General features: G+C 67.0%; 55 protein-coding genes. 25 read left to right on the top strand and 30 right to left on the bottom strand.

Annotated elements, in window-relative coordinates; genetic code table 11:
* Positions 1-22: 22 nt before the first annotated feature.
* The 5 genes from QZS21_RS04410 to ftsH all read right to left on the bottom strand — a co-directional run bounded on the left by QZS21_RS04410 (position 23) and on the right by ftsH (position 4426).
* The gene (locus QZS21_RS04410) at positions 23-541 is read right to left on the bottom strand and encodes a GNAT family N-acetyltransferase (protein ID WP_295580704.1); all 519 of its coding nucleotides are present in this window, start codon (positions 539-541) and stop codon (positions 23-25) included.
* Between the two features lie 33 nt (positions 542-574).
* Positions 575-703, bottom strand: a complete 129-nt coding sequence (locus tag QZS21_RS11650; protein WP_308589051.1) for a helix-turn-helix transcriptional regulator — start codon at positions 701-703, stop codon at positions 575-577.
* 88 nt (positions 704-791) lie between these two features.
* Positions 792-995 carry a helix-turn-helix domain-containing protein gene (locus QZS21_RS04400; protein ID WP_295580702.1) on the bottom strand — a complete coding sequence of 68 codons (204 nt, stop codon included), beginning with the start codon at positions 993-995 and terminating at the stop codon, positions 792-794.
* Positions 996-1305: 310 nt separating this feature from the next.
* A complete protein-coding gene (locus QZS21_RS04395) occupies positions 1306-2136 on the bottom strand; it encodes a hypothetical protein (RefSeq protein ID WP_295580700.1) in 831 nt (276 codons plus the stop codon).
* Positions 2137-2233: 97 nt separating this feature from the next.
* Positions 2234-4426, bottom strand: coding sequence for an ATP-dependent zinc metalloprotease FtsH (ftsH, locus tag QZS21_RS04390; RefSeq protein ID WP_295580698.1), 2193 nt, complete (start codon positions 4424-4426; stop codon positions 2234-2236).
* Between the two features lie 215 nt (positions 4427-4641).
* Here ftsH and rlmB point away from each other — a divergent pair, with 215 nt between their 5' ends.
* The 4 genes from rlmB (at position 4642) to QZS21_RS04370 (ending at position 10882) form a co-directional block, all read left to right on the top strand.
* On the top strand, positions 4642-5412 hold the full coding sequence (gene rlmB / locus QZS21_RS04385) for a 23S rRNA (guanosine(2251)-2'-O)-methyltransferase RlmB (RefSeq protein WP_295580696.1): 771 nt from the start codon (positions 4642-4644) through the stop codon (positions 5410-5412).
* A 17-nt stretch (positions 5413-5429) separates the two neighbouring features.
* Positions 5430-7553, top strand: coding sequence for a hypothetical protein (locus tag QZS21_RS04380; RefSeq protein WP_295580694.1), 2124 nt, complete (start codon positions 5430-5432; stop codon positions 7551-7553).
* Positions 7554-7821: 268 nt separating this feature from the next.
* Entirely contained in the window at positions 7822-9897 is a 2076-nt protein-coding gene (locus QZS21_RS04375) for an elongation factor G (RefSeq protein ID WP_295580692.1), read from the top strand.
* A gap of 442 nt (positions 9898-10339) precedes the next feature.
* Complete coding sequence (locus tag QZS21_RS04370; protein ID WP_295580691.1) at positions 10340-10882, top strand: NADH peroxidase; 543 nt, start codon at positions 10340-10342, stop codon at positions 10880-10882.
* A gap of 102 nt (positions 10883-10984) precedes the next feature.
* Here QZS21_RS04370 and QZS21_RS04365 read toward each other — a convergent pair whose 3' ends face one another.
* The 3 genes from QZS21_RS04365 to QZS21_RS04355 all read right to left on the bottom strand — a co-directional run bounded on the left by QZS21_RS04365 (position 10985) and on the right by QZS21_RS04355 (position 12497).
* Positions 10985-11758, bottom strand: coding sequence for a prepilin-type N-terminal cleavage/methylation domain-containing protein (locus QZS21_RS04365; RefSeq protein ID WP_295580690.1), 774 nt, complete (start codon positions 11756-11758; stop codon positions 10985-10987).
* 188 nt (positions 11759-11946) lie between these two features.
* Positions 11947-12189: a helix-turn-helix domain-containing protein gene (locus tag QZS21_RS04360; protein WP_295580688.1), complete on the bottom strand. Its 243-nt coding sequence runs from the start codon at positions 12187-12189 to the stop codon at positions 11947-11949.
* A gap of 65 nt (positions 12190-12254) precedes the next feature.
* Positions 12255-12497 carry a helix-turn-helix domain-containing protein gene (locus QZS21_RS04355; protein ID WP_295580686.1) on the bottom strand — a complete coding sequence of 81 codons (243 nt, stop codon included), beginning with the start codon at positions 12495-12497 and terminating at the stop codon, positions 12255-12257.
* Between the two features lie 225 nt (positions 12498-12722).
* Here QZS21_RS04355 and QZS21_RS04350 point away from each other — a divergent pair, with 225 nt between their 5' ends.
* Both QZS21_RS04350 and QZS21_RS04345 read left to right on the top strand, forming a co-directional pair.
* A complete protein-coding gene (locus QZS21_RS04350; protein ID WP_295580684.1) occupies positions 12723-13067 on the top strand; it encodes a hypothetical protein in 345 nt (114 codons plus the stop codon).
* A gap of 82 nt (positions 13068-13149) precedes the next feature.
* A complete protein-coding gene (locus QZS21_RS04345) occupies positions 13150-13806 on the top strand; it encodes an HAD hydrolase-like protein (RefSeq protein WP_295580682.1) in 657 nt (218 codons plus the stop codon).
* A gap of 79 nt (positions 13807-13885) precedes the next feature.
* Here the strand turns inward: QZS21_RS04345 and QZS21_RS04340 are convergent, their stop codons facing one another.
* Complete coding sequence (locus QZS21_RS04340) at positions 13886-15163, bottom strand: S1C family serine protease (RefSeq protein WP_295580680.1); 1278 nt, start codon at positions 15161-15163, stop codon at positions 13886-13888.
* A gap of 124 nt (positions 15164-15287) precedes the next feature.
* Between QZS21_RS04340 and QZS21_RS04335 the strand changes: the two genes are divergently transcribed.
* The 8 genes from QZS21_RS04335 (at position 15288) to QZS21_RS04300 (ending at position 23870) form a co-directional block, all read left to right on the top strand.
* Entirely contained in the window at positions 15288-16319 is a 1032-nt protein-coding gene (locus QZS21_RS04335) for an MBL fold metallo-hydrolase (RefSeq protein WP_295580678.1), read from the top strand.
* 14 nt (positions 16320-16333) lie between these two features.
* On the top strand, positions 16334-16990 hold the full coding sequence (deoC, locus tag QZS21_RS04330; RefSeq protein WP_295580675.1) for a deoxyribose-phosphate aldolase: 657 nt from the start codon (positions 16334-16336) through the stop codon (positions 16988-16990).
* A 3-nt stretch (positions 16991-16993) separates the two neighbouring features.
* Entirely contained in the window at positions 16994-17716 is a 723-nt protein-coding gene (gene deoD / locus QZS21_RS04325; protein ID WP_295580673.1) for a purine-nucleoside phosphorylase, read from the top strand.
* 183 nt (positions 17717-17899) lie between these two features.
* The gene (locus QZS21_RS04320) at positions 17900-19117 is read left to right on the top strand and encodes a BMP family protein (protein WP_295580671.1); all 1218 of its coding nucleotides are present in this window, start codon (positions 17900-17902) and stop codon (positions 19115-19117) included.
* A gap of 169 nt (positions 19118-19286) precedes the next feature.
* On the top strand, positions 19287-20795 hold the full coding sequence (locus QZS21_RS04315) for an ABC transporter ATP-binding protein (protein WP_295580706.1): 1509 nt from the start codon (positions 19287-19289) through the stop codon (positions 20793-20795).
* 4 nt (positions 20796-20799) lie between these two features.
* Positions 20800-21942, top strand: a complete 1143-nt coding sequence (locus tag QZS21_RS04310; RefSeq protein ID WP_295580669.1) for an ABC transporter permease — start codon at positions 20800-20802, stop codon at positions 21940-21942.
* Positions 21939-22880 (top strand): ABC transporter permease, encoded by a 942-nt coding sequence (locus QZS21_RS04305; RefSeq protein ID WP_295580667.1) that lies wholly within the window; start codon positions 21939-21941, stop codon positions 22878-22880. The genes QZS21_RS04310 and QZS21_RS04305 overlap by 4 nt, the downstream gene beginning before the upstream one ends.
* An 87-nt stretch (positions 22881-22967) precedes the next feature.
* Positions 22968-23870 (top strand): AEC family transporter, encoded by a 903-nt coding sequence (locus QZS21_RS04300; protein WP_295580665.1) that lies wholly within the window; start codon positions 22968-22970, stop codon positions 23868-23870.
* A gap of 433 nt (positions 23871-24303) precedes the next feature.
* On the opposite strand, the gene QZS21_RS04295 is transcribed toward QZS21_RS04300, so the two are convergent.
* Both QZS21_RS04295 and QZS21_RS04290 read right to left on the bottom strand, forming a co-directional pair.
* Positions 24304-24528 carry a hypothetical protein gene (locus tag QZS21_RS04295; protein ID WP_295580663.1) on the bottom strand — a complete coding sequence of 75 codons (225 nt, stop codon included), beginning with the start codon at positions 24526-24528 and terminating at the stop codon, positions 24304-24306.
* On the bottom strand, positions 24501-25211 hold the full coding sequence (locus QZS21_RS04290; protein ID WP_366557574.1) for a nucleoside recognition domain-containing protein: 711 nt from the start codon (positions 25209-25211) through the stop codon (positions 24501-24503). The genes QZS21_RS04295 and QZS21_RS04290 overlap by 28 nt, the downstream gene beginning before the upstream one ends.
* Positions 25212-25327: 116 nt before the next feature.
* Between QZS21_RS04290 and QZS21_RS04285 the strand changes: the two genes are divergently transcribed.
* From QZS21_RS04285 to mreB, 9 genes are all read left to right on the top strand, one after another.
* Positions 25328-25585 carry a YabP/YqfC family sporulation protein gene (locus QZS21_RS04285; RefSeq protein ID WP_295580659.1) on the top strand — a complete coding sequence of 86 codons (258 nt, stop codon included), beginning with the start codon at positions 25328-25330 and terminating at the stop codon, positions 25583-25585.
* Positions 25586-25589: 4 nt separating this feature from the next.
* Positions 25590-26786 (top strand): sporulation protein YqfD, encoded by a 1197-nt coding sequence (locus QZS21_RS04280; RefSeq protein WP_295580657.1) that lies wholly within the window; start codon positions 25590-25592, stop codon positions 26784-26786.
* Between the two features lie 28 nt (positions 26787-26814).
* Positions 26815-27789: a PhoH family protein gene (locus tag QZS21_RS04275; RefSeq protein WP_295580655.1), complete on the top strand. Its 975-nt coding sequence runs from the start codon at positions 26815-26817 to the stop codon at positions 27787-27789.
* A complete protein-coding gene (ybeY, locus tag QZS21_RS04270) occupies positions 27789-28310 on the top strand; it encodes an rRNA maturation RNase YbeY (protein WP_295580653.1) in 522 nt (173 codons plus the stop codon). Before QZS21_RS04275 ends, ybeY begins: the two co-directional genes overlap by 1 nt.
* 43 nt (positions 28311-28353) lie before the next feature.
* The gene (locus QZS21_RS04265) at positions 28354-28689 is read left to right on the top strand and encodes a hypothetical protein (RefSeq protein WP_295580651.1); all 336 of its coding nucleotides are present in this window, start codon (positions 28354-28356) and stop codon (positions 28687-28689) included.
* A gap of 12 nt (positions 28690-28701) precedes the next feature.
* The gene (locus QZS21_RS04260; protein ID WP_295580649.1) at positions 28702-30906 is read left to right on the top strand and encodes an ATP-dependent RecD-like DNA helicase; all 2205 of its coding nucleotides are present in this window, start codon (positions 28702-28704) and stop codon (positions 30904-30906) included.
* 412 nt (positions 30907-31318) lie between these two features.
* Positions 31319-31561 carry a helix-turn-helix domain-containing protein gene (locus tag QZS21_RS04255; protein ID WP_295580647.1) on the top strand — a complete coding sequence of 81 codons (243 nt, stop codon included), beginning with the start codon at positions 31319-31321 and terminating at the stop codon, positions 31559-31561.
* Positions 31549-32253, top strand: a complete 705-nt coding sequence (locus tag QZS21_RS04250) for a ComF family protein (RefSeq protein WP_295580646.1) — start codon at positions 31549-31551, stop codon at positions 32251-32253. Before QZS21_RS04255 ends, QZS21_RS04250 begins: the two co-directional genes overlap by 13 nt.
* Before the next feature lie 85 nt (positions 32254-32338).
* Positions 32339-33364: a rod shape-determining protein gene (gene mreB, locus QZS21_RS04245; protein ID WP_295580644.1), complete on the top strand. Its 1026-nt coding sequence runs from the start codon at positions 32339-32341 to the stop codon at positions 33362-33364.
* 94 nt (positions 33365-33458) lie between these two features.
* Here mreB and QZS21_RS04240 read toward each other — a convergent pair whose 3' ends face one another.
* Entirely contained in the window at positions 33459-34082 is a 624-nt protein-coding gene (locus QZS21_RS04240; RefSeq protein ID WP_295580642.1) for a sugar O-acetyltransferase, read from the bottom strand.
* Between the two features lie 862 nt (positions 34083-34944).
* Between QZS21_RS04240 and QZS21_RS04235 the strand changes: the two genes are divergently transcribed.
* The gene (locus tag QZS21_RS04235; protein ID WP_295580640.1) at positions 34945-36348 is read left to right on the top strand and encodes a GNAT family N-acetyltransferase; all 1404 of its coding nucleotides are present in this window, start codon (positions 34945-34947) and stop codon (positions 36346-36348) included.
* Positions 36349-36618: 270 nt separating this feature from the next.
* Here the strand turns inward: QZS21_RS04235 and QZS21_RS04230 are convergent, their stop codons facing one another.
* From QZS21_RS04230 to QZS21_RS04205, 6 genes are all read right to left on the bottom strand, one after another.
* Positions 36619-38823 carry an S-layer homology domain-containing protein gene (locus tag QZS21_RS04230; protein WP_295580639.1) on the bottom strand — a complete coding sequence of 735 codons (2205 nt, stop codon included), beginning with the start codon at positions 38821-38823 and terminating at the stop codon, positions 36619-36621.
* Between the two features lie 316 nt (positions 38824-39139).
* Positions 39140-40381: a hydrolase gene (locus tag QZS21_RS04225; protein ID WP_295580637.1), complete on the bottom strand. Its 1242-nt coding sequence runs from the start codon at positions 40379-40381 to the stop codon at positions 39140-39142.
* A gap of 115 nt (positions 40382-40496) precedes the next feature.
* On the bottom strand, positions 40497-40853 hold the full coding sequence (spoVAE, locus tag QZS21_RS04220; RefSeq protein WP_295580635.1) for a stage V sporulation protein AE: 357 nt from the start codon (positions 40851-40853) through the stop codon (positions 40497-40499).
* A 94-nt stretch (positions 40854-40947) separates the two neighbouring features.
* On the bottom strand, positions 40948-41964 hold the full coding sequence (spoVAD, locus tag QZS21_RS04215; protein ID WP_295580632.1) for a stage V sporulation protein AD: 1017 nt from the start codon (positions 41962-41964) through the stop codon (positions 40948-40950).
* Between the two features lie 126 nt (positions 41965-42090).
* On the bottom strand, positions 42091-43254 hold the full coding sequence (locus tag QZS21_RS04210) for a cation diffusion facilitator family transporter (RefSeq protein WP_295580630.1): 1164 nt from the start codon (positions 43252-43254) through the stop codon (positions 42091-42093).
* 89 nt (positions 43255-43343) lie between these two features.
* The gene (locus QZS21_RS04205) at positions 43344-43946 is read right to left on the bottom strand and encodes a hypothetical protein (protein ID WP_295580628.1); all 603 of its coding nucleotides are present in this window, start codon (positions 43944-43946) and stop codon (positions 43344-43346) included.
* Between the two features lie 517 nt (positions 43947-44463).
* On the opposite strand from QZS21_RS04205, the gene gluQRS reads away from it, so the two are divergent.
* Positions 44464-45405 carry a tRNA glutamyl-Q(34) synthetase GluQRS gene (gene gluQRS / locus QZS21_RS04200; RefSeq protein WP_295580626.1) on the top strand — a complete coding sequence of 314 codons (942 nt, stop codon included), beginning with the start codon at positions 44464-44466 and terminating at the stop codon, positions 45403-45405.
* 81 nt (positions 45406-45486) lie between these two features.
* Here gluQRS and QZS21_RS04195 read toward each other — a convergent pair whose 3' ends face one another.
* The 12 genes from QZS21_RS04195 to QZS21_RS04140 all read right to left on the bottom strand — a co-directional run.
* Complete coding sequence (locus QZS21_RS04195) at positions 45487-45951, bottom strand: MarR family winged helix-turn-helix transcriptional regulator (protein ID WP_295580624.1); 465 nt, start codon at positions 45949-45951, stop codon at positions 45487-45489.
* 63 nt (positions 45952-46014) lie between these two features.
* The gene (gene fabZ / locus QZS21_RS04190) at positions 46015-46446 is read right to left on the bottom strand and encodes a 3-hydroxyacyl-ACP dehydratase FabZ (RefSeq protein WP_295580622.1); all 432 of its coding nucleotides are present in this window, start codon (positions 46444-46446) and stop codon (positions 46015-46017) included.
* Between the two features lies 1 nt (position 46447).
* Positions 46448-47689 (bottom strand): beta-ketoacyl-ACP synthase II, encoded by a 1242-nt coding sequence (gene fabF / locus QZS21_RS04185; protein WP_295580620.1) that lies wholly within the window; start codon positions 47687-47689, stop codon positions 46448-46450.
* Between the two features lie 91 nt (positions 47690-47780).
* Positions 47781-48524, bottom strand: a complete 744-nt coding sequence (gene fabG, locus QZS21_RS04180) for a 3-oxoacyl-[acyl-carrier-protein] reductase (protein ID WP_295580618.1) — start codon at positions 48522-48524, stop codon at positions 47781-47783.
* Positions 48524-49456: an ACP S-malonyltransferase gene (gene fabD / locus QZS21_RS04175; RefSeq protein ID WP_295580616.1), complete on the bottom strand. Its 933-nt coding sequence runs from the start codon at positions 49454-49456 to the stop codon at positions 48524-48526. Before fabD ends, fabG begins: the two co-directional genes overlap by 1 nt.
* Positions 49453-50541: a nitronate monooxygenase family protein gene (locus QZS21_RS04170; RefSeq protein WP_295580614.1), complete on the bottom strand. Its 1089-nt coding sequence runs from the start codon at positions 50539-50541 to the stop codon at positions 49453-49455. Before QZS21_RS04170 ends, fabD begins: the two co-directional genes overlap by 4 nt.
* Positions 50532-51473 (bottom strand): nitronate monooxygenase, encoded by a 942-nt coding sequence (locus tag QZS21_RS04165; protein ID WP_295580612.1) that lies wholly within the window; start codon positions 51471-51473, stop codon positions 50532-50534. The genes QZS21_RS04170 and QZS21_RS04165 overlap by 10 nt, the downstream gene beginning before the upstream one ends.
* Before the next feature lie 18 nt (positions 51474-51491).
* A complete protein-coding gene (locus QZS21_RS04160; RefSeq protein ID WP_295580610.1) occupies positions 51492-52442 on the bottom strand; it encodes a beta-ketoacyl-ACP synthase III in 951 nt (316 codons plus the stop codon).
* Positions 52439-53257 carry an acetyl-CoA carboxylase carboxyltransferase subunit alpha gene (locus tag QZS21_RS04155; protein ID WP_295580608.1) on the bottom strand — a complete coding sequence of 273 codons (819 nt, stop codon included), beginning with the start codon at positions 53255-53257 and terminating at the stop codon, positions 52439-52441. The genes QZS21_RS04160 and QZS21_RS04155 overlap by 4 nt, the downstream gene beginning before the upstream one ends.
* Complete coding sequence (gene accD / locus QZS21_RS04150; protein ID WP_295580606.1) at positions 53254-54108, bottom strand: acetyl-CoA carboxylase, carboxyltransferase subunit beta; 855 nt, start codon at positions 54106-54108, stop codon at positions 53254-53256. Before accD ends, QZS21_RS04155 begins: the two co-directional genes overlap by 4 nt.
* Entirely contained in the window at positions 54105-55496 is a 1392-nt protein-coding gene (gene accC, locus QZS21_RS04145) for an acetyl-CoA carboxylase biotin carboxylase subunit (protein ID WP_295580604.1), read from the bottom strand. Before accC ends, accD begins: the two co-directional genes overlap by 4 nt.
* Positions 55490-55721: biotin/lipoyl-containing protein (locus QZS21_RS04140; RefSeq protein ID WP_295580602.1), on the bottom strand; the 232-nt coding region annotated here is incomplete at its 5' end. The genes accC and QZS21_RS04140, both read right to left, overlap by 7 nt.

Genomic DNA, 55721 nt, shown 5'->3' with positions numbered 1-55721 from the left:
TGTGCTCCCTGCCGCGTCCCGGTTACAGCGCCTTTTCGTAGCAGTTCAGAGTCTCCCGGATGAAGCCCTGGAAAAAGAACTCCGTGGCCCCGGCGAAGCGGTAGCCCAGGGAGGGGTAGAGCCGGTTGGCGGGGAGGTTGCCCTCCCAGGTGTCCAGGCGGATGACGGTCCGCCCCTGGCGGCGGGCCTCCTCCTCGCAGAAGGCCGCCATCCGGCGGGCCAGGCCCCGGCCGGACCAGGCCGGGTGGATGCAGAGGGTGTGGATGACGCCCACCTGCTCCGTCTGCGCCGGGATGGACCAGGGGATGGCGCCGTACTCCGGGAGCTGGAGGCCGTTCAGGTTCACCACGCCCCAGAGGGCGCCGGCCTCCTCGCCCACGTACAGCGTCCCGGCCTCCAGCGCCTCCCGGGCGGTGGCCTCCGTGGGGTATTTGCCCCGCTGCCAGTTGGTGTACACGGGGCCCTGCGCCTCCTGGTCCAAAATGGCGTCGTAAATGGCGGCGACGGCGGGCAGATCCGCCAAAGCGGCAGGTCGAATCATAGTGTGCAGTCTCCTTTTGTTGTCTGATCTTCATCAGGGCCGGTCCGACCGGCCCATCGGGTAGTCCGGGCTCACGCGGTACAAATCCGCCAGTTTGATGAGTATGTCGATGGGGATATTGATGGTGCCGCCCTCGTATTCGGAATACGTGCTTGGGGTCACACCCAGGTATTGGCGATTTCCTGCTGTTTTTTGTCCCGGTCCTCCCGAAGGTCCCGGATTCGTTGAACGTACATCGAATCGTCCTCCGTCAGGGCCGGTCGGACCGGCCCGCCAGGTAGTCCAGGCTCACGTGATACAGGTCCGCCAGCTTGATGAGCATGTCGATGGGAACCAGGATTTTACCCAGCTCGTATTTGGAGTAGGTGGTCTGGCGCACGCCCAGGAGGTTTGCCACATGCGCTTGGGTCCAATCCCGGTCCTCCCGCAGATCGCGGATACGCGGAAACAGCATAAAAATCACCCTGCATCATCATACAATAGTCCCTGTGCGACTATTGTGTTTTAGTCGTGAAAGGACTATGACGAGAGGAAGGTGCGTCCCATGACAGGGTATCCCAGGCAGGAGACGGCGGTGTGCGGTGCCTGCGCTCACTTCCGCCGGCACTTCGTCTGCTGCGGCAGGCGGTACGCGCCCCTCTCGTACGGGCACTGCGTCTTTCCGCGGCGCAAGCCCCGCGGGCGGAGGCGGGCTGTGCCCGGTTTCAGCCCCGGCGGGAGACATGAAAGCGGTCCGGCGCACCTTGGGTGCGCCGGACCGCTTGTCAGCAGGGGACCGCCTCCCGGGCGGCCTGGAGGAAGACCCGCACCTGGGCGGCCTGGCCCGGCAGCAGGGGGAGGGACAGCCCCTCGCCGTGGGCGGAGGTGATGGAGAGAACGGCGTCCCCGTCGGCGGGCGGGGCGATGCGGACCTCCTCCCAGGGGAGGTAGACGGCCCGGGTGCCGTAGAAATCGGTGGACAGCACCACCAGCCCCCGGTCCGCGGCGGCTAGAAAGTACTCCGGCTGGGGCATCTTCCGCAGGAAGTAGACCAGGCTCCGCTCCCGGCCCCGGAACCACAGGTGGGCCCGGGGCGGGCCGCCGTACCGGCAGCACAGCAGGGAGGTGAAATACATGGCGTAGCTGTCCCGGCGGAGCTGGGCCCACTCCGGCGTCTCCGGATGGTCTGCGGCGGGACGGAAGTCCGGCGGGCTGCCCAGCAGCAGGTTCAGCAGGGGGAGGAGCTGGTCCTCCCGGGTCTTGTTGTAGGAGAAGGACACCTGGCTGCCGTCCCGCAGGAAAGCGGTGACGTCGCAGCACAGCAGGCGGACCTGGTAGCGCAGCTGCACCGTCTCCCCCGGGCGGATCTCCCGCCCGGTCAGGCGGCCCTGCCGGAGGGTCTGGAGCGAGACGGCGTCCCCCCACCAGGCGGCGGCGTACTCCGGCCCGCCGGCGTACTGGTGGACCCGGGGGATGTGGATGACGTGCTGTGGCGGCAGGCCCTGGGCCGCCCAGGCCTCCAGTGCCGGGCGGAAAGGCGGGGGCAGCTCCTCCCAGGCCTGGATGCACCTGGGCCAGGAGGCCAGAGTGGGCCGCTGGTCGTCCCGAATGGCCACGGACGGCACCTCCTTTTCAATGGATTCCGGGGCCCGCGCCGCCGGAGAGGAAAAAACCGCGGCGCCGCAGACAACTGCGCGGCGCCGCGGAGCGGGATCAGAGAGAATCGTCCGCGGGGGGCGCGGAGGGCGTCTCATCGGGGGTCTGGGTCGCCTGGGGAGCGGGCGGCTCCGGGGCGGCCTCCGCCTCCTCGTCGGGGGCGGGCGCCTCCGCCGGGGGCTCGATCTTCTGGGAGATCATGTGCACCTTCCGGGCGGGGGCCTCGATGGCGGGGGTGCGGTCCAGGGTGGAGGCGTAGGCGTCCTCCACCAGCTCCGGGTCCCGGCCCTCGATGATGGCCACCATCTCGGCGCCGGTGATGGTCTCCTTCTCCAGGAGGTAGGCCACCACCTTGTCCATGTCCTCCCGGTTGTGGGAGAGAATCTCCACGGCCTGCCGGTAGGCGTAGTCCAGGATCTCCTTCACGGCGGAGTCCATTCGGGCGGCGGTGTCCTGGGCGCAGTCCATGCCGTAGCCGCCGTCCAGATACTGGTTGCGGCGGGAGGCCAGGGCCATCATGCCGAACTCCTCGCTCATGCCGAACATGGCCACCATGTTCCGGGCGATGGAGGTGGCCTCCTGGATGTCCTGGGAGGCGCCGTTGGTCATGGTGTTCAGCACCACTTCCTCCGCCGCCCGGCCGCCCATGGAGACGGCGATCTTGGCCATCAGCTCGTCCTTGGTGCGCAGCTCCGTCTTGTCCTCCTCGGGCATCAGCAGGGTGTAGCCCAGGGCGCCCTGGGTGTGGGGGACGATGGTGATCTTCTGCACCGGCTCGGTGTTCTTCTGCTTGTAGGCCACCATGGCGTGGCCCACCTCATGGTAGGCCACCAGCTTTTTCTCAAACTCCGTCAGGACGCTGCCCTTCTTCTCCGTGCCGGCGATGACCAGCTCGAAGGCGGCCAGCAGGTCCTCCTGGGTCACCAGCTTGCGCCCCTTGCGGACGGCCCGCAGCGCGGCCTCGTTCACCAGGTTGGCCAGATCCGCGCCCACGCAGCCGGCGGTGGCCAGGGCCACCTTTTTCAGGTTCACGTCCTCTGCCAGGCGGATGTTCCGGGTGTGGACCTGGAGGGTGGCCAGGCGGCCGGACAGGTTGGGCCGGTCGATGATGATGCGCCGGTCGAACCGGCCGGGCCGCAGCAGCGCCTGGTCCAGCACCTCCGGGCGGTTGGTGGCGGCCAGGAGGATAATGCCCTTGGTGGGGTCGAAGCCGTCCATCTCCGCCAGCAGCTGGTTCAGCGTCTGCTCCCGCTCGTCGTTGCCGCCCATGCGGTTGTCCCGGGACTTGCCGATGGTGTCGATCTCGTCGATGAAGACGATGCAGGGGGCCACCTTGGCGGCCTCCTTAAAGAGGTCCCGGACCCGGCTGGCGCCCACGCCCACGAACATCTCCACAAAGTCGGAGCCGGAGATGGAGAAGAAGGGCACGTTGGCCTCGCCGGCCACGGCCTTGGCAAGCAGCGTCTTGCCGGTGCCCGGAGGGCCCACCAGAAGGGCGCCCTTGGGCAGCTTCGCGCCGATTTCCGTGTACTTGCCGGGATTGTGGAGGAAGTCGATGATCTCCGTCAGGGACTCCTTGGCCTCGTCCTGGCCCGCCACGTCCCGGAAGGTGACGCCGGTGGACTTCTCCATATACACCTTGGCGTTGGCCTTGCCCACGCCGCCGAGGCCGCCCATACCGCCCATGCCGCCCTTTTTGCTCATCCAGCGCATGGCCAGGGAGAACATCAGCATGATGAACACGAAGGGCAGCACATAGCTCACCAGCATGGCCATCACGGGGCTGACGGGGGGCTGGTAGGTCTCCTTGAACCGCACGCCGTTTTCGTGGAGGTAGGCCACCAGCTCGTCGTTGGGCAGCTCCACCACGATGGGGTCCAGCGCCGTGGTCCGGGCCTCCCCCGCTTGGTCGGTGTAGGTCCACACGGCGGCGCCGTCCTCCCCGGTGGACTTGGTGTAGGCGACGCCGTCCTTGTCGGTGTACACATAGCCGTCCGCCGGGGTCAGGTGCATGATGGCCTCGTTGGGGTCAAAGGCCACCTCCGTCAGCTCGCCCTGCTCCACCAGGTCCAGGAAGTCACTGTAATACAGCTCCACGCTGGAGGCCTGGTGGCCGGCGCTGGTCATGTAGGTACCGGCGTAGCTGACGAGGATGGTCAGCAGCAGCGCCCAGCACACCAGGGAGACGATCCCTCTCGCATTGCTGTTTTTGCCGCCGCCGGGGCTGTTTTTCTTGTTGTTTTGATCCATGTATCCGGAAGCTCCTTTCGGGGAAAACCAATCCTTCATAATCGTTGTGCGCAGCGCACCAAAATTATAACGCAGTATACCACACAAGCGGCGCGGCCACAAGGACAAGGGCGTTTTTTTTCATGAAGTTTCTGTAAATTCACACTTTATTGTACCCGGCTTGTATGATATACTACCATCTGAATGTGACAAAATCTTCGCTTGAGGGAGACGCTATGGACGAACAGAAGAAGGACGGCCTCACCGCCGGGGCCGACGGCATCATCGAGGGCCGCAACGCCGTCATCGAGGCCCTGCGGGCGGGGGAGACCATCGACAAGATTTACCTCCAGAAGGGGGAGACGGACAAAACCCTGGGCCACATCGCCTCCAAGGCCCGGGCGGCGGGCGTGGTGGTGGTGGAGGCGGACCGGCGGAAGCTGGACGCCATGAGCCGGACCCACGCCCATCAGGGGGTCATCGCCCTGGCGGCGGTGCGGGAGTACGTCAGCGTGGAGCAGATTCTCCAGGCGGCGGCGGACCGGGGGGAGCAGCCCCTCATCGTGGTGTGCGACGAGATCTCCGACCCCCACAACCTGGGGGCCGTCATCCGCACCGCCGAGTGCGCCGGGGCCCACGGCGTGGTGATTCCCAAGCGCCGCAGCGCCGGGCTCACCGCCGTGGTGGCCAAGACCTCCGCCGGCGCCGTGGCCCACGTGCCCGTGGCCCGGGTACCCAACATCCCCGCGCTGCTGAAGGACCTGAAAAAGCAGGGCGTCTGGGTGTTCGGCACGGCGGCGGGGGGCACCACCGGGCTGTACGACGCGGATTTGAAGGGGCCTGCGGCCATCGTCATCGGCAGCGAGGGGGACGGTATGACCCGCCTGGCCATGGAGAACTGCGATTTTCTGGTCAGCATCCCCATGCGGGGGAAGCTGAATTCCCTGAACGCCTCCGCCGCGGCGGCGATTCTGCTGTATGAGGCGGTGCGCCAGCGCCTGAACTGAGGAGAGGATCAAAAGACATGACTCCCAAGGACGAGAAAACGCTATACGAGACCCTGGATTCCCTCAGCGCCGGGACCGACGTGCCCGCGGCGGAGGAGGAATTCTCGTTGGAGGAGATTCTGGCGGAGTACGGCGCCGGGCGGGAGGAGAAGCTGTTGCGGGACGTGGAGGAGGAGCTGGCCGCCGAGGCGCCGGTGCCGCCCCCCGCCGCCGCGCCGCCCGCCCCGGTGCCGGACCCTGTGCCGGAGCCGGTCCCCGCCCCGGCGGAGCCGACCCGGCAGGAGGCCCGGACGGTGGACCTGGAAAAGCTGGAGGAGGAGCTGCCCCGCCCCCCCCGTCCCGTCTCCCTGGAGGAGGTGGTGGGCTGCACCGTGGACGCCGTGATGGAGGAGCACCAGGAGCCGCTTTTGAAGCCCCGGCGGGGCCTGTTTTCCCGGCGGCGGCTGGAGGAGGACACGGAGCGGCTGTACGCCCCGCCGGAGCCGGAGATCGAGCCGGTGCCGGAGGAGGAGGTCATCGGCCCGGAGGAGGTGCCCTGGGACGCGGCGGAGACCTTCCGCAGGGAGTACCACCGCCGCCGGGGCGGACTGTTCGCGGCGGCGGTGGCGGCGCTGTTCCCCACGGTGCTGTTGGTGCTGGAGCGGCAGGGGTATGCGGTGCCCTACTGGTCCGGGGACCCCCGGCTCCAGAGTGCGGTGCTGCTGGCCTGCCTGGGGGTGGTGGCGCTGCTGTGCCGCAGCGTGTTTGTCAAGGGGGCGCAGATGGTGCTGCGCAAGCGGTGCACCAGCGAGCTGCTGATCTCCCTGTCGGCGGTGGTGTCGGCGGCGGACTGTGCGGCCCGGCTGGCCCTGCCGGAGCGCGCGGACGCCATGCCCTACGCGGCGGTGAGCTGCCTGGCGCTGGTGTTTGCCCTGTGGGGCATCAGCCGGGAGAGCCAGGGAAAGTACGACACCTTCCGGGCGGCGGCCATGGACGACGAGCCGCCCTATCTGGTGACGGAGACGGACCGGGGCGCCTGCAAGCAGCGGGGCACCCTGCCCGGGTTCTACACCGCCGCCATGCGGGACGACGCCGCCACGCTGTGGCAGACGGCCATCTTGCCGGTGGTGCTGGTGGGGTCCCTGGTCTTCGCCGGGCTGGGCTCCCTGGGCCAGGGCCGGGACGCGGACTTCCTTTTGAACTGGTCCGCCATCCTGGCGGCGGGGGCCTCCTTCGCCCTGCCGCTGTGCTGGGGCCTGCCCTTCTCCCGCCTGGCCCGGCACCTGCAAAAGACCGGCTGCGCCGTGGCCGGGTGGTACGGCGCGGAGCGGATCAGCCGGAAGAAGTGCATGATTTTGACGGACGCGGACCTGTTCCCCCCGGGGACCATCCAGCTCAACGGGGTCAAGGTCTTCGGCGAGGAGCTGAACAAGGTCCGCTCCTACGCCGCCACCATGGCCCGCGCCGCCGGCAGCGGGCTGGAGCGGCTGTTTGACGGCCTGCTGCGCAGCGAGGGCGGCCGCTACGAAAAGGCGGAGGATTTCAGCTTCTTCGAGGAGGGGGGCTGGTCCGCCGCCATCCGGGGGGAGACGGTGCTGATGGGCACCGCGTCCTTCATGCGGAAGATGGACGTGCGCCTCCCCGCCGGCATCAACCTGAAAACCGGCGTGTTCCTGGCGGTGGACCGCCAGATCACGGCGGTGTTCGCCGTGAAGTACAACCCGGCGGAAAACGTGGACTTCGCCCTGCGAATGATGCGCCGCAGCCATATCACGCCCATCCTGGCTGCCCGGGACCCCAACATCAACCCCGGTCTGCTGAAGCGGAAGTTTCACAAAAAGGTGCGGGTGGAGTACCCGGACCTGACGGCCCGGGTGGCCCTCAGCGAGGCGGAGCTGGACCGGGGTATGCCCCGGGCGCTGCTGTTCCGGGAGGGGCTGCTGCCCTACGCGGAGACGGTGGCGGGCAGCCGCCGCATGTGCAAGGCGGTGCGCCGGGCCACGGCCCTGGGCCTGCTGGGCAGTGCCTCGGGGACGCTGCTGGCCTTTTACCTGACGGGCATGGGGGCCTACGACCTGCTGACCCCCCTGGCACTGGAGGTATTTTTGCTGTTGTGGACGGCGCCGGTGCTGCTGATGGCGGACTGGACGGGCCGCTATTAAAAGAGAGAAGAGAGACCAAGGAGCGCCGCCTGCGCCATCCCCGCAGGCGGCCTCCTCCTTTTTTTGCCCTGTTGCCAAAATTTTTGCTCCAAATTTCTCCCTCCTGCCCAAAATGGGGAATCTGCCAAAATTTCTGTTGTATTAACCGGGTCGCCGTTGTATAATTTCTACATTGGTATGTCCAGTAATCCCGTGGAGACGCCGATCCCGGCCCGGGTTCATCGCTTTCGGGCCGTGTAAACAGCACGATTGAAGGAGTGGAACGATCATGAGCTATTCTGTACAGAACATCCGGAACGTCTGCCTGCTGGGCCACAGCGGCAGCGGCAAGACCGCCCTGGCGGAGAGCCTGCTCTACATGACGGGCGCCATCGACCGCATGGGCCGCGTGCCGGACGGAAACACCGTCTGCGACTACGATCCCGAGGAGACCAAGCGGCAGATTTCGATCTCCGCCGCCGTGGCGCCTCTGGAGTATAAGGGCTGCCGCATCAACCTTCTGGATACCCCCGGCGCCTTCGATTTTTCCGGCGAGGTGATGGAGGCCCTGCGGGCCGCCGACGCCGCCGTGATCGTCTGCTCCGCCAAGGACGGCATCTCCGTGGGCCTGGAGAAGGCCTGGAAGTACTGCGAGGAGCGGAACATGCCCCGCTTCGTCTATATCTCCAAGACGGACGAGGACAACAGCGACTACAACGCCACCTTCAACGCCCTGCGGGAGCACTTCGGCAAGAAGATCGCCCCGGTGGTGGTGCCCATCTGGGACGGCGACAAGAAGGTCACCGGCATCATCGACGTGCTGAACAAGCGGGCCTATGAGATGCAGGCGCTCAAGCGGGTGGAGATCGAGGTGCCGGAGGACAAGGAGCCCGTCATCACCGAGTTCAACGATGCTTTGAAGGAGTCCGTGGCGGAGACCAGCGAGGAATTGATGGACAAGTTCTTCGGCGGCGAGGACTTTACCTACGCCGAGATGATCCAGGGCCTGCGCCAGGGCGTCCGGGAGCTGAGCCTCTTCCCCGTGCTGTGCGGCTCCGCCGTCAACTGCATGGGCTCCCTCATGCTGATGGACAACATCGTGGACCTGCTGCCCAACCCCATGGAGGGCAACTACCACAAGGCCACCCGCCAGGACGGCGAGACCGAGGAGTTCGTGGTCTCCCCCGGCGGCGTGCCCACCGCCTTTGTGTTCAAGACCGTCTCCGACCAGTACGGCAAGTACTCCTTTGTGAAGGTCCTCTCCGGCAGCATCACCCCGGACCTCAGCATGGTCAACGCCCGCACCGGCAGCCCGGAGAAGCTGGGCCGCCTGTATGTGATGCGGGGCAAGAAGGCCGTGGAGGTCAAGGAGCTGGGCTGCGGCGACATCGGCGCCATCGCCAAGATGGAGAAGGTCAGAACCGGCGACACCCTGTGCGACGCCCGGAAGGTGGTGGCCCTGAAGAACATCCCCTTCGCGGAGCCCTGCTACTCCGTGGCCATCGTGCCCAAGACCCGGGGCCAGGAGGACAAGATCGCCCAGGGCCTCACCCGCCTGAATGAGGAGGACCCCACCTTCACGGTGGTGAACAACGGCGAGACCCACCAGATGGTGCTCTCCGGCTCCGGCGACATGCAGCTGGACGTGCTGGTGAGCAAGCTGCGTAGCCGCTTCAACGTGGAGGCGGAGTTGAAGCCCGTGCGGGTGCCCTACCGGGAGAAGATCCGCAAGACCGTTCAGAAGCAGGGCCGCCATAAGAAGCAGACCGGCGGCAGCGGCCAGTTCGGCGATGTGTGGGTCCGCTTCGAGCCCAATCCCGACAGCGAGGAGCTGGTCTTTACCGAGGAGGTCTTCGGCGGCTCCGTGCCCCGGAACTTCTTCCCCGCCGTGGAAAAGGGCATCCGGGAGGCCTGCGTCCACGGCCCGCTGGCGGGCTATCCCGTGGTGAATCTGAAGGCCGTGCTGTACGACGGCTCCTATCACCCGGTGGACTCCTCCGAAATCGCCTTCAAAACCGCCGCCCAGCTGGCCTATAAGGCCGCTCTGCCGGAGGCCAGCCCCGTGTTGCTGGAGCCGGTGGGCGAGCTGAAGGTCACCGTGCCGGACAGCTACATGGGCGACGTCATCGGCGATCTGAACAAGCGCCGGGGCCGCGTCATGGGGATGGACCCCACCGAGGACGGCGGCCAGGTCATCACCGCCGAGGTCCCCATGGCGGAGATGGGCAGCTATGCCATCGACCTGCGGTCCATGACCCAGAGCCGCGGCAGCTTCGTCTTCCACTTCGTCCGTTACGAGGACTGCCCGCCTCTGGCCCAGGAGAAGGCCATCGCGGAGGCGAAGGCCCTGGCGGAGCAGCAGTAAGGGAATACGCGCGGGCAGTCCGTCCAGGGTTCCCGCCGGGACACAGCGAAGCGGTCCCGGTGGGAAGCGGAGGGGCAAAGGAATGCAGCGCAGGTTTCGCCGAGAGGCGGAAGCGGAGCGGAATGGAGTTCGCCCCGATGCCGCCCGCCTCTGGCGCAGGAGAAGGCCATCGCGGAGGCGAAGGCCCTGGCGGAGCAGCAGGAAAACGACCTGCCCGGGGTTCCTGCCAAGACGCAGCGGAGCCGAAACCATCTGATGAAAAAACACGCCGCCGGGACCCCCGGCGGCGTGTTTTGCAAGAGAGAAAAGAAAGTTTGGAAATTTTTTTCCGTTGTTGCATTAGCAACTGTGCAATATTCGAATATCCTGTTATACTCATATCATCCCAAGCGGGACTACATGAAAAACGATAAAAATTTCCATTAATAAGGAGGATCATCTTATGAAGAAGTGGGTTTGCCAGGTTTGCGGTTATGTGTTCGAGGGCGAGAATCCCCCCGAGAAGTGCCCCCAGTGCGGTGTTCCCGCCTCCAAGTTCACTGAGCAGAAGGGCGAGATGAGCTGGGCCGCCGAGCATGTGGTGGGCGTGGCCCAGGGCGCTCCCGAGGAGATCATGGAGGGTCTGCGCGCCAACTTCACCGGCGAGTGCACCGAGGTGGGCATGTATCTGGCCATGGCCCGGGTGGCCCATCGCGAGGGCTATCCCGAGATCGGCCTGTACTGGGAGAAGGCCGCCTATGAGGAGGCCGAGCACGCCGCCAAGTTTGCCGAGCTCCTGGGCGAGGTGGTGACCGACTCCACCAAGAAGAACCTGGAGATGCGCATTGAGGCCGAGAACGGCGCCACCGCCGGGAAGTTCGAGATTGCCAAGATGGCCAAGCAGCTGAACCTGGACGCCATCCACGACACCGTTCATGAGATGGCCCGCGACGAGGCCCGCCACGGCAAGGCCTTCGAGGGTCTGCTGAAGCGCTACTTCGGCTGAGCCGGGCGCTGCGGAACAGCAAAATCAAACGGGAGGGGGATCACAACTGTGATCCCCCTCCCGTCTGCGTCTGCGGAGAGAAGGGGGCCCTGAGGGGCGGGGTTATTCCAGAGCCACCGTGACGGGCCGCCATTTGCGGACGTCGGGATTGCCGGGCTGGGTGGCCGTCTTGACGGCCGTATCCAGGTCCGCAAGGCTTTTGTAGATGGCGTTCCCGTTTTGGGGCTTTGTCCCGTTGTAATTCAGCCCCTGATACCAGGTGGAGTCCACGGGATTGTAGACCAGCGGCACGTTCCAATTCCCGTTGTTGACGGCAGGCGTCTCCTGCTTTTCGCGGGCGAAGAGCCAGGCTTCCCCGGTGTCGTTGCAGTAATAGGGCTCGATTTGATACACGGTGCCGTCCAGACGCAGCAGGGGCCAGGTGTTTCCATTTTCCTCAAAGAAGGCGGTGCGCAAACTCGGGTTGACTTTTTTGACGCCGTCGCCGGGGTCCTTTGAAAAGTCGATGAAGTTTTCCAGATAGGTCTTGACCCCGTCGGTGGAGGCGCCGCTGTTGGAGAGCGTGCCGTGCTCGCTGCAGGTGAGGGTGATGGTGCCGTCGCCCCCCACCTTGACGGTGACGGTCCCCACCGGACAGATGGTGCCGGCGTCCGCCAAAAACGCCTCGGCCTTCCGCTGGTCCAGTCCTTCCAGCATCGAGGCATAGACCAGCTCGGGCATCAGGTTGCGCCGGTTGGCCAGGCAGACCGCCTCCCGGGCCTTGGCCAGCTGGGTGCCGAAGACGGGGATGGCCACCGCCACCAGAACGCCGATGATGGCGACCACGATTAAGAGTTCCGCCAGGGTGAAGCCTTTCCGGCGGCGTTTAATATACATGGCTTCCCTCCTCCCGGCATCAGATTCTTGAGCGGCTTCCGCGTTTTTGCGGCGGTATGGCACGTTTGGCTGAAAGATCACAAGCTAAGTACAGTATAATCCTAATTTAGAGTGCCGTCAATGCGCGGCTGGCGGAGAAGCGTTAGAAGGGGACTGGTGATCCAGTCCCCTTTCAATTGCCGCAGAAGTCATTGAATCTCCTGCTCCAGACCATCGAACTCCGGCGCGGAGAAAAACTGGCCCAGGGTGATGCCCAGGCCGTCGCAGAGCTTTTTGATGGTGATGATGGAGACCTGTCTCCGCCGCGGGTCCATCATGCTGTACACCGTGGAAGGGGTGACGCCGGAACGCGTTGCCAATTCGTTGAATTGAATATTTCGTTCCCGGCAGAGCGCCGCGAAGCGGGCCGCCACGGCATCCTTCACCGTCATGTCATCCCCTCTTTCCGCCCTTTTCCCCGGCGGCGCACACGCGGATATCCGTGCCGCCGGAGGGGCTATTGCAGTTCCTGTTCCAAAGCGTCGAACTCCGGCGCGGAGAAAAACTGGCCCAGAGTGATGCCCAGGCCGTCGCAGAGCTTTTTAATGGTGACGACACCAGGATTTTGACTATTTCCATATAAAATGCTTTTGAGCGTAGAAGGGGAGACCCCAGAGGAAGTAGCCAACTTGTTTATGGTCCACCCGGTCTCTTCACACAGTTTTATCAGACGAAGGGCAACGGCTTTCCGTGTTTCCATGGGTCCACCTCCTACTTTTTGCTAAGTCTAACCGAAACTATTGCAAAAAGTGGGCGAAATATGATACTATAGTCGATATATAAACTACTTGGGAGGAGCCTATTTGAAAATCTGCGGTATAGTAGGAGAGGGCTGGACGGGGCCAGGTCCCTGGCAGGAGGGCGGCTGCCCGGCGCTGCTGGAGAAGCTGCTGGCACTGGCGGCGGAGGGTACTTTTGGATCTCCATGGACCGGGGGGTGGCCCTGTGGTCCGCCAGGGCTCTGCTGGCCCACCGGGAGGCCGCCGGCGGCACCTACCGGGTACACTGTCTGCTGCCTTGGGAGGAGCAGGCGGCGGACTGGGCGGAGCGGGTGCGGGAGGTCTGGTTCGACACGATCGCGGCCTGTGACCGGGAGCATCTGCTGGACCGGCACCGGGACGCCGGGACTTTGAACCGCCGGGACCGGTTTTTGGCGGAGGCCTGCGGCTGCCTGTTGATGGCTTGGGGCGGCGGGGACGTGGAGCTGGGCAAAACCCTGGGAGTTGCCCTGAGCCGGGGCGTGCCAGTGATGGAGCAGGCGGCGGAGTGAGAGGCGGAAAAATCGTCGCCACCCCCCTTGCGCGGGCGGGAAAATGATGATAGAATGCTCCCCGTGAAAGAGGAGAGATGTCATGTATCGCTACATATTTTTTGATTTGGACGGCACGCTGACGGATTCCAAAGAGGGGATCTTCAACTGCCTGCGCTACGCCTTTGAGAAGCTGGGGGCGCCGGTGCCGCCGGAGGAGACGCTGGTTTCGTTCATCGGCCCGCCCCTCCAGGACTCCTTCCAGCGCTTCTGCGGCTTTGACCGGGAGCAGGCCCGCCGGGCCATCGGGTACTTCCGGGAGCGCTACGCCGCAAAGGGCCGGTTTGAAAACGCCGCCGCCCCGGGGATGCCGGAGCTGTGCGCCCGGCTGAAGGACCAGGGTTACGTGCTGGCGCTGGCCTCCTCCAAGCCGGAGGAGATGTGCGTCCCCATCTGTGGGCAGTTCGGCTTCACCCCGTCGCTGGAGGTCATCACCGGCAGCCCGCCGGTGGGGGACTGGGACAAGTCGGACGTGATCCGGGAGACCATGCGCCGCCTGGGCCTCACCGAGGCGGACAGGGACGCCGTTTTGATGGTGGGGGACCGGAAGTTCGACGTGCTGGGGGCCGCCGCCTGCGGCATCGGCTGCGTGGGGGTGGAGTTCTTCGGCTACGCCGCCCCCGGGGAGCTGGCGGACGCCGGCGCCGTGGCGGTGGTGCAGACGCCGGAGGCGCTGGAGGCGTTTATCCTGGCCCACTGAGCGGAGAAAGTCTTAAAATAGAACCCCCCGGCCGCCTAAAAAGAGGCGGCCGGGGGATTTCTGTTTCCCGGGGGAGGAGTCAGCTTTTGGCGCCCACGATGGCGGCCAGGGTGGTGCCCGGGCCGGTGAGGTCCAGGGACATCACCGGGTCCACCGGCACCGCCAGGTACATGTTGTTGCCGTAGACGAAGGCGCCGGTGGTGACGGCGATGACCTTGCCGTAGGCGTTCAGCAGCGCGCCGCCGCTGCTGCCCTGGGAGGTGTCGGCGGTGTTCATAATGCAGGGCTGGGCGTACCGCTCCACCACCCGGTCCGTGGCGCTGACGATGCCGGAGCTCACCGCCAGGCCCAGGCCCAGAGGGTTGCCCAGGGTGTACACCGTGTCGCCGGCGAAGACGTCGGCGGTGCCCGCCACATCCAGATAGGCGAAGGCGGAGGTGTTGATGCCGGCGGTGGACTTTTTGCCGATCCGCAGCACCGCCAGGTCCATGTCGGGGTCGTACCACAGCACGGATTCCACGGGGTAGCTCTCCCCGGTGGCCAGGGTGATGACGGCGTGGATTTTATTGTCGATGGCGTGGTAGTTGGTGACGGCGATGCCGTCGGCGGAGATGAAGAAGCCGCTGGCGTTGCTGGCCGGGGTGTTTTCCAGCACCTCCCGGTCCGTCTCAAAGGAGGACAGGCAGAAGACGGCGGCCATGTGCCGGTCCGCGATCTGCCGGGCGGTGAGGGTCTCGGTCAAAAGCCCCAGGGCGTTGGCCGCAGAGCGGGTGCACACCCCCTGGGCCACCAGCTTTTCGATGACGGTGGAGCTGCCGTCCTTGTAGGGGAAGGACAGGGCGTCCGCCGCCATCGCAAACAGGTCCGCCTGGGTCAGGGCGCCGTCGTAGGTCCGGGCGGTGAGGCCGATGTGCCGGGCGAAGAGGGCGGCGCCGCCGACGGTGAAATCCCCGGCCTTGTCGCTGTACCCCAGCATCCGCAGCAGGAAGGTGCTCCACCCGTCGGCGCTGATGGGATCGTCGGGGCGGAAGGAGGTGACGGTAACGCCGGAGACCCACTTCTGGTGGGCGGCGTAGGTGACGGCGGTCTCCGCCCAGGCGGGGACGTCCCGGAAGCCGGAGATCCACAGATCGCTTGCCGCGGCCTGCTCCGCCGCCGCCAGCCGCACCAGCAGCACGGCGGCCTGGGCCCGGGTGGCGGGGGACTCCAGATCCCGGCCGGGGATGTCGTCCAGCAGATTCAGGGTGGAGAGGGTGTCCGCCGCCCGGGCGGCCTCGCCCTCCAGGCCGGCGGCTGCGGGAACTGCGCCCACCAGCAGGACCAGGGCGCAGAGAAGCGCAAAGAGTTTTGTTTTCATGGGTAGGTGCCTCCAATGTTAAAGTGTGTCTATTCTAACACCGCCGCCGCCGTCTGACAAGCACTGCCGTCATGGATTTTCTGGAAGGGGTCCTGACTGGACAGGACCGGGGAAATCTGATACAATGCGGTCATCAAGCGAGGAGGTGGGCGTGTTGGCGGAGCGGATTGCCAAAGACCTGTGGCGGCTGGACATTCCCCTGGTGGGGAACCCGCTGAAAAATTTGAACAGTTATCTGCTGCTGGGGGAGCGGAGCCTGCTGGTGGACACGGGCTTTCGCCAGGCCCCCTGCCGGGAGGCCATGGAGCGGGAGCTGGCGGAGACCGGCGTGGACCGCTCCCGGCTGGACATCTTTCTCACGCACCTGCACAGCGACCACACGGGCCTTGCCCCGGAGCTGGTCCGGCCGGGGGGGCGGGTGTTCATCGGCCGGGCCGACGGGACGCGGATGCTGGCCACCCAGAGCCCGGAGGCCTGGCAGAAGACCTACGCCGGCTACGCGGCGGAGGGCTTTTCCCAGGAGGAGCTGGCGGGCTTGTGGGACAGCAACCCCGCCAAAAACGCGGGGCCGGTGGCCTACGGGGACTATGTCTTTCTGGAGGATGGGGACACGCTGTCCTACGGCGGCCACACCCTGCGGTGCCTGCTGACGCCGGGGCACACCCCGGGGCACCTGTGCCTCTACGACCCGGAGGCCCGGTGGCTCTTCTCCGGGGACCACGTGCTGTTCCACATCACCCCCAACATCTGCCGCTGGAACGGCGTGGCGGACTCCCTGGGGGACTATCTGGAGAGCCTGAAGCGGGTGGGGGCGCTGCCGGTGGAGCTGCTGCTGCCCGCCCACCGGCAGGAGACCGGGGACCTGCGGGCCCGGACGGAGGAGCTGGCGGCCCACCACGCCCGCCGCATCGAGGACGCCATGGCGGTGGTGGCGGCGGAGCCGTGGCTGACGGCCTACGAGATCGCGGGCCGCATGGCCTGGAGCATCCGCTGCCGGGACTGGGCGGACTTCCCCCTGACCCAGAAGTTCTTCGCCGTGGGGGAGGCATTGTCCCACCTGGACTACCTGACGGCCCGTGGCCGGGTGGAGCGCCGGGAGCGGGACGGACGGTTTTTCTACGGCCCCGCCGGAGGCGGCGGCATCCAAGTACAGTAAAGGAGATTGCTGAAATGGAACTGAAAGACATTCTGAGCAAGTGCGACCACACCCTCCTCAGCCAGACGGCCACCTGGGAGGAGATCCGGGCCCTCTGCGACGACGGGATGCGCTACGGCTGCGCCAGCGTGTGCATCCCCGCGTCCTATGTCCGCCAGGCCGCGGACTACACGGCGGGCAGGCTGCCCATCTGCACCGTGGTGGGCTTCCCCAACGGGTACGACACCACCGCCGCCAAGTGCTTCATGGCCGCGGACGCCGTGGACAACGGCGCGGCGGAGGTGGACATGGTCATCAACCTGGGCTGGGTGAAGGACCGGCGGTGGGACGACCTCCTGGCGGAGATGCGGGCGGTGAAGGACGCCTGCAAGGGCCGGCTGCTGAAGGTCATCATCGAGACCTGCTTCCTCACCGAGGAGGAGAAGATCAAGCTCTGCGAGCTGGTCACCGCCTCCGGCGCGGCGTATATCAAGACCTCCACCGGCTTCGGCGGGGGCGGCGCCACCCGGGAGGACGTGGCCCTTTTTGCCGAGCACGTGGGGCCGGAGGTGAAGATCAAGGCTGCGGGCGGCATCTCCAGCTTACAGGACGCGGAGGACTTCATCGCCCTGGGGGCCTCCCGTCTGGGCACCAGCCGGGTGGTCAAGGCCGTGAAGGCCATGGAGGGCTGAGAGATGGGAACGCCCCACAATGAGGCGGCCCAGGGGGCCTTTGCCAAAACTGTGCTGATGCCCGGGGACCCGCTGCGGGCCAAATTCATCGCGGAGACCTTCCTCTCCGGCGCCGCGCTGGTGAACAACGTCCGGGGCATCCAGGGCTGGACCGGCACCTATCGGGGGACGCCCGTCTCCGTGATGGCCTCCGGCATGGGGATGCCCTCCATCGGCATCTACTCCCACGAGCTGTTCCACGTCTACGGCGTGGACAACATCCTCCGGGTGGGCAGCGCCGGGGGCATCTCCCCCAAGCTGCGCCTGCGGGACGTGGTGATGGCCCAGGGGGCCTGCACGGACTCCCGCTACGCCCACCAGTTCGGCCTGCCCGGCACCTTCGCCCCCATCGCGGACTTCACCCTGCTGGAGACCGCCGTGGCGGTGGCCCGGCGGATGGGGGTGGAGCCCCCGGTGGGCAACCTCCTCTCCTCCGACGTGTTCTACAACCACGCCGGGACCACCCTGGACTGGGGGAACATGGGGGTGCTGGCCGTGGAGATGGAGACGGCGGCCCTGTACTGCAACGCCGCCGAGGCGGGGAAGCGGGCGCTGAGCATCTGCACCATCTCCGACAGCCTGGTGACCGGGGAGGAGCTGTCCCCGGCGGAGCGCCAGACCTCCTTCACCCAGATGATGGAAATCGCCCTGGGGACGGCGGTGGAGATGGAGAACAAGCCCCTGTGAAGGGGGGAAAAGACCGTCCGGAGGCGACGGTCTTTTTCCTTTTTTACCAAAATTTTAACGAACCGAAAACAATCGGCCGATTCGGTTGAAATTGGGGGGGAGAGTTGGTATAATGGACCCAACCTGCAAGGGTTGGACCTCTGGTTCGCCGGGGGTTAAAAATTTGGAAGGAAGGTAAATCCAATGAAGAAGTTTCTTGCGCTGATGCTGGCATTGGCCATGTCCCTGTCCCTTGCGGCCTGCGGCGGCAACAAGGAGACCCCCCCTGCTGGAGACGGCACGCCCGGCGGTGACGCAGAGCCGGAGGCCTCCGCCTACAGCGTGGCCATGATCACCGACTACGGCGATATCACCGACGAGTCCTTCAACCAGACCACCTACGAGGCCTGCAAGGAGTACTGTGAGGCCAACGGCATCCCCTTCAACTATTTCAAGCCCGCCGGTGACTCCACCGCCGAGCGCGTGGCCATGATCGAAAAGGCCGCGGACGAGGGTTACAACATCATGGTCATGCCCGGCTTCGCCTTCGGCGGCGCCGTGGTGGAGGCCGCGCCCGACTATCCCGACGTGAAGTTCGTGGTGCTGGACGTGTCCAAGGGCGACTATCTGGAGGCCGGCGTGGCCGCCGCCGGAGAGTCCTACGACTACAACCCCGACAACTGGGATCTGAGCAAGTACGCGGATTTGAGCAACGTCTACACCATGATCTACCAGGAGGAGCTGTGCGGCTATATGGCCGGCTACGCCGCCGTGAAGCTGGGCTACACCCACCTGGGCTTCCTGGGCGGCATGGCCGTCCCCGCTGTGGTCCGCTACGGCTACGGCTTCGTCCAGGGCGCTGACGCCGCCGCGGCCGACGCCGGCGCGGACGTCACCGTGGAGTATGTCTACGGCAACCAGTTCTCCGGCGACGCCGACATCACCGCCTATATGGACAACTGGTATCAGACCCTGGGCGTCCAGGCCGTGTTCGCCTGCGGCGGCAGCATCTACACCTCCGCGGCCGAGGCGGCCGCCAAGGTGGACGGCGCCAAGGTCATCGGCGTGGACGTGGACCAGGCCGCCATCATCGACGCCTACGGCGAGGGGATGACCATCACCTCCGCCATGAAGGGCCTGGCCTCCTCCACCAAGGACGCCCTGGCCCAGATCATCGAGCAGGACAACTGGAGCGCCCTGGCGGGCCAGATCGCCAACCTGGGCCTGGTGTCCGGCGACGACCCCACCGCCAACTTCGTCCAGCTGCCCATGGAGACCACCCAGTGGGGCGACGGCTTTACCCAGGACGACTACAAGGCCCTGGTGAAGGCCATGTATGACGGCACGGTCACCGTGTCCAACGACACCTCCGCCATGCCCGCCGCCGCCATCACCGTCAACGATCACGGCAGCATCAAGTAAATCCAAACCATCGTGCCAAAGAGGACGGGAAATCTCCCGTCCTCTTTTTTTCGCGAAAGTGGAATTAGTCTTTGAAATATGCGCCGGCTTATAGTAAAATGAAATCATCTTGTAAGCAAATTGACAGAAGAGGGAGGTCGTGACCTTGGAGCAGTCCTATGCCATCGAAATGCTGCACATCACCAAGCGCTTCCCGGGCATTGTGGCCAACGACGATATCACGCTGCAATTGAAAAAAGGCGAGATTCACGCCTTGTTGGGCGAGAACGGCGCCGGAAAATCCACGCTGATGAGCGTGCTGTTCGGCCTGTACCGCCCGGAGGAGGGCACCATCAAAAAGGACGGCCGGGCGGTGGAAATTCGGGACCCCAACGACGCCAACGCCCTGGGCATCGGCATGGTCCACCAGCACTTCAAGCTGGTGGAGTGCTTCACCGTCCTGGACAACATCATCATGGGCGTGGAGCCCTGCCGGTACGGCTTCCTCCAGAAGAAGGAGGCCCGGGAGAAGGTGGTGGCCCTCAGCGAGAAGTACGGCCTCCACGTGGACCCGGACGCCATGGTGGAGGACATCACCGTGGGCATGCAGCAGCGCACCGAGATTTTGAAGATGCTGTACCGGGAGAACGAGATCCTGATCTTCGACGAGCCCACCGCCGTCCTGACCCCCCAGGAGATCGAGGAGCTGATCCAGATCATGCGGAACCTGGCGGCGGAGGGGAAGTCCATCCTCTTCATCTCCCACAAGCTCAACGAGATCATGGAGGTGGCGGACCGCTGCACCGTCCTGCGCAAGGGCCGCTACATCGGCACGGTGAACATCGCCGAGTCCTCCCGGGAGGAGCTCTCCCGGATGATGGTGGGCCGGGACGTGGACTTTGTGGTGCACAAGGGGCCCGCCAAGCCCGGCAAGGTGATTTTGGAGGTGGAGGGCATGACGGTGGCCTCCAAGTCCCACAACAACAACGCCGTCAAGCACGTCTCCTTCTCCGTCCGGGAGGGGGAGATCGTCTGCATCGCCGGCATCGACGGCAACGGCCAGACGGAGCTGGTCTACGGATTGACGGGGCTGGAGCCGCTGAAGGAGGGGAAGATCACCCTGGAGGGCCGGGACATCACCCGGGCCTCCATCCGGGAGCGGTCCACCCAGGGCATCAGCCACATCCCCGAGGACCGGCACAAGTACGGCCTGGTGCTGGACTACACCCTGGAGGACAACATGGTGCTCCAGCGGTACTTTGAGCCCCAATTTGTCTCCAAGGCGGGCTTTTTGAAGCGCAAGGCCATTCGGGACTACGCCGCCGCCCTCATCGGGCAGTACGACGTCCGCTCCGGCCAGGGCCCCGTCACCCCGGCCCGCAGCATGTCCGGCGGCAACCAGCAAAAGGCCATCGTGGCCCGGGAGATCGACAAGGACCCGGAGCTGCTGATCGCCGTCCAGCCCACCCGGGGCCTGGACGTGGGCGCCATTGAGTACATCCACCGCCAGATCGTGGCCCAGCGGGACGCCGGCAAGGGCGTGCTGCTGGTGAGTTTGGAGCTGGACGAGGTGATGGCCCTCAGCGACCGCATTTTGGTGATCTACGAGGGCGAGCTGGTGGGCCAGCTGGACCCCAAGACCACCACGGTGGAGGAGCTGGGGCTGTACATGGCCGGCGCGAAGAGGGAGGAGGTCTGAGGCAATGAAGAAGAATTCATCGTCCCTGCTGCGCAACGGCGCCGTCCAGTCCCTGCTGGCGTCGGTGCTGTGCATTCTGCTGGGATTGTTCATCGGCTACATCGCCCTGCTGGCCATCAACCCCGCCGGCGCGGGGGCGGCCATCCGGGCCATCGTGGAGAACTTTTTGACCTATTCCCGGCCCAGCGCCCAATTGAAATACCTGGGCGCCACCCTGGTGAAGACCGCGCCGCTGCTGCTGTGCAGTTTGTCGGTGCTCTTCGCCTACAAGGTGGGCCTGTTCAACATCGGCGCCGCCGGGCAGTACGTGGTGGGCGCGGGCGCCAGCCTCTACTGCGCCCTGGCCTGGGGCATGCCCTGGTACGTGTGCCTGCTGGCGGCGGTGGCCGCCGGTGCGCTGCTGGGCGCCGTCTCCGGCATGCTGAAGGCCTACTGCAACGTCAACGAGGTCATCTCCTGCATCATGCTGAACTGGATCAGCCTGTATCTGGTGAACACCCTGCTCAGCCGGGTGAAGGAGGCGGCCAGCCCCTACACGCTGACCCTGGTGAGCACCAACCCCGGCGCCCTCCTGCCCACCATAGGGCTGGAGGAGCTGTTGAACAACCAGTATGCCACCGTGGCCCTCCCCCTGGCGGTGGCCGCGGCGGTGGTGATCTGGGTGTTGCTGGAGAAGACCAAGCTGGGCTATGAGCTGAAGGCCACCGGCTGCAACAAGTTCGCCGCCCGGTACTGCGGCATGAAGGAGAAGAAGAACCTGATTCTCACCATGGCCATCGCCGGGGGCCTGGCGGCCCTGGGCGCGGCGCTGCTGTACCTCACCGGGTTCGAGCAGTGGCAGTGCACCCAGTCCTCCGTCCCCGCCATGGGCTTCAACGGCATCGCCGCCGCCTTCCTGGGCGGGCTGAGCCCCCTGGGCGCCATCCTCTCCTCCTACTTCATCCAGCACATCACCAACGGCGGCGCCTATGTGGACAAGACCATGTACTCCGCCCAGATCTCCGACTTCATCTCCGCCCTCATCATCTACCTGTGCGGCTTCGTGCTGTTCTTCAAGTACGCCCTCAACAGCCGCCTGGACCGGCGGGAGGAGAAAAGGGCCCGGGCCGCCCAGGCGGCGACTGAGAAAGGAGGGGACGCGGAATGATCCTCCTGCTGCAATATACGCTGATCTTCGCCTCCGTTCTGATGCTGGTGGCTCTGGGCGGGTGCTTCTCCGAGCACTCCGGCGTCATCAACATCGGCCTGGAGGGCATCATGGTCATGGGCGCCCTGGGCGGCGCGCTGATGATGAAGTTCCTCCCCGGCACCACCTCCGCCCCGGTGATGCTGCTGGCGGTGGTACTGGCGGCAGTGGCCCTGGGCGCGGTGTACTCGCTGCTGCTGGCGGTGGCCGCCGTCAACTTCAAGGCGGACCAAACCCTGGTGGGCACCGCCATGAACCTGCTGGGCACCGCCGCCGCCACCGTGTTCGTCAAGGCCATGAACACCGCCGAGAGCGTGGACAATGTGTCCTCCGTTATCCAGTATATCGAGGCCAAGAAGGCATTTTTGGTGAACATCGGCGGCTTTGAGTTCAACTGGTTCATGCTGCTGGCCCTGCTGGCCCTGGCCGCGTCCTACGTCACGCTGTACAAAACCCGCTTCGGCCTGCGGCTCATGGCCTGCGGCGAGCATCCCCAGGCGGCGGACAGCGTGGGCATCAACGTCTACAAAATGCGCTACGCCGGGGTGCTGATCTCCGGCGTGCTGGGCGGCCTGGGCGGCATTGTGTACATCACCGCCGGCGTCAGCGAGTGGAAATTTGAAAACGGCGTGGCGGGCTTTGGCTTCCTGGCCCTGGCGGTCATGATCTTCGGCCAGTGGAAGCCCACCCGCATCGCCCTGGCGGCGCTGCTGTTCGGCTTTTTCCGGGCGCTGGGCAACGTGTACACCGGCTTCGATTTCCTGAAGGCCCTGGATCTGCCCAGCTCCGTGTACAACATGCTGCCCTATATCATCTCCCTGGTGGTGCTGGCCTTTACGTCCCGGAAGTCCCGGGCCCCCAAGGCCGAGGGTATCCCCTACGATAAGGGACAGCGCTGAGACGATACAATTTGTAGAATGCCGCCGCAACAATCCCCTCCGTTATCGGACGGAGGGGATTGTTGCGGCGCGGAAAAGGATGGTTTTATGGACGCCGCACTGGTAAAATCCGCGATTTTGATCTTTTTGATTCTTTTGGGATACCTGCTCAAGCGGGCGGGCCTCTTCAAGAAAGAGGACAGCAAAATCCTCTCCAACATCATGCTGTACGTCACGCTGCCCGCCGTGCTGGTAAACGCCTTTCGGGATTTTACCATAGACGCCCGCCTGCTCTCCTTCGCCCTCATCGGCCTGGCCGCCGACGCCATCTTGGTGACGGTGGGCTGGAGGGTGGGGAGAAAGGAGGCGCCGGGGGTCCGGGCCATGTACATGATCTGCATGTCCGGGTACAACATCGGCAGCTTCGCCATCCCCTTTGTGCAGAACCTGTTCCCCGGGCAGATGATGGAGGCCATCATGTTCGATATGGGTAACTCCATCATGAACTGCGGCATCATCTTCTCCCTGGCCGCCATGCAGGTGCACCCCGACGCGAAATTCAGCCTGAAGGCCTTGGGAAAGACCCTGTTCTCCACCTTCCCCTTCGACCTGTACGTGGGGTTGCTGCTGCTGAGCTTGTTCCACTTCCGCTTCCCGGCCCCCATCTATCAGCTGGCGGATACGGTGGCGGGGGCCAACGCGGTGGTGGTGATGCTGATGCTGGGCATCATGTTCGAGGTGAAGCTGGCTCCGGACGCCCGCCACCAGGTGCTGGGCATCGTCACCGGCCGGGTGGCCACCACGGCGGCCATGGCGCTGGCGCTGTTTTTCCTGCTGCCCTTCCCGGTGGAGCAGCGGGTCATCGCGGTTTTGCTGGTCTGCGCCCCCATCAGCGGCATGGCTACGGTGTTCTGCGGCAAGCTGGGCTGCGACCCCAGCGTGTACGGCACCGCCACCTCCCTGACCATCCCCGTCAGCATCGCCGTGATGCTGGGCATCTCGCTGATCTGAGCGGGAGCTGGGGCCGCCTGCCCTGGGAAGCGACCGGGCACGGATCAGGAGGGTTGCGTCCCGTTGCCGCTGTTTTCCCTGTGGCAGACGATCCTTCCGTCCCGGGAACGGTTCTGAAAGCGCCTGGGCGTGGTTTCAGGAGAACTGCCGTCCCGCCGCTGGCTCCCTGCGGCGAATGATCCCCCGCCCTGGGGCTGGCTCCAAAAGCGCCCGGGTACGGGTTCAGGATGGGGGTGTCCCGCCGCCCCGCCGCCTCCGTCTCTCTGCGGCGGAGGCCCCCCTACTTGCGTGCCGGGAGAGTTCCCCGGCGCATACGCCGGGGAGAATCAGCGGATGGCCTTCGCCGCTGGGACGGCGATTTCAGCAAGCCCAGGCAGGGGCGGGAACCTTCGTTCCCGCCCCTGCCTTCGTTCGGTGTCAGGAGGCCCCGCCCTCAGAGAAACAGCATCCCCCCCGCCGCCAGCAGGGCGGAGAGCAGGCCCTGGAGGGCCTTGCCCCGCAGACAGGCCCCCAGGGGCAGTCCGCTGCCGTCCAGCACCGCCGCCGTCTGGCACAGGACGGACAGCCCGCCCCAGCCGCTGCAAAAGGCGGCGATGACGAAGCCCAGGCGGTCCGGCGCCAGCAGGGGTGTCAGGGAGAACAGCTCCACCGCGCCCACCAGCGCCGCCCCACCGCCTTCAGCGGGCTGACCAGCACATAGAACAGCACCACGAAGGCGCAGACGGACAGCATCCCAGACGCGGCGCCCCGCACCGCCTCCACAAAGGCGGAGGAGAGGGAGACGGCCCGGCAGGGGAAGGTCCTGGCCGGCACCCGGCGGGCGGGCCGCTTGCCGCCGCCCCGGAAACAGAGCCCCGTCAGCAGCACGGACAGCACGTGGATCAGCCACAGCCAGATCCCCGCCCGCACGTCCCCGAACACCCCGGCCCCCAGCACGCTGACCAGAAACACCGGGTTGGAGTTGTTGCAGAAGGCCAGCAGCCGCTCCGCCTCCTCCGCCGTCAAAAGGCCGTCCCGGTACAGGTCCGCCGCCGTCTTGGCCCCAATGGGGTATCCCCCCACCAGCCCCAGCAGCAGCGCCGAGCTGGCGCAGCCCGGCAGGCGGAACAGCGGCCCCATCAGCCCCGCCAGGTGGGGGGAGACCCACTCCCCGAAGCCCAGGGCCACCAGCAGGCCCGACACCGCCATAAAGGGAAAGAGGGCGGGAATCACCGACTGGGCGCACAGCGCCAGGGCCTCCGCCGCCGCGGCCCGAACCCGCCCCGCGTCCGCCAGGAACCAGATCAAAAGGCCGCACAGGACCAGGCAGGTGTCCGCCCGCCGCCGCTTTCTCATACGCATCACCCCCAGAGCCTATGCCCGCCTCCGCCGCCGTATGCCCGGCAAGTTTTCGCCGCCCGCCGCATAGAGTTGCACGGGGTGAAGCAAGCATGGAGAGAAATCGAAGAGAAAACAGTGTGCTGACCACGGTGGCGGAGCTGTTCGACCTGCCCGCGGACGTGGTGGCGGGCCTGCCCCGCCTGGAGATGGTGGGCAGCCGCCAGCTGTATGTGGAGCACCACGCGGGCATTCTGGCGTACAGCGAGGCCCAGATCGACGTGAACACCGCCGCCGGGGTCCTGCGGGTCCGGGGGGAGGGGCTGAGTCTGCTGGCCATGACGGCGGAGGAGCTGCGGATCGGCGGGCGGATCGCCGCCGTGGAGTGGGTGAGGTAGCGCGATGCTGAACGAGCTGGTAAACCGCCTGCGGGGGCAGGTCCGGGTGCGGGCGGAGTGCGCCTTTCCGGAGCGGGTGCTGAATCTGTGCGGCGCCCGGGACCTGGCCTTCTGGGATTTGAAGTGGGAGTCCCCCACCGCCTTCACCTGCCGGCTCTCCCGGCGGGACTGGCACGCCCTGCGCCGGGCGGCAAAAAATCTGGACTGCGCGCTGACGGTGGTGGGCCGGGAGGGGGCGCCCTACTTCCTCTTCCGCTTCCGGGGCCGCCGGGCGCTGCTGGCGGGGCTGACCCTCTGCGCCCTGAGTCTGTTTTTCGGCTCCTTTTTCGTCTGGGAGTTTCACGTGGAGGGCAACCAAACGGTACCCACGGAGGAGATTCTCCGGGCCCTGGAGAAAAACGGGGTCCATCTGGGCTCCTTCGGCCTGGCCCTGGACGGGGAGGACATCCGCAACCACGTGCTGCTGGACGTGCCGGGGCTGAGCTGGCTCACCGTCAACGTCTCCGGCTTCCGGGCCAACGTCCAGGTCCGGGAGCGCATCCCGGCGCCGGAGCTGGTGGATGAGCGGACCCCCACCAACGTGGTGGCCCGGCGGCCGGGGATGGTGCTCCAGGTCCAGGCCCTGGACGGCGTGGCCGCCGTGCTGAAGGGGACCACCGTGACGGAGGGGCAGCTCCTCATCTCCGGCGTGGAGGACACAGACACCTTCGGTGCCCGGGTGCTGGCGGGGATGGGCAGCGTCACCGCCCGGACCTGGTACAGCCTCACCACCGCCGTCCCCCTGACGGCGGCGGAAAAGCAGTACACCGGCCGGGAAAAAACCGGGGTCTCCCTAGTTTTCGGCACCCACCGGGTAAAATTCTTCACAAACAGTAGCATCGAAGGGGCGGAATATGATAAAATAACCACCAGAACCCCCTGGAGAGTGCTGGGGCTGCCGCTGCCCGTGGCACTGGTGACGGAGACCTGGCGGTTTTACGAGACGGCCCCGGCGGAGCGGGACCAGGCGGAGGCCCAGGCCGACGCCGAGCAGGTGCTGACGGCCTATCTCCACAGCCTCGTGGACCCCTACGGCACCGTCCGCTCCACCCTCTGCACCAGCCGCCGCCGGGGGGACACCCTGCTGGTGACGTTGTCGGCAGAGTGCGAGGAGCAGATTGGCCGGCAGGTCCCCATTTTAACGGAAGAACCGGACGCGTGACGCCCGACGATACAGGAGTGAAAAAGCGTTGGAACAGAGAATCAGCATTGAACGGCTGGAGCAGGCAGTCAACATCTTTGGGTCCTTTGATGAGAACATCCGCCTTTTGGAGCAGGAATTCGGCGTCACCGTGGTGAACCGGGACGGGGAGCTGCGGGTGGACGGCGAGCCGGAGGACACCCTGCTGGCGTGCAAGGCGGTCCAGGCCCTGCTGACCCTCTCCTCCCGGGGAGAGGCCATCGGGGAGCAGAACGTGCGCTATGTCATCGGCCTGGTGCGCAGCGGGAAGGAGGCCCAGATCACGGAGCTCACCGGCGACGTGCTGTGCATCTCCGCCAAGGGCCGGCCGGTGAAGCCCAAGACCATCGGGCAGAAGGAGTATATCGCCTCCGTACTGAACAACACCATCACCATCGGCGTGGGCCCGGCGGGCACCGGCAAGACGTATCTGGCGGTGGCCGCCGCGGTCCAGGCCTTCCGGGACAAGCAGGTGAACCGCATCATCCTCACCCGCCCGGCGGTGGAGGCGGGGGAGCGGCTGGGCTTTCTGCCCGGCGATCTCCAGAGCAAGGTGGACCCCTACCTGCGGCCGCTGTACGACGCCCTGTTCGACATGCTGGGGGCGGAGACCTACCAGAAGTACCTGGAGCGGGGCAACATCGAGGTGGCTCCCCTGGCCTATATGCGGGGCCGCACACTGGACGACAGCTTCATCATCCTGGACGAGGCCCAGAACACCTCCCGGGAGCAGATGAAGATGTTTCTGACCCGGCTGGGCTTCGGGTCCAAAATCGTCATCACCGGCGACGTCACCCAGATCGACCTGCCGGACGGAAGGGCCTCCGGATTGAAGGAGGCCATGCGGGTGCTCCGCCGGGTGGAGGGCATCGGCATCTGCGAGCTGACCGACGCGGACGTGGTGCGCCATGTGATGGTCCAGCGGATCGTGAAGGCCTACGAGGACTACGAGACCGCCAAAACCGGTGGGAAAGGGCGAAAATAATGGCCAAAAAACACTATATACCGGTCACTGCCGACGTGCCCGGCGCCGCCAACGAGCGAAACTGCGCCCTGATCCGCAGGGTGATCCGCACCGCCCTCCAGGCGGAGGGGGTGGACGTGCCCTGCGAGGTGGACGTGCTGCTGACCGGCGACGAGGGCATCCGCCGCATCAACCGGGACATGCGGCAGGTGGACCGGCCTACGGACGTTTTGAGCTTTCCCGAGTTCACCCTCCGCCCCGGGGAGCGCCCGGAGGCGGAGGACGCGGACCCCGGCACCGGTTTGGTGCCCCTGGGGGACATGGTGATCTCCATGGAGCGCGTGGCGGCCCAGGCCAAGGAGTACGGCCACCCCAACCGCCGGGAGCTGAGCTATCTGGTGGTCCACTCTGTGCTCCACCTGCTGGGGTACGACCATCTGGACGAGGGGCCCCAGAAGCGGCAGATGCGCACCCGGGAGGAGGCCATCCTCTCGGAACTGGGCATCGGCCGGACGGAAGGGGACGGCGCCGGGGAGCACTAACCCGGGACGGGCCCGGCGCATAGACTGGTCCGAGGTGATCGGAATGGTAATGCTGCAAGACGGGCTCCTTGCGTTCTTCTCCGCCGTGGGGCTGACCACAGTGGTGTGGCTGGTGGCGGGGGCGGTGCTCCATGCGGGGCGCCCCGCCGTGCCGGGCCTGCTGCTGGTGCTGCCCCTGCGGGGGGAGGCCCTGGCGATGGAGGCGGATGTGCGGGAGCTGCGCCGGGTGCAGGGCCGCCTGCCCGGCGCGAAAATCATCCTGGCGGACTGCGGGCTGACGAAAGACGCCCGGGCCCTGGCCCAGTATCTGGCGGACCGGGAGAAAAACGCGGTGCTGATCGACCCGGAGAAATTTCACGTGGGGGGACCGCGCCCCTGAAAGAGGAACTGCATGGAAGAGCTGACCGCCTGCGAGGGCACGGTACATAGCCTGATTTTTCAAAACGCCGAAAACGGCTATACGGTTCTCCGGCTTTTGACGGAGGAGGGCGAGGTCATCACCGTGGTGGGCTGCATCCCCTGTGTGGCCCCCGGGGAGCACCTGGCGGTGTCCGGCGTGCGGGAGCAGCATCCCCAGCACGGGGAGCAGGTGCGGGCGGTGGAGCTGGAGCGGAGCCTGCCGGAGGATGAGGAGGAGATTTTCAGCTACCTCTCCTCCGGTGTCTGCAAGGGCATCGGTCCCGCCACCGCCCGCAGCATGGTGGACCGGTTCGGCGCCGCGGCGCTGGACGTCCTGGAGCGGGAGCCGGAGCGGCTCACCACGCTGAAGGGCATCACGGCGAAACGGGCCCAGGAGATGTCCGCCGCCTTCCGCCGGCAGATGGGGCTGCGGCGGCTGATGGCCTTTCTGGCCCAGTACCAGCTGCCCACGGTGCTGGCCATGCGGCTGCGCCAGCAGTACGGCGACGCGGCGCTGGAGATGGTGCGGGAGAACCCCTATCTCCTCTCCGGCGACGACTGCGGCGTGGCCTTCTCCGTCACCGACGAGATCGCCATGGGCATGGGCTTCGACATGGGCTGCGAGGCGCGGCTCCAGGCGGCGGTGACCTTTGAGCTGAGCCACAACGAGAACAACGGCCACGTCTTTCTCCCCCGGAACAAGCTGGTGTCCGCCACCTGCCAGCTGCTGAACTGCCCGGAGGAGCTGGTGGAGCAGGCGTTGGACAACCTCATCGACCGGGGGACGGTGTGCCGGGAGCAGGTGGCCAACGTGGAGGCCTGCTACCTGCGCAGGCTGTGGGAGGCGGAGACCTCCGTCTGCGCCCGGCTGAACCAGCTCTTGGCGGCGGAGGCGGACGAGAGCCGCCAGGCGGAGCGGACCGTGGCGGAGATTGAGCGGGAGCAGGGCATCACCTATGCGCCCCAGCAGCGCCAGGCGGTGGAGCTGGCGGCCCGGCGGGGGGTGCTGATCCTCACCGGCGGCCCCGGCACCGGCAAGACCACCGCCGTCCGGGGCATCGTGGCCCTGCTGCAGCGGATGGGGCTGGACATTCTGCTGGCGGCCCCCACCGGCCGGGCGGCCAAGCGGATGAGCGAGCTGACGGGCATGGAGGCCCAGACGGTCCACCGCCTGCTGGGCATGACCTGGAGCGAGGCCACCCGCCAGGTGACCTTCCAGAAGACGGAGAAGGAGCCGCTGGAGGCGGACGCGGTGATTGTGGACGAGATGAGCATGGTGGACCTGCCGCTGTTCGCCGCGCTGCTGCGAGCCCTGCGGCCGGGGACCCGGCTGGTGCTGGTGGGGGATGCGGACCAGCTGCCCTCCGTGGGGGCGGGGAACGTGTTCTCCGATCTGATCCGCAGCGGGCGGGTGGAGACGGTGTTTTTGCGGGAGGTGTTCCGCCAGGCGTCCGAGTCCGCCATCATCCGCAACGCCCACGCGGTGAACCTGGGGCAGCCGCCTCAGCTGAGCAACGACCAGGGGGACTTTTTCTTCCTCTGCCGCCGGGACGCGGAGCGGACGGTGAGCACTGTGGTGGAGCTGTGCAAAAGCCGCCTGCCGGAGAAGATGGGGGTGCCGGCGGACCAGATCCAGGTGCTGACCCCCACCCGGAAGGGCCCCAGCGGCACCATCCGGCTGAACCAGTGCCTTCAGGAGGCGCTGAATCCCAAGCGGGCGGACCGGCGGGAGCTGGTCTGGGGCGAGCGGCTCTTCCGGGAGGGGGACCGCATCATGCAGACCCGGAACGACTACGACGTGGTGTGGGAGAAGGCGGACGGCACCGTGGGCACCGGCATGTTCAACGGCGACGTGGGGCGCATCGCGGAGATTGACCCTTCCGGGGAGTGGCTGCTGATGGACTTCGACGGGCGCACCGCCGTCTATGGCGCGGAGATGCTCAGCGAGGTGGACCTGGCCTACGCCCAGACGGTCCATAAGGCTCAGGGCAGCGAGTACCGCTGCGTGGTGCTGGCGGCCATGCCGGCGGCCCAGTCCCTGATGGTCCGGGGGGTGCTGTATACCGCCCTCACCCGGGCCCGGGAGCTGCTGATCGTGGTGGGGGATGACGCGGCCATCCGGGCCATGGCGGAGAATGACCGCCAGCAGAAGCGGTACTCCGGGCTGCGGTGGCGGTTGGCCCACAGCGGGGAGTGAGCGGGCAGGGGAGACTGCCCTGCCTGGCCGGAGGGAGAGTGTGTTTCGGCCGGAGAGATTGCCCGCCGTCGGGCGGGGACTTTTCGCACCACGGGACGGGGAATCCGCGCCCCATGCGCGGGGAAGGAAGGCCCGCCGCCAGGCAGGGACGAGGGGACGCCGCCCCACGGTGGCGGCATTCCCATCCCCGCCCGACGGCGGAAATCCCCGTCCCCGCGCCGTGCGCGGATATCTCCCGTCCCCCGCGCGATGCGCGGCCGCCCCACGCCCCGGCGGGTGGAAATCCCGCCAGTTCCGCCCCGGTAGGGCGGTGAATTTATTTTCTGGACCCAAACAGGTCCCATAAAAGAGGGATGTCTCCATAGAATAAACCCAAAAAGGACCGAAATTGGTCCTTTTGCGGAGGAAAACTATGGAGCAGAAAATTAAACAGAACATTCGGATTGGTGCCAATATCCGCAGACTCCGCACCCAGCGGGGCATCGGGCAGACGGAGCTGGTCCGCCTGCTGCAGCTGGAGGGGGTGGAGATGACCCGGGAGACCCTGGTGAAGATCGAGCGGGGCACCCAGCACATTCTGGCCACCCAGCTCCGGGGCATCCGGGATACCTTGGACACCACCTACGACGAACTTCTGGCGCAGTGGGAGGGCTGACGGCGGCGGAGCGGGTGCTGAACCTGCTGTTCCCGCCGAAATGCCCCTTCTGCGGCAAGGTGCTGGACTGCCCGGGCCTCTGCCCGGCCTGCGAGGCAAAGCTGCCCTGGACCGCGGACGCCGAGGCCCTCCGGGAGCTGGGCGGCGGGCTGCGGTGCGCATCGCCGCTGTGGTATGAGGACTTGGCCCGGGAGGGCCTGCTGCGCTTCAAATTTCAGGGGGCCTCTGCGGCGGCGGAGCCTCTGGGGGAGCTGGTGGCCCGCTGTGCCGCCGAGCATTTCCCCGGGGCCTTTGACACCGTGACCTGGGTGCCGGTGAGCCGGAAGCGCCTGCGGCAGAGGGGGTACGACCAGGCGGAGCTGCTGGCCCGGGCCGCCTGCCGCCTCTGGGGGACGAGGCCCGCGGCCTGCCTGCGCAAGATCAGCCACAACGCCACCCAGTCGGGGCTGACGGAGGCCGCCGCCCGCCGGGCCAACGTGCTGGGCGTCTACGAGGCGGCGGGCGCGGTCCGGGACCGGCGGATTCTCCTCGTGGACGACATCTGTACCACCGGCGCCACCTTGTCGGAGTGCGCCCGGGTTTTGAAGGACTGCGGCGCGGCGGAGGTGGTGTGCGTTACGGTGGCGCTGGCCAGGCCGAAAAAGGTCGGAAAAAGCCGGGAACTGTCAAAGAATGAGGTTGCAATTACATAAATTTGCCGTTATAATAAAATCTGTATGATTGTAAGCGGGAAAACCGTTCATAATAACGTATAGAAAGATCAATGAGGTGGAGTCTATGTCCATGGCAAAGGATATCGGTATCGATCTGGGTACCGCGTCGGTTTTGGTATATGTGCGGGGCAAGGGCATCGTGCTGAATGAGCCCTCCGTGGTGGCGCTGGACAAAAACACCGGCAAGCTGCTGAAGGTGGGCACCGAGGCCCAGGCCATGCTGGGCCGCACCCCCGGCAACATCGTGGCCATCCGCCCCCTGCGGGAGGGCGTCATCTCCGACTACGACATGACGGAGCGGATGCTCAAGGAGTTCATTCACAAGGTGGCCGGGGTCTCCTTTTTCAAGCCCCGGGTCATCATCTGCGTCCCCTCCGGCATCACGGAGGTGGAGGAGCGCGCCGTCATCGACGCGGGCATCCAGGCCGGCGCCCGGAAGGTGTATCTCATCGAGGAGCCCGTGGCCGCGGCCATCGGCGCCGGCATCGACATCGCCAAGCCCGACGGCCACATGGTGGTGGACATCGGCGGCGGCACCGCCGACATCGCGGTGATCTCCCTCTCCGGCGTGGTGGAGTCCGCCTCCATCAAAATCGCCGGCGACCAGCTGAACGAGGCGGTGGTGAAGTACATGCGCCGCAAGCACAACCTGCTGGTGGGCGAGCGCACCGCCGAGGAGATGAAAAAGCAGATCGGCTGTGTCTTCCCCAAGGAAGAGGAGGAGACCATGGACGTGAAGGGCCGCTGCCTGCTGACGGGTCTTCCCAAGGTGGTCACCGTCTCCTCCACGGAGATGATGGACGCCTTCGAGGAGCCGGTGGAGCGGATCATGGAGGCCATCCACTCCGTGCTGGAGCGGACGCCCCCGGAGCTGGTGGCGGACATCTCCACCAACGGCATTGTGATGACCGGCGGCGGCAGCCTGGTCTCCGGCTTCGACAAGCTGGTGACCGCCCGCACCGGTATCCACACGGAGATTGCGGAGGACGCCATCTCCTGCGTGGCCCTGGGCACGGGCAAGAGCTTGGACTCCCTGAACAACATGCAGGACGGCACCATGAACCTCAGCCGCCGCAAGCAGATGAACTGACGACGGGCCGGGGAACGCCCCGGACGAAAAAGAAGAAGGCCCGGAGGGCCTTCTTCTTTTGCCAAACCGCTATAAGGGTGGGGCCTCTTCATTTTCAGTCCTGTCGGGACGCCGCATAGGTCCTGCGCTCCCCCTCCCAGCGGTCCCGGTCCCCATCGGTGAGGGGGCGGAGGACCCGGCAGGGGTTTCCGGCGGCCAGGACGCCGGCGGGCAGGTCCCTGGTCACCACGGAGGCGGCGGCCACCACCGTGCCGTCTCCGATGGAGACACCGGGGAGGACCACCGTGTTGCCGCCGATCCACACGCTGTCGCCGATGGTGATGGGCAGGCCGAATTCCAGCTCCAGGTTCCGGATCTCCGGAACGGTGGGGTGTCCGGCGGTGTAGAGGCACACCCGGGGGCCGAAGAACACATGGTCCCCGATGGTGATGGGGGCCACGTCCAGGAAGATGCAGTCGTAGTTGGCATAGAAATGGCTGCCGATGGAGAGGTTGGCGCCGTAGTCGCAACGGAAGGGCGCCTCAATCCAGCCGCTCTCGCCCAAGTGCCCCAGCAGCGTGCGGAGCAATTGCTCCTGGGTGCGCTGGTAGTCTGGGCGGGTGGGGTCCGCCTGGTTGAAGCGCCAGGTCAGCGCCTGGGCCCGCCGGCGGGCCGCCGTCAGTTCGGCGTCTCCGGCGTTGTAGAGTGCTCCGGAGAGCATCCGGTCTCGTTCCGTCATGGGGGACCTCCTGGTTGTTTTTGGGGGCAGGGGCGCGGCCCGGCGGGGGCCGCCGGGGAATCAGACGCCTTGGGACAGCGGAAGACGGTGCCGTTTTCCAGCAGCGGCCGGGTAGCGTCGGGAAACGTCGCCGTCGCGGTCTGTCCGTCCGCCGTGATGACCCCGCCGATGGGAATTCCGGCGGCATCCGCGGCTGGGAAGAGCCGCCATTTCCCCAACGCCGCCGTCCGGCGTGGTGAGGCGGGTCGACGCCGGGCTGCATGCAGGATTGGCCGGTGCCGTCCCCAGCAATTTCCAGGTTGGGCTCGCCGGTTTCCCAGTCCCGATGTACCGAGCGCCGTCAAAGGGGACCGCGGCGGGAAGCGGCGCCTCCGGGGATGCGGGTTTCTCCCCATCCGCGGCGGCCTCCGTTTCCACAGACGGGCCGTCCGGGGCCTGCTCCCGCGCCGTATGGGTGTAGTCCCCGGCAGCAAGGGGGACCGTCGGCAGGCGCATCGCGGGTTTTCGTGCATCCGCTCCGCTTTTCCCCGGGGCGCCGTGCGGACGGTGTCCTGTTCCGATTTTGCCGGACGGCGCCGCCCCGCCGGAGCAGCTATCTCCCCCATCCTACCACACCGGCCCGGTTTTCTCAAGCCCTTCGCCCCCGCCGCCCCCTTGCAAGTTGCCAGGAGTTTGGCAGATGGAACCCGGTCCCGCCCGCTGCGGGCCGGAGGGCTGCTTGCCCGGGCGGGGCGGAAACCGGCGGGACCTGTTGCGGAAACTACTGTATTTTCTCCGGAAGCGGCGTATACTATCATAGAAAAATTGTGCCCCGACAGGGGCTGCACGGAAGAGGGCGCCGGGAGGCGCATGGAGGTTTTTTATGTACCAATTCAAGCCAGTGACCAAGCAGGACGGCACCAAACTGCGGAAATACTACCAGAACTGCCCATTCGGCCTGTGCGAGTACTCCGTGGGGACCAAGCTGATGTGGCGCCCGGTGCTGCATCCCGCCTGGGCGGAGATCGCCGGGTGCCTGGTGGTGCGCAACGATCACAACGGCCGCTGGGTGTTTGACTATCCCGTTCCCGGCCCGGAGGGGGACGAGGACGCCGCCCTGGAGGCCATCGAGGCCTACTGTCTGGAGAGCGGCGCCATGCCGGTGATCTCCGTGGTGCCGGAGAGCAAGGCGGCCCGGCTGCTGGCCCGGTATCCCTACGTGCGGGTCAGCGACATCCGCACCTGGCGGGACTACGTGTACTACCAGGAGGATTTGCAGCTCTTCGCCGGGCGGCGGTACTCCGGCCAGCGCAACCACATCAAGAAATTCCACACCCAGTGGCCCGATGCGGCGTTCCGCCCTCTGACGGGGAAGGACGAGGCGGTGATCGACCGGTTCTGGGTGGACTACGAGGCGGAGTTTCCCAAGGGGGACAACGCCAAGGCCCGTGACGAGCTGAAGCTGGCCAAGCAGATGCTGAAGATGGCGGGGAAGCCCTGGTTCCTGGCGGGGGGCATGTTCGACGGGGAGAAGCTCATCGCCCTGTCCCTGGCGGAAAAGTGCGGGGACACCCTCATCATCCATATTGAAAAGGCCCTGTATTCCTACACCGGCGTGTATCCCACCCTGGTCCAGACCTTTGCCGGGGCCTTCGGGGAGGGGTGCCGGTGGATCAACCGGGAGGACGACGCGGCGGACCGGGGGCTGCGGACCTCCAAGCTCCAGTACGGCCCCGCCAAGCTGGCGCCCAAATACTGCTTCGAGCCCCAGAACGAGCTGCTGCGCCACGTGACCGCCATCCCGGAGCTGAAGACGGAGCGGCTGACCCTCTCCGCCCTGACGGAGGCGGATATCCCCGCCTACAACGCCCTGGTCCTGGACGGGGAGCGAAACCGCTGGTGGGGCTATGACGACGTGGGCGGCCTGGGGAAGCCGGTGGAGGAGCGGAGCTTCTTCGACGTAGCCCGCCGGGACTTTGAAAACCGGCTGGCGGTGAATTTCGCCGTCCGCCTGGACGGGAAGCTCATCGGCGAGGCGGTGCTGTACCGGTTCGACTGCCGGGGCGGCGCGGAGCTGGGCTGCCGCATCGACCGGGCCTATGCGGGCAACGGCTACGGCACGGAGGCCTTCGCCGCCGTGGCCAACTGGGGGCTCTATCAGGTCCACCTCTCCCGGGTGGTGGCCAAGTGCTACAAGGAGAACCAGTCCTCCGCCCGGATGCTCTCCTCCTGTATGCGCAGGAGTGGGGAGGACGAGACCTTCTTCTACTTTGAAAAGCTGGTATGACCACGGGGAGGGCCCCCGCGGGGGCCCTCCCCGTGGTTCTCGAAAAAATGCCGAGGCATTTTTCGAGAAAACGGCGGCCCACTGCGCGCACTCACTGTGCGCTTACGGCGCACAGTTCGTACACTTGCGGGCCGAGGGGGATGTTCTGCCACGTACACGCCGCGGCAGAACATGATTCTATTTGTTTACACCACTCCGGCAGCGAATCGCCGGAAGACATCTATAACCGCAGGGAGGGTCCCCATGGGGTCCCTCCCTGCTTTGTTGTCGTCAGCCCATCATCCAGCGGTAGAGCACCGCCGCCGCGGCGCCCCAGGTGGCGGGCTGGCCGGGCCGGAGCAGGCCCGCCCCGTCGCCCTGGAACAGCCCGGCCTCCACGGCCCAGGCCAGCGCGGGAGCCGCCTCCGGCGCCGTCTGGTCCCAGTCCGCAAAGTCCGGCGCCGCCCCGGAGGACGCCTCACCGAAGAGGCGGAACAGCGATTGCGCCAGCTCCTGCCGGGTGACGGCCCGGCCCGGCTCCGCCAGTGCCGCCGGGTCCATGAGGGCCTCCTCCGCCGCCCAGGAAAGGGGGGAGGACTCGGTCTCCGGGCTGCCCGCCAGGCGATGGAGGAGGGCGGCCAGGGCCTCCTGGGTCAGAGGCGCCTCGGCGTGGAACGGTTCGTCGCCCTGGAACAGCCCGGCGGCGGTGCAGAGGCGGACTGCCTCCGCCGCCCAATTGTCGGAGAGGTCCCAGGCGGGCAGATGGTAAAGCGTCTGCTCCAGATAGCGGAGGGTGTCCGCGGCGATTTGCTCCACAGCGTCGGGGCGGAGGGGGTTGGAGAGGCCCGCCTCCTCCAGCGCCGCCAGATAGCCCCGGGTCTCCGTCTGGGCGACCAGGGACAGGTAGGTGTCCACGGCGCCGTCGAAATCCGTCAGGGAGCGCCCCAGCAGCTCCAGACTGGACAGGGCGGAGGTGGCGTAGCTGATGTAATAGAAGGGGCTTTCAAAGGTGTGGGAGATCTGCACCCAGTTGTAGGCCTGGTCCCCCGGCGAGGCGTACTGGTAGCCGTACTCGGCGGCCAGCTGGCGGTACAGGCGGTTCATCTCCGGCGCCGTCATGCCGCCGTCCGCGTACACGGCCTGCTGGAACTCGTCCTCCAGGCAGCCGGAGATCACGCCGTCGATCATATCCAGGAGCTCTGCCGCCCGGTAGGCGTCGGCGCCCGCCGCTCCCGCCAATTGTGCGGCAAAGGGCAGCGTCAGCAGTTCCAGCCCCTGGGAGCAGATTTCGGCGGTATCGAAGCAGAGCACGGTATTTGGGCTCAGGGCAGCGTCGGCATAGTGTCCGAACTCATGGATCAGCACCTTTACGTCCCAATAGATGCCCATGGGCCGGTTGAACAGGTAGGCGGAGCCATACGCCGGGAGCGCGTTCGTGAAGCCGACGCTGGACTTGGTGTCCAGGGGGCCGATGTCGCAGAGGTCCTGGTCCCGCATATAGGCGTACACCGCCGCGTATTCGCTGGAAATCTGCTCCACGCAGGGCGCCGCCAGGTCCAGCACCTCCTCCTGGGTCAGGTCCGTCATACCGTCCAGCAGCGACCCGTCCAGCGAGGGGCGGTAGAACAGCACGGCATTCAGCTCCCGGGACAGGGGGACGAAGATCTCCTTCACCGCCTGGTAGAGGGCGGCGGTGTCCGCCGGGGCGTAGTCCCGGTCATAGATTTTCTCGTAGGCGAAGGCGGCGTAGCTGTCGTACCCGTGGGAGGCGGCGTAGCGGTTGCGCAGGGGCACCAGCTCCGCCAGAATGGGCGCGGCGGCGGCGTTCCGGGCCTTGGCGATCTCCGCCGTAATGGCGCCGTACGCCTCGTCGGACAGCGTGCCGTCCAGATAGGCCTCCGCAGCGGCATCCTCCGTAAAGGACCGGCCGTTCCAAACCGCCCGGTAGTCCTGGGTGATTGCCTGCCAGTAGTCGTTGACCAGGGCGGTCTGCTCCTCCAGCATCGCCATCTGCGCCGGGGTGTCCACCAGCATGTCCCGATAGACGTCGGCGTCCGCGCCCAGGGCCTCCTCCAAAAGCGGGGCGCAGCTGCCCGCCAGAAGGGCCTGGGTGGCGGCAGTGTAGTCGTTGAAGGCCTGGTTGATGAGGCTGTCCCAGCCCATGTACGCGTCTCCATAGGCGGCGGCGTCCCGATAGTAGTCCAGAGTGCAGAAGATATAGGCTGTCTCCAAGCGCTGGTAGGCCTCATCCAGGTCCGTCCAGAGGGCGAAGAGCGTCTGGTCCGGGGCGTCCGCGCCGGCGGCGTCCAGAGCCGCAAGGGCCTGGCCGAACGCGGCGGTGTCCGCCCGCTCCCAGTCCCGGTCCGCCAGGGGCACCGGCTCCGGGAAGGCGTCAAAGACCGCCGTCTCCCGGGCCTGGACCGCCGGGACCAGCAGCGCGGCGGACAGGCACAGGGCCAGCAGCAGCGACAGGGGCTGTTTCCAATGTTGTTTCATAGAGTGGCCTCCCCTTACAATGTGAAAGAATTCCTGTAAAGAGCATACCACCCTTTCCGCCCGGGGTCAAGGAACCCCGGGCCCTCCGGGCAGAGAAAACGGGGAGAGGCGCGCACCCGGCGGTGCGCGCCTCTCCCCGTATCATGTCCAGACGGTCTCCCGGCGGTTCGCCGCCGGAGCGGCGAAGGGAGATGAAATCCGCTTCTTCCGCGGCGTGTGCGCGGCGGAGGCAACTGCCCGGCCCGCCGGCGGGCGGACCGCGGGCCGCAGCCCAATCAGAGCAGCCCGGCAGGCGCAGGGACAGCCGTCCCGGGCGTCAGCTGTCCCAATGGATTTCCCGCTGGGGACGGACGTCCACGTTCATGATGTCCTTGGCGTCGTAGAACTGCAAGTACCGCTGCCTGGAATAGCGCAGGGTGGTGCCATCGGGGTGGAGCCGGTCGCAGATGACGGCGCTGATGTCCTTTTTGATGTAGCTGAAGCTCTCAATGCCCACGGAGGCAAAGACCCGGAAGCCCTGGGACTGGAGATACCGGAAGATGGGGCCGGTGGTCTGCCAGTCGTTGCCGTCGGGGCGCTCCCCGTGGGGGTAGAAGAGGATGGCGGTCTCGCCCACCAGGCTCCCCACCTCGTCGAACCACCGCTGGGTGTCTGCCTGGATCACCTCCATGGACCGGCTGCCCCCCAGGCGGATGTGGCCGAAGGTGTGGCTGCCGAAGGTCCAGCCGGTGCGCTTGAGCTCCGCAATGATGGGCTTCACCGCCTCCCGCTCCCGCTGGCGGTTGGCCTCATGCCCGGCGGAGGTGTCCTCCCGCTCCGTCATGGTCCGGTAGCCCAGAATGCCCTCGTAGCCCGTCAGGGAGAGGCAGCCCTTGGCGCCGAAGGGGGAGAAGTCCGGGTGGGCCTCCACAAACTTGTCCAGAATGGGAATGGCGTCCAGGTCCCGGCTGATTACCTCGTTTCCCTGGGGGTCCTTGCCCCAGGAGGCGATCTTTCCGTCCTCACCCAGGATGAGCTTGTAGGTGAAGCCGTTTTCCAGCATGTAGGGGTAGTAGTTGGTGTCGTCGAAGGAGAGGATCAGGGGCTTTTTCCCCTCCGGCAGGTAGAGGGTGTTCCGCACCATGTGGGGCTGGCCGTCCTCACCGGTGGTCTCGCTCCACACGTCGGCGATGTCCACCAGGACGTAGCCCTTGTCGTAGACGCTCTGGAGGATGCTGTTGTACTCGTCCACCGTCACCATGTAGTCGTCGATGCCGTTGGCCTGGGCGTCGCCGTCAAAGGCCAGCTCCGGGTAGGCCACCACCGGGTGGAAGAACAGGTGCTCCACCACGCCGTCCCAGGCGGCGTAGGTCACGCCGTCCCGAGCGGCGCCCGCCGGCATCACCGTGGGGTCGGAGATCTGATAGGGCTCCGGCTCGGGGGCGGGGGCCTCCTCCGGGGGAGCGGGGACTTCGGCAGGCGGCGGCGTCTCCTCCTCCGGCGGGGCGGCAGCGGCACCGCAGGCGGGGAGGGTGAACAGCAGCGCCAGGGCAAGCAGGGCAGCGGGCAAACGTGGCATAGCAGTCGGGTCCTTTCCGTCGAAATTCTGATAAAAACAGTATATCAGGTCTTTTGGCGGAAAGAAGAACAAAAAAATGACAAAAGAGGAACGGACTGGTGTCCGTTCCTCCAATTCAGCGCTTGTCGCCGGGCTTGAAGAGCAGGGCCATCACCACGCCGAATACCACCGCCGCCGCGATGCCGCCTGCGGTGGCGGTGAGGCCGCCGGTGAAAACGCCCAGCCAGCCCTGCTGGGCGGTGGCCTCCCGCACGCCCTTGGCCAGGGCGTGGCCAAAGCCGGTGAGGGGCACCGTGGCCCCGGCGCCGCCCCACTGGGCGATGGGCTCGTACAGCCCCAGGGCGCTGAGCAGGACGCCCGCCACCACGTAGCCCGTCAGAATGCGGGCGGGGGTCAGCGGGGTTTTGTCGATGAGGATTTGGCCGATGGCGCAGAGGATGCCGCCGCAGAGGAATGCGTTGAGATACTCCATAGAAGACGCCTCCCGGTTGATTTCTGGAATCAGTTTTTCCCAAACCCGCCGGAATATGCAAATCCGGTGTCGGAGGGGAAAGGGCCGCCCCGGCTCACCGCTCCGCCGAGAGGCAGACCACGTGGCACACGGAGGGGATGGACTCGCCCTGGAAGCTGGAGGTGGGGGAGAGGAGGGCGCCGGTGGGGGCGAAGAGGATGCGGCGCCACCGGCCCCGGCGCAGCTCCGTCAGGAGATAGCCGTTCAGCACGGAGGCGGAGCAGCCGCAGCCGGAGGCCCCGGCGTGCATATCCTGCTTCTCCCGGTCGTAGAGCAGCAGCCCGCAGTCCTGAAACCGCTCCCCCAGGTCGATGCCGTCCCGGGAGAAGAAGTCCCGGACGATGGCGTGGCCCAGCTCCCCCAGGTCGCCTGTGATGATGAGGTCGTAGTCCGGGGGCTTGGTGCCGGTCTCGTGGAAGAAGGCGGCCAGGCTGGCGTAGGCGGCGGGGGCCATGGCGGCGCCCATGTTGTTGGCGTCGGTGATGCCCTTGTCCACGATCTTCCCGCAGGTGACGTGGGTGACGTAGGGCCCGGGGCCGTCCTCCGCCAGGATGGTGCAGCCGGCGGCGGTGGCGGTCCACTGGGCGGTGGGGGTCCGCTGGCTGCCGTAGGGCACCGGCATGCGGTACTGCCGCTCGGCGGTGCAGAAGTGGGAGCTGGTCATGGCGGCGATCTTGCCGGCGAAGCCGCCGTCGATCAGCAGCGCCGCCAGGGACAGCGACTCGCCCATGGTGGAGCAGGCGCCGTACAGCCCGTAGAAGGGGATGCCGAAGTCCCGCAGGCCGAAGGAGGAGCCGATGCACTGGTTCAGAAGGTCTCCCGCCAGGACGTAGTCCAGGTCCCGGGGCTTCAGCTTCGCCTGATCCAGCGCCCGCTGGAGGACCCGTTTTTGCATGGTGGATTCCGCCTTCTCCCAGGTCTTCTCCCCGAAAAAGGCGTCGTCGCTCAGCTCGTCAAAATACGTTGCCAGGGGTCCCTGGCCCTCGAACTTGCCGCCGATGTTGGCGAAGGAGAGGACGGAGGGGGGATGGGCCAGGGCGACGGTCTGCCGGCCCAGTCGTTTGTCGTTCATGGAGGCCACCTCGTTTTGATGGATTTTCCATAGGATTTCCCAAAGCGGCGAAAATATGAAGGCCCGGCGGCAAATTCTGCCGCCGGGCCGGTGCGTTTGGCAAAACGGGGCGTCCGCCGCCCCCGCTCAGGTGTAGGACTGCTCCACGTTCACCACCGCGTAGTAGTTGCCGTCCAGCGCCCGGACGGCGGTTTTGATCTTGGAGGCCACCTCCTCGTCGCTGAGGCGGAAGCCGAAGGGCACCACCGCGTCGAAGATGACGTTGGTGTGGGTGGGGCCGCTCACCATGCGGAAGTCGTGGATGTTGATGGCGTCGTCGATGCAGTGGACCAGGTCCGCCACCCGCCGCCGGGTCTCCTCGGTCACGCCGTCGTCGGTCACCACCGGGTCCATGTGGATCACGGCGTCGCAGCCCAGCTTCTCCCGCAGCTCCTTTTCCACGTTGTCGATCTCGTCGTGGAGCTCCAGCACGTTTCCCGAGGCGGAGACCTCGGCGTGGAGGGAGATCATCACCCGGCCGGGGCCGTAGTCGTGGACGATGAGGTCGTGGATGCCGATGATGGCGGGGTGGGCCAGCACCAGCTCCCGAATGCGGTTTACCAGTGCCGGGGTGGGCGGGGTGCCCAGCAGAGGGTCGACGGTGTCCCGGGCGGCGTTGTAGCCGGACCAGAGGATGAAGGCCGCCACCAAAATGCCGCACCAGCCGTCGATCATCAGGCCGGTGAACCGGCCCACCAGGGTGGCGATCAGCACCGCCAGGGTGGCGACGCTGTCGCTGAGGGAGTCGGCGGCGGTGGCCAGCATGGCGCCGGAGGAGAAGCGCTTGCCCAGCCGCCGGTTGTACAGGGCCATGTAGAGCTTCACGGCGATGGAGGCGCACAGAATGGCCAGCACCAGCGGCCCGGACTCCACCGGCACCGGGTGGAGGATCTTGTCCAGGGAGGACTTGCCCAGCTCAAAGCCCATCAGCAGGATCAGCATGGACACCGCCAGGCCGGACAGGTATTCGATGCGCCCGTGGCCGAAGGGGTGGTGGACGTCGGGCTTCTGGCCCGCCAGCTGGAAGCCCAGCAGCGTCACGAAGGAGCTGCCCGCGTCGGAGAGGTTGTTGAAGGCGTCGGCGGTGATGGCGATGGAGCCGGAGAGGGTGCCCGCGAAGAACTTTCCGCAGAACAGCAGCACGTTCAGCCCGATGCCCACGGCGCCGCAGAGAATGCCGTAGGCCTTGCGGAGCTCCGGTTCCGGTCTGCTGCCGGGCTTGATGAGAAGCTGCGCCAGCAAAGAGATCATGATGAATTCTTCCTTTCTGTTGGACGGGCCGCCGGGGCGGCGCTGCCATCAGATTGATGCCCCGCCCCACCGGGGCGGGGCGCGGGGGCTTATTTTCCGGGGAGGAGGAGCCGCATGTGGCAGCAAAGGTCGTCCAGGTCCCGGTCCGTGGCGGCGGGCACGCGCAGCTTGGCGCCGCAGTCCCGGCAGATCAGGTCCACGGCGGCGCGGCGGATTTCCATGCCATAGCGCTTGCTGCCGCAGGCGCAGGTGATGCCGTCCGGGCGGGCGGCGATCTCCTTGAGCTCCGAGAGGACCTCGTACATGATTACATTGTCCACGAAGGCCTCCGGCGCCTCGCCCTGCTGCTTCTCCTTCTCCGCCAGCACGGACAGCTCCCGGAGGTTTTTCTCCACGGTCCCCTCGGGGCCGATGAAGCAGCAGAACTGCTTGGTGGCCGCGCAGCCCAGGGCGGTGGCGCCGCGGAGTACCCGGTCCGGCCCGCAGAGGGCCATGTGGGTCTCGCCGCAGAGGCCGCAGGGGACGTAAATCCGGTAGTTCCGCCCGTCGAAGTCCGTCCGCAGGACGCTCTCGCCGCAGGAGCAGGCGATCTCCGCGTCGGAGGCCTCCAGGGCGAACACGGAGCGGCTGCCCATCACCGGTTTGCCGCACTTGGGGCAGAGGTAGCCGAAGGTCCGCATTTCCTCGCTCATATTGATACACCTCATTTGTGGAGTTTCAGAACCTATATTATAGCACCGGAAATTGGGTTTGTCGAGACGGCGGCGCCCCTCTTTTTTCCAGGGCGCCGGGAGCCGTCCGCCCCTCCCGGCGCGCAGAGAAGGCGGAGACCCGCCCGGCCGGGCGGGTCCCCTTCTCCCGTCCCTCCCGTTGTGTACCGGCTTTTGTGATGCCGCCTTCCTCTTAGCACATCGCGGGACGGCGCACAATGGAAATGGAGCCGCGGCGGCGCCCCGCGTCCCCTCTTGCAGGCGGCGCCGTTTCCCGCTATAATAAGGTCTGCTGAATAGACCGCGCGGCGATGCCGCGTTTATGGAATGCAGCCGTATACCAACAGGCGGCTTTTCAAAAGCTGCCTGTGAAGCGCAGGTTTTTGCAAACGCGGAAAGTCCTTGCGCTTGAACAACGCCGAACGCCTTGAGGGCCAAGACTTCCGGCGTTGTCCGGCACGCGGTATCATTTCATTGCATCAGGAGAGGAGGTCCCGCCGTGCAGACCGTGGGCCGTTTCGCCCCATCCCCCAGCGGGCGCATCCATCTGGGAAATATCCTCTGCTGCCTGCTCGCCTGGCTCTCCGCCCGGCAGAAGGGCGGCCGGGTGGTGCTGCGCATCGAGGACCTGGACACCGCCCGCTGCCCCCGGCGCTACGCGGACCAGATGGTGGAGGACCTGCGGTGGCTGGGCCTTGTGTGGGACGAGGGGCCGGAGGTGGGGGGGCCGGAGGCACCCTATTACCAGAGCCTGCGCACCGCCCGCTACCAGGCGGCCCTGGAGAAGCTGGAGGCCATGGGGCTGGTGTACCCCTGCTTCTGCACCCGGGCGGAGCTCCACGCCGCCAGCGCCCCCCACCGGGGGGACGGCCAGGTACTCTACGCCGGGACCTGCCGCGGCCTGACGCCGGAGCAGGCGGCGCAGCGGGCCCGCACCCGGACCCCGGCCCTGCGGCTGCGGGTGCCGGCGGAGCGCTGGGCCTTCACCGACGGCCACCTGGGGGCCTATGGGGAGAACCTGGCGGAGGCGTGCGGGGACTTTCTCCTGCGCCGGTCCGACGGCATGTTCGCCTACCAGCTGGCGGTGGTGGCGGACGACGCCGCCATGGGGGTGACGGAGGTGGTCCGGGGGGCGGATCTGCTGGACTCCACCCCCCGGCAGCTGTACCTCTACCACCTGCTGGGCCTGCCCGCCCCGGCCTTTTATCACTTCCCCCTGCTGCTCTCCCCGGAGGGGCGGCGCCTCTCCAAGCGGGACGCCGACGCGGGGCTGGACCGCCTCCGGGGCCGGGCCGGGGCGGCGGAGGTGCTGGGGAAGCTGGCCTACCTGGCGGGCTTCAACCCCTCGGCGTCGCCCCGGACGGCGGAGGCGCTGCTGGCGGATTTTGACTGGGATAAGGTGCCCCGGGCGGACATCCGCCTGCCGGAGGGCCTGTTTTGACCGGGGCGGCGGCGCGGCCTTTCCGCGGACTGATATGAGACGAGACACAGGCCTTCGGCCTGTGTCTCGTCTCATATGGCTTTACTCCGGCATCCGCATCTGGCAGCCGGGGACGGGGACCTCCGGCATTAGCTCCTGGCTGACGATGGTGAGCATCTCCTCCAGCTTGGCGCACTCCTCCGGGGAGAAGCGGGCCGCGATCCGGTCCATCACCTCCACCATGTAGCTGGTGGAGATATTGTAGTAGTCCACGTATTTCTGGGTGACCTCCAGGTGGTACTCCCGGCGGTCGTCGGGGGACTGGACCTTGTGGAGATACCCCTTTTTCACCAGGCTGTTCACCTTGTAGGCCGCGTTGGGCGGGGAGATGCGCATGAAGGTGGCGAACTCGTTCACCGTGGGGCTGCCCAGGGCCTGGATGGTCTCCATGCAGAAGGTCTCCACCGTGGTGAGACTGGCCTCCCGGTCCTGGAAGCGCTGAAAAATCTCCTGGTAGAAGTGGAGCTTAAATTTGGTGTACACGTCAAAAAAAATGTCTTTCAGCATCGTTCCGCCTCCCGGCTTTCTGCATTGTTCTCTGGTATGGCAGGAGTTGGGGAGACCGTCGGATCACTCCGCGCCGATGGCGAAGGTCAGCTCCGCCGTGCAGGCCACCTCGCCATTCACCGTGGCCTTGCACTCCCCGATGCCCACGGGGCCGCGGCGCTTGGTCAGGACGCACTCCATCTCCAGCACGTCGCCGGGGATGACCTTCCGCTTGAACCGGGCGTTTTTCACGCCGCCGAACAGGGCGATTTTCCCCTTGTTCTCCGGCAGGGACAAAATGGCCACGGCGCCCACCTGGGCCAGGGCCTCCAAAATCAGCACGCCGGGCAGGACGTGCTGCTGGGGGAAGTGGCCGCAGAACACCGGCTCGCCCATGCTGACGCATTTGATGCCCTTGGCCCACTGGCCCGGCTCGTAGTCGGTGATCCGGTCCACCAGGGCGAAGGGGTAGCGGTGGGGCAGGATTTCCGCGATCTGATTGGAGTTCAGTTCCATCTCACGCCTCCCACTTCTTCAGCAGCAGGCTGCCGTTGTGGCCGCCGAAGCCCAGGGAGTTGGACAGGGCGTAGGTCACGTCGGCCTTCCGTCCAGTGCCGGGCACCACGTCCAGATCGCATGCCTCGTCGGGCACCCGGTAGTTGATGGTGGCGGGGAGGAAGCCGTCTTGCAGCGTCAGGGCGGTGAAGATGGCCTCCACGGCGCCGGCGGCGCCCAGCATGTGGCCGGTCATGGACTTGGTGGAGCTGATGGCCAGGCGGTAGGCGTGCTCCCCGAACACCGTCTTGACGGCGGAGGTCTCCCCGGCGTCGTTTAAGTGGGTGGAGGTGCCGTGGGCGTTGATGTAGCCCACCGCCTCCGGGGCGGCGCCGCCGTCCGCCAGGGCCAGGGCCATGGCCTTGGCGCCGCCGCTGCCGTCGGGCAGGGGGGCGGTCATGTGGTAGGCGTCGCAGGTGGCGCCGTAGCCCACGATCTCCGCATAAATCCTGGCGCCCCGGGCCAGGGCGTGGTCCAGCTCCTCCAGCAGCAGCACGCCCGCGCCCTCGCCCAGGACAAAGCCGCTGCGCTCCAGGTCGAAGGGAATGGAGGCCCGGGCGGGGTCCTCGGTCTGGGCCAGGGCCTTCATGGAGGTGAAGCCGCCGATGGCCAGGGGGGTGACGCTGGATTCCGCGCCGCCGCAGAGCATCACTTCTGCGTAGCCGTCCCGGATGTAGTGGAAGGCGTCGCCCACGGCGTTGGTGCCGCCGGCGCAGGCGGTGACGGGGCAGGAGCACATGCCCCGGAAGCCGGTGTCGATGGCCACGCGGCCGGCGGCCATGTTGCAGATGCCGGTGGGGATATAGAAGGGGGAGACCCGGTCCCAGCCCTTCTCCTTGCCCTTGTCGTGCTCGGCCTCGGTGATGGAGAGGCCGCCGATGCCGCTGGAGATGATGACGCCGCAGCGGTCGGGGTCGGCCGCCTGGATGTCGAAGGCCGCGTCGGCCATCGCCTCCCGGGCGGAGACCACGGCAAATTGGGTGAAGCGGCCCATGCGCTTGGCCTCCTGCTTGCCCAGCAGGGCGTCGGCGTCGAAGCCCTTAACCTCGGCGGCCAGCTTCACCTTCATGGAAGAGGCGTCGAACTGGGTAATGGGCGCCACGCCGCACACGCCGTCCTTCACGGCCTGCCAGCTTTCGGTTGCGGTGAGGCCAACGGGGGTGACGGCCCCCAGGCCGGTGATGACGACTCTGCGTCGTTCCATAGTGTACCTCCTAGAAGTGAGAATGTCAGAGATCCCCCTCGCGGGGGGCGCTGGAGACCGGCGGCTGCGCGCCGGGCGGAGGCGGGGGAAGTTACATGCTCATCCCGCCGTCCACGGCCAGTACCTGGCCGGTGACGTACCCGGCCTCGTCGCTGGCCAGGAAGGCCACCGCCCGGGCCACGTCCTCCGCGGCCCCCAGCCGCCCCATGGGGATGGCGGCCTGGGTGGCGGTTTTGGCGGCCTCCGGCATGGCGGCGGTCATGTCCGTCTCGATGAAGCCGGGAGCCACCGCGTTGACGGTGACGCCCCGGGAGGCCAGCTCCTTGGCCAGGGACTTGGTCATGCCCACCACGCCGGCCTTGCTGGCGGCATAGTTCACCTGCCCGGCGTTGCCCCGCAGGCCCACCACGCTGGACAGGTTCACGATCCGGCCGCTCCGCTGGCGCATCATCTGTCGGGCCACCGCCTTCATGCACAGAAAGGTGCCCTTCAGGTTGGTGGCCGTCACGGCGTCGAAGTCCTCTTCCTTCATGGTCATCAGCAGGCCGTCCCGGGTGATGCCGGCGTTGTTCACCAGAATGTCCACCCGGCCGAAGGCGGCCAGGGCGGCGTCCATCATGGCCTTCACCTGGGCGCTGTCCGCCACGTCGCACTGCACGGCCATGGCCTTGGCCCCCAGCGCCTCGCAGGCGGATACGGTCTCCTGGGCGGCGGAGGCGTTGCCGGCGTAGCACAGCACCACGTTGGCGCCGCCCTTTGCCAGCTCCAGGCACACGGCCCGGCCGATGCCCCGGCTGCCGCCGGTGACCACGGCGGTCTTATTGGAAAAATCCATCATCCGTTCTCCTTTACCAGCTGCACCAGGGCCTCCACGTCCGCCGCGGTCTCCACGGCGTGGACGGGCATCTCCGGCGCGGTTTTCTTCACAAAGCCGCTGAGGGCCTTGCCGGGGCCGATCTCCACCAGGGCGTCCAGGCCCATGGCGGCCAGGCGGCGGATGGAGTCCTCCATATACACGCTGCTCTGGACCTGGCGGACCAGCAGCTCCGGAATGGCGGTCTCGTCTCCCTTCACGTCGCCCAGGCAGTTGAACACCACCGGAATGGCGGGGGCGGCGAAGTCCACGCCCTGGAAATACGCCTGGAGGGCGTCCCCGGCGGGGGCCATCAGGGGGGTGTGGAAGGGGCCGCTGACCTTCAGCGGCAGGCATCGCTTGGCGCCCCGCTCCTTGGCCAGGGCGGCGGCCTGTTCCACGGCGGCCTTCTCGCCGCCGATCACCAGCTGCCCGGGGCAGTTGTAGTTGGCGATGACCACGCAGCCCAGGGGCGCGGCCTCCTCGCAGGCAGCTTGAAGGGGTTCCCGGTCCAGGCCCAGGACCGCCATCATGGCGCTCTCCCGGCCTGCGGCGGCGTCCTCCATGGCCCGGCCCCGGAAGGCCACCAGGCGAATGGCGGTGGCGGCGTCGAAGACGCCGGCGGCGTGGAGGGCGGAGTACTCGCCCAGGGACAGCCCGGCGGCGGCGGCGGGGACGATGCCCCGCTCCCGCAGCACGGCGGTGAGCCCGGCGGCGAAAGCCACCATGCAGGGCTGGGTGTACCGGGTCTGATTCAAAACGCCCCGGCTGTCGGTGAAGGAGACCTCCTTCAGGTCAAAGTCCACCGGGGCGCCGTCAATCACGGCGCGGAAGGCGGGAAACGCCTCGTACAGGTCCGCCCCCATCCCGGGGTGCTGGCTGCCCTGTCCGGCGTATAGGAAACCGAGCTTCATGGCGCGGCCCTCCATTCTCTCATGATTTGCTCCATCTGCTCCGGCACCGTGGAGAGGGTGTTCACCTCTCCGGCGCCCGCGCCGCAGAAAAAGAGTCCGTTCTCCCAGTCCCCCTCCACCGCGGCGATCAGCGCCTTGGAGATGCAGTAGGGGGCGGTTTTGCAGTCGCAGACGGTGAGGCAGCGGCTGCAAGTGGCTATCCGGGGCTGGGAACCGGCCTCCACCCGCTGGATCAGGGGACTGTGCAGCGCCCGGCCCGGCATGCCCACGGGGCTTTGGACGATGGTCACGTCCTCGCCGCGGGCGCGGAGCAGCGCCTGCTTGTAGCCGTCGCGGGCGTCGCACTCCTCCGTGGCGATGAACCGGGTGGCAAACTGGGCCCCGGCGGCCCCGGCGTCGGTGTAGCGGCGCATCTCGCCGCCGTTTTTCACGCCTCCGGCCACAAAGACCGGGATGTCCCGGCCGTACTGCTCCCGGAAGGGGGCCAGGGCCTCCAGCACCTCCCGCAGGAGGTCCGAGAGGGGCTTGGACCGCCCCGCCTGGGCCTCCCGGGCCTCCTCCTTGGAGAAGCCCAGGTGCCCCCCGGCCAGGGGGCCCTCCAGCACCACGAAGTCCGGCACGCGGCGGTAGTGCTTATCCCACAGCTTGCAGATGAGGCCCGCCGCCCGGCCGCCGCTGACGACGGGGGCGATGGCGGCGTCGCTCTCCGGCACCTCCGCTGCGATGGCGGGCAGGTCCCGGGGCAGCCCCGCGCCGCATACCACCGCGTCCACCCCCGCCCGGAGGGCGGTACGGATGCTGTCGGCGTACTGGGTGGTGGCCACCATGGCGTTGATGGCCACCAGGCCTGCGCCGCGGGCCAGCTCCTTGGCCCGGCGGACCTGGGCGGCCAGGGCCCGCAGGTTGGCGCCCTTGGGGTCGGCGGCGAAGTCCGGCTCCCGGAAGCCGCACATGGCGGTGGAGATGGTGCCCATGCCGCCGCAGGCGGCCACGGCGCCGGCCAGCCGGTCCAGGCTGACCCCCACGCCCATGCCGCCCTGTACAATCGGAAGGGGGAGGGATTTCCCCCGAATCATCACTGCCATGCTCTGCCGGTTGCCTCCAAAACGGTCTGGCCGCCGCCGAACAGCTCCTCCAGAATCTGGCGGACGGGCTTGATCTCGTGGAGCATGCCGGCCACCTGGCCGCTCATGACGCTGCCGGTCTCCATATCGCCGTCGAACACGGCCCGGCGGAGGCCGCCCAGGGTCACGTGCTCCAGCTCCTCCAGGGTGGCGCCCTCTTTTTCCAGGCTGAGGTACTTCCGGGTCATCTTGTTTTTCAGGCACCGCACCGGCCCGCCCACGCTGCGGCCGGTTACCACGGTGTCGCTGTCCTTGGCGTTGAGGATGGCCTGCTTGTAGTTCTCGTGAATGGGGCACTCCACGCTGGCAAGCAGGCAGGTGCCCACCTGGACGCCGCAGGCGCCCAGGGCCAGGGCCGCGGCCATCTGCCGCCCGTCGGCGATGCCGCCGGCGGCCACCACCGGCACGTCCACCGCGTCGATGATCTGGGGCACCAGGGCCATGGTGGTCATCTCGCCCACGTGGCCGCCGGACTCCGTGCCCTCGGCGATGAAGGCGTCCACGCCGTAGCGGGAGAGGCGCCGGGCCAGGGCCGCGGCGGCCACCACCGGCAGCACCTTGATGCCGGCGTCCTTCCAGGCGGGGATGTACTTGCCGGGATTGCCGGCGCCGGTGGTCACCACCTGCACCTGCTCCTCGATGAGGATGTTCGCCATCTCCTCCACGCAGGGGTTCATCAGCATCAGGTTCACGCCGAAGGGCTTGTCCGTCCGCTCCCGGCAGACGCGGATTTGCTGGCGCAGAAGCCCGGCCTCCCGCATGCCGCCGGTGCCGATCATACCCAGGGCGCCGGCGTTGGAGCAGGCGGCGGCGAATTCGCCGGTGGCGATGTTGGCCATGCCGCCCTGGATGATGGGGAACTCGGTCCCCAGGAGCTCGTTCAATTTCTTCATGGAGTATCCTCTCTTGCCTTACGCAAATTCAATCAGCGCGCCGCCCCAGGTGAGGCCGCCGCCGAAGGCCACCACCAGCATCCGGCTGCCGGGGCCGATTCTGCCCTGGTCCTCCAGCTCGCTGAGCACCAGCGGGACGCTGGCGGCGGCGGTGTTGCCGTATTCGTCGATGTTTTTGTAGTATTTCTCCGGCGGGATGCGGTACTTGCGCACCGCCAGGTCGATGATGCGGGCGTTGGCCTGGTGGAAGACGAAGAAATCCACGTCCTCCGCGGTCTTGCCCGCCTTCTCCAGCACGGCGTCCATGCAGGCGGGCACCGTCTCCACGGCGAACTTGAAGACCTTGGTGCCCTCCATGGAGATGAAGCCCCGCTCGCCGGTCTCAATGCCCGGCAGGCGCAGAAGCTCGTCGTCCCCCCGGCTGCCCAGCACCGCGCCGATGGAGGGCCAGCCCTCCCGGCACTCCACCACCGCGGCGGCGGCGCCGTCCCCGAAGAGGATGCAGGTGCCCCGGTCGTCCCAGTTGATGGTGCGGCTCAGCACCTCCGCCCCCACCACCAGGCCGTATTTCCGGGGGGAGGCGTTCAGCAGGCACTCCATGGTGTGGAGGGCGAAGAGGAAGCCGGTGCAGGCGGCGTTCAGGTCAAAGCAGGGGATGTCCTCCGGCAGCCCCAGATCCCGCTGGAGCAGGCACGCGGCGGAGGGCACGATGGTGTCCGCCGACACGGTGGCCACAATGCACGCGCCGATGTCCGCGGGGGAGATGCCCGCCCGCTCCAGGGCCCGGCGGGCGGCGCCGGTGCACAGGGCGATGTGGCTTTCCCCGCCGGTGCAGTGGTGGCGGTGGCGGATGCCGGTGCGGGTGGTGATCCACTCGTCGTTGGTGTCCACGATTTTGGCGAGGTCCTCGTTTGTGACCAGGTGCTCGGGGACGCAGCGGCCGGTGCCACGGATTTTGATGCCGTTCATGGCTCCTCCTTCTGGGGAGCGGCCGCCCCCATCTTTCTGAATTTCTGGTAGCGGGCGGCGGCCAGGGCGGCGCCGCTCTCCTTGGAGAGGGCGGCCAGGTGCCGCCGCAGGCAGCGGTCGATCTGGCGGATGGCCTGGACGGGGGCGGTGTGGGCGCCGCCCTCCGGCTCCGGAATGATGTCGTCGATGACGCCCAGGCGCATCAGGTCCGGGGCCGTCAGCTTCATCAGCTCGCAGGCCTCGGCGCTGCGGCCGGCGTCCTTCCACAGGATGGAGGCAAACCCCTCCGGGGAGAGGATGGCGTACACCGCGTTTTCCAGCATGAGCACCCGGTTGGCCACGCCCAGCGCCAGGGCGCCGCCGCTGTTGCCCTCGCCGGTGACGACGGCGATGACGGGGACGGTGAGGCGGCTCATCTCCAGCAGGTTCCGGGCGATGGCCTCCCCCTGGCCCCGGGCCTCGGCCTCCAGGCCGGGATAGGCGCCGGAGGTGTCGATGAAGGTGAGGACGGGGCGGCGGAACTTCTCCGCCTGGCGCATCAGCCGCAGGGCCTTGCGGTAGCCCTCCGGGTTGGGCATGCCGAAGTTGCACTGGAGGTTCTCCTCCAGAGTCTTGCCCTTCCGGGTGCCGATGACGGTGACGCTCTGGCCGTGGTACGACGCCACGCCGCCCAGGATGGCGGCGTCCTCGCCGCACAGGCGGTCGCCCTTCTGCTCAAAAAAGTCGGTGAACAGGCCGTCGATCAAGTCGGTGATATTGGGCCGCTGGGGGTTTCGGGCGATGGCCACCCGCTCCGCGGCGGTGAGCTGATTCATGGGCGGCCTCCTTTCTCATGGAGAAGCAGGAGCCGGGCCAGGGTCTCCCGCAATTGCGCTCTGGGCACCACCGCGTCCACGAAGCCGTGGGCCTCCTGGTACTCCGCGCGCTGGAAGCCCTCGGGCAGCGTCTCGCCGATGGTCTGCTGAATCACCCGGGGGCCGGCAAAGCCGATGAGGGCGCCGGGCTCCGCCAGGATGATGTCGCCCAGGGAGGCGAAGCTGGCGGTGACGCCGCCGGTGGTGGGGTCCGTCAAGACGGAGATGTAGAGCAGGCCCCTGTCGGAAAACCGGGCCAGGGCGGCGCTGGTCTTGGCCATCTGCATCAAGGACAAAATCCCCTCCTGCATCCGGGCGCCGCCGCTGGCGGCGAAGAGGATGAGGGGGAGCTTGTTTTTGGCGGCGTATTCAATGGCCAGGGTGATCTTCTCCCCCACGGCGGCGCTCATGCTGCCCATGAGGAAGCGGCTGTCCAGCACGCCCACCACGCACCGCCGCCCGCCAATGGCGCCGGTGGCGGTGACGGCGGCCTCCGTGAGGCCGGTTTTGCGCTGGGCGGCGTCCTGCTTGGCCCGGTAGCCGGGGAAGGACAGGGGGTCCGCCGCCGGGTATTTCTCGTTCAGCTCCCGGAAGGAGCCGGGGTCCAGAATGGTGCTGAGGCGGTAGTACCCGCCGATGGGCCAGTGGTAGCCGCACTTGGGGCAAACCGACAGCCCCTCGGCCACGGCCTTCCGCTCGCTCTCCTGCCCGCACTTGGGGCAGGTGGTCAGCTTGTCGCCGGGAACGTAGTTGTCCCGGATGGCCTTCATGGCCAGAAGCCGGGCCCGGCGCTTGGCGAAAATGCTGTTCATACGCCCTCCTCACGTTCCCCTACCCGGCGGCTGAAGTCCAGCAGCTCGGGCAGGTGCTCGTCCAGGAAGGCCGTGGTGCAGCCGCCCCGGACGAAAATGGGATGGTACAGAATCTGGTAGCTCAGCTCCGCGTTGGTGGGGAAGCCCTCCAGAGCGAACTCCTCCAGGCAGCGGCGCATCTTGCGGATGGCCTCCAGCCGGGTGGGGGCGTGGACCAGGAGCTTCGCCGCCATGGAGTCGTAGTAGGGGGAGAGCTGGCAGCCGTTGTACAGACAGGAGTCCACCCGGACCCCGGCGCCGCCGGGGAAGTGGAGGAAGTCCACCTGGCCGGGGCAGGGCTGGAAGTTCTTCGCCGGGTCCTCCGCGTTGATGCGGCACTCGATGGCGTGGCCCTCCAGGCGCACTGCCTCCTGGGCGATGTCCAGGGACAGCCCGGAGGCCACCCGCAGCTGCTGGCGCACCAAATCCACCCCGGTGATCAGCTCGGTGATGCCGTGCTCCACCTGGATGCGGGTGTTCATCTCCATAAAATAGAAGTGGGTCCCGTCGGCGTCCAGCAGGAACTCCACGGTGCCGGCGCCCTCGTACCCCACGGCCCGGGCCGCCCGGACGGCGGCCTGGCCCATCTCGTCGCGCAGCGCCGGCGTCAGGCACCGGGCGGGGGCCTCCTCGATGAGCTTCTGGTTGCGCCGCTGCACGGAGCAGTCCCGGTCCCCCAGGTGGATCACGTTGCCGTGGCGGTCCGCCAGCACCTGGAACTCAATGTGCCGGGGGGAGAGGACCAGCTTCTCCAGATACATCTCGTCGTCGCCGAAGCACGCCTTGGCCTCGGCCTTGGCCTCGGCAAACGCGGCGGGCAGCACCGCCGCGCTGTCGCAGCGGCGGATTCCCCGGCCGCCGCCGCCGGCGCTGGCCTTCAGCAGCACCGGGTAGCCCACGGTCTCCGCTGCCGCCAGGGCGGCCTCCACGCTGTCCACCGGCCCGTCGGAGCCGGGGGTGGTGGGGACGCCCGCCGCCTTCATCAGGTCCCGGGCGGCGGACTTGGAGCCGGCCTTGCGGATGGTGTCGCCGGAGGGGCCGATGAACACCAGCCCCGCGGCGGCGCAGGCGTCGGCAAAGTCGGCGTTTTCAGACAGGAAGCCGTAGCCGGGGTGGACGGCGTCGCAGCCGGTGGCCCGGGCCGCCGTCAGCAGGGCGTCCTGGTTGAGGTAGCTCTCGCTGGCCTTGGCGGGGCCGATGCACACCGCCTGGGTGGCCAGCTGGACGTGGAGGGCCTCCGCGTCCGCCTGGGAATAGGCGGCCACGGTCTCGATGTCCATCTCCCGGCAGGCCCGCAGCACCCGCAGGGCGATCTCGCCCCGGTTGGCGATCAAAACCCGCTTCAGCATGGCCGGTAGCGCAGCAGCGCCTCGCCGAAGGCGGCCAGCTCGCCGTCGGCCTTCAGCACGGCCTCAATCACGCAGTCGCAGGGGGCGGGGACCTCGCTCATCATCTTCATGGCCTCGATGAGGCAGACGGTCTGGCCTTTTTTCACCCGGTCGCCCACGGAGACGAAGGGGGGCTGGTCCGGTGCCGGGGCGGCGTAGAAGGTGCCCACCAGTGGCGCGGTGATG

The organism is uncultured Oscillibacter sp., from assembly GCF_900544955.1.
Classification (GTDB): domain Bacteria; phylum Bacillota; class Clostridia; order Oscillospirales; family Oscillospiraceae; genus Oscillibacter.
Note: the sequence above shows the minus strand (reverse complement) of the source record. Positions and strands in the feature narration are given on the sequence as shown.

Excerpts from the sequence above, each read along its gene's own strand:
- deoD (WP_295580673.1), top strand. The coding sequence starts at position 16,994 with ATGGGAACGCCCCACAATGAGGCGGCCCAGGGGGCCTTTGCCAAAACT.
- QZS21_RS04160 (WP_295580610.1), bottom strand. The coding sequence starts at position 52,442 with ATGAACGGCATCAAAATCCGTGGCACCGGCCGCTGCGTCCCCGAGCAC.
- ybeY (WP_295580653.1), top strand. The coding sequence starts at position 27,789 with ATGGCCAAAAAACACTATATACCGGTCACTGCCGACGTGCCCGGCGCC.
- fabF (WP_295580620.1), bottom strand. The coding sequence starts at position 47,689 with ATGGAACGACGCAGAGTCGTCATCACCGGCCTGGGGGCCGTCACCCCC.
- rlmB (WP_295580696.1), top strand. The coding sequence starts at position 4,642 with ATGGACGAACAGAAGAAGGACGGCCTCACCGCCGGGGCCGACGGCATC.
- spoVAE (WP_295580635.1), bottom strand. The coding sequence starts at position 40,853 with ATGGAGTATCTCAACGCATTCCTCTGCGGCGGCATCCTCTGCGCCATC.
- QZS21_RS04225 (WP_295580637.1), bottom strand. The coding sequence starts at position 40,381 with ATGCCACGTTTGCCCGCTGCCCTGCTTGCCCTGGCGCTGCTGTTCACC.
- QZS21_RS04355 (WP_295580686.1), bottom strand. The coding sequence starts at position 12,497 with ATGGAAACACGGAAAGCCGTTGCCCTTCGTCTGATAAAACTGTGTGAA.
- fabZ (WP_295580622.1), bottom strand. The coding sequence starts at position 46,446 with ATGGAACTGAACTCCAATCAGATCGCGGAAATCCTGCCCCACCGCTAC.
- QZS21_RS04350 (WP_295580684.1), top strand. The coding sequence starts at position 12,723 with ATGGACCGGGGGGTGGCCCTGTGGTCCGCCAGGGCTCTGCTGGCCCAC.
- QZS21_RS04280 (WP_295580657.1), top strand. The coding sequence starts at position 25,590 with ATGCTGAACGAGCTGGTAAACCGCCTGCGGGGGCAGGTCCGGGTGCGG.
- QZS21_RS04410 (WP_295580704.1), bottom strand. The coding sequence starts at position 541 with ATGATTCGACCTGCCGCTTTGGCGGATCTGCCCGCCGTCGCCGCCATT.
- spoVAD (WP_295580632.1), bottom strand. The coding sequence starts at position 41,964 with ATGAACGACAAACGACTGGGCCGGCAGACCGTCGCCCTGGCCCATCCC.
- fabG (WP_295580618.1), bottom strand. The coding sequence starts at position 48,524 with ATGGATTTTTCCAATAAGACCGCCGTGGTCACCGGCGGCAGCCGGGGC.
- QZS21_RS04305 (WP_295580667.1), top strand. The coding sequence starts at position 21,939 with ATGATCCTCCTGCTGCAATATACGCTGATCTTCGCCTCCGTTCTGATG.
- accC (WP_295580604.1), bottom strand. The coding sequence starts at position 55,496 with ATGCTGAAGCGGGTTTTGATCGCCAACCGGGGCGAGATCGCCCTGCGG.
- QZS21_RS04370 (WP_295580691.1), top strand. The coding sequence starts at position 10,340 with ATGAAGAAGTGGGTTTGCCAGGTTTGCGGTTATGTGTTCGAGGGCGAG.
- QZS21_RS04210 (WP_295580630.1), bottom strand. The coding sequence starts at position 43,254 with ATGATCTCTTTGCTGGCGCAGCTTCTCATCAAGCCCGGCAGCAGACCG.
- QZS21_RS04320 (WP_295580671.1), top strand. The coding sequence starts at position 17,900 with ATGAAGAAGTTTCTTGCGCTGATGCTGGCATTGGCCATGTCCCTGTCC.
- QZS21_RS04335 (WP_295580678.1), top strand. The coding sequence starts at position 15,288 with ATGCGGTCATCAAGCGAGGAGGTGGGCGTGTTGGCGGAGCGGATTGCC.
- QZS21_RS04255 (WP_295580647.1), top strand. The coding sequence starts at position 31,319 with ATGGAGCAGAAAATTAAACAGAACATTCGGATTGGTGCCAATATCCGC.
- QZS21_RS04165 (WP_295580612.1), bottom strand. The coding sequence starts at position 51,473 with ATGAAGAAATTGAACGAGCTCCTGGGGACCGAGTTCCCCATCATCCAG.
- QZS21_RS04315 (WP_295580706.1), top strand. The coding sequence starts at position 19,287 with ATGCTGCACATCACCAAGCGCTTCCCGGGCATTGTGGCCAACGACGAT.
- QZS21_RS04375 (WP_295580692.1), top strand. The coding sequence starts at position 7,822 with ATGAGCTATTCTGTACAGAACATCCGGAACGTCTGCCTGCTGGGCCAC.
- QZS21_RS04290 (WP_366557574.1), bottom strand. The coding sequence starts at position 25,211 with ATGCGTATGAGAAAGCGGCGGCGGGCGGACACCTGCCTGGTCCTGTGC.
- mreB (WP_295580644.1), top strand. The coding sequence starts at position 32,339 with ATGTCCATGGCAAAGGATATCGGTATCGATCTGGGTACCGCGTCGGTT.
- QZS21_RS04340 (WP_295580680.1), bottom strand. The coding sequence starts at position 15,163 with ATGAAAACAAAACTCTTTGCGCTTCTCTGCGCCCTGGTCCTGCTGGTG.
- QZS21_RS04345 (WP_295580682.1), top strand. The coding sequence starts at position 13,150 with ATGTATCGCTACATATTTTTTGATTTGGACGGCACGCTGACGGATTCC.
- QZS21_RS04400 (WP_295580702.1), bottom strand. The coding sequence starts at position 995 with ATGCTGTTTCCGCGTATCCGCGATCTGCGGGAGGACCGGGATTGGACC.
- QZS21_RS04365 (WP_295580690.1), bottom strand. The coding sequence starts at position 11,758 with ATGTATATTAAACGCCGCCGGAAAGGCTTCACCCTGGCGGAACTCTTA.
- deoC (WP_295580675.1), top strand. The coding sequence starts at position 16,334 with ATGGAACTGAAAGACATTCTGAGCAAGTGCGACCACACCCTCCTCAGC.
- QZS21_RS04205 (WP_295580628.1), bottom strand. The coding sequence starts at position 43,946 with ATGAGCGAGGAAATGCGGACCTTCGGCTACCTCTGCCCCAAGTGCGGC.
- QZS21_RS04310 (WP_295580669.1), top strand. The coding sequence starts at position 20,800 with ATGAAGAAGAATTCATCGTCCCTGCTGCGCAACGGCGCCGTCCAGTCC.
- fabD (WP_295580616.1), bottom strand. The coding sequence starts at position 49,456 with ATGAAGCTCGGTTTCCTATACGCCGGACAGGGCAGCCAGCACCCCGGG.
- QZS21_RS04195 (WP_295580624.1), bottom strand. The coding sequence starts at position 45,951 with ATGCTGAAAGACATTTTTTTTGACGTGTACACCAAATTTAAGCTCCAC.
- QZS21_RS04155 (WP_295580608.1), bottom strand. The coding sequence starts at position 53,257 with ATGAATCAGCTCACCGCCGCGGAGCGGGTGGCCATCGCCCGAAACCCC.
- QZS21_RS04230 (WP_295580639.1), bottom strand. The coding sequence starts at position 38,823 with ATGAAACAACATTGGAAACAGCCCCTGTCGCTGCTGCTGGCCCTGTGC.
- QZS21_RS04235 (WP_295580640.1), top strand. The coding sequence starts at position 34,945 with ATGTACCAATTCAAGCCAGTGACCAAGCAGGACGGCACCAAACTGCGG.
- ftsH (WP_295580698.1), bottom strand. The coding sequence starts at position 4,426 with ATGGATCAAAACAACAAGAAAAACAGCCCCGGCGGCGGCAAAAACAGC.
- QZS21_RS04240 (WP_295580642.1), bottom strand. The coding sequence starts at position 34,082 with ATGACGGAACGAGACCGGATGCTCTCCGGAGCACTCTACAACGCCGGA.
- QZS21_RS04380 (WP_295580694.1), top strand. The coding sequence starts at position 5,430 with ATGACTCCCAAGGACGAGAAAACGCTATACGAGACCCTGGATTCCCTC.
- QZS21_RS04260 (WP_295580649.1), top strand. The coding sequence starts at position 28,702 with ATGGAAGAGCTGACCGCCTGCGAGGGCACGGTACATAGCCTGATTTTT.
- QZS21_RS04360 (WP_295580688.1), bottom strand. The coding sequence starts at position 12,189 with ATGACGGTGAAGGATGCCGTGGCGGCCCGCTTCGCGGCGCTCTGCCGG.
- QZS21_RS04265 (WP_295580651.1), top strand. The coding sequence starts at position 28,354 with ATGGTAATGCTGCAAGACGGGCTCCTTGCGTTCTTCTCCGCCGTGGGG.
- QZS21_RS04170 (WP_295580614.1), bottom strand. The coding sequence starts at position 50,541 with ATGGCAGTGATGATTCGGGGGAAATCCCTCCCCCTTCCGATTGTACAG.
- QZS21_RS04300 (WP_295580665.1), top strand. The coding sequence starts at position 22,968 with ATGGACGCCGCACTGGTAAAATCCGCGATTTTGATCTTTTTGATTCTT.
- accD (WP_295580606.1), bottom strand. The coding sequence starts at position 54,108 with ATGAACAGCATTTTCGCCAAGCGCCGGGCCCGGCTTCTGGCCATGAAG.